The sequence below is a fragment of the Pseudomonas sp. DrBHI1 genome (assembly GCF_002205115.1).
GTDB classification, from domain to species: domain Bacteria; phylum Pseudomonadota; class Gammaproteobacteria; order Pseudomonadales; family Pseudomonadaceae; genus Aquipseudomonas; species Aquipseudomonas mosselii.
This window is the reverse complement of record NZ_NIBE01000057.1, coordinates 1-56,690: the sequence shown is the minus strand read 5'-3', so window position 1 is coordinate 56,690 and position 56,690 is coordinate 1. Positions and strand designations below refer to the sequence as shown.

The window sequence follows — 56,690 nt, the reverse complement described above, 5'->3', positions numbered from 1 at the left end:
AGGCGGTGCGGGCGCGGGTGGAGTTTCTTCAGGTCGCTGGCGGCCTTGTGGGTGCCGATGAAGGCGAACACGTCGACCTTGCCGCTGGCCATCAACGCGCTGACGGTTTCGCGGCCGCGCCCGTAGATGACGTTGATCACCCCCGGCGGGAAGCTGTCGCGGAAGGCCTCGAGCAACGGACGGATCAAGAGCACGCCGAACTTGGCCGGCTTGAACACCACGGTGTTGCCCATGATCAGCGCCGGGATCAGCGTGGTGAAGGTCTCGTTGAGCGGGTAGTTGTACGGGCCCATGCACAGCGCCACGCCCAGCGGCGCCCGGCGGATCTGCCCCAGGGTGCCCTGTTCGAGCTCGAAGCGGCTGGAGCGGCGGTCGAGGTCCTTGAGCGCGTCGATGGTGTCGACGATGTAGTCGCAGGTGCGGTCGAACTCCTTCTCCGAGTCCTTGAGGTTCTTGCCGATCTCCCACATCAGCAGCTTGACCACCGCCGCGCGCTGCTCGCGCATGCGCGCCAGGAAGGCTTCGACATGCTGAATGCGCTCGGCCACGCGCATGTTCGGCCAGGCGCCGCGGCCCTTGTCGTAGGCGGCCACAGCCGCGTCGAGGGCGGTGAGCGCGGTGTCGGCATCCAGCAGCGGGGCGCTGCCGAGGATCACCTGGCGTTTGCTGTCGCCTTCCTTGAGCCATACCGGACTGCGCACGGTGGCCAGCGGGCCGTCCCAGCGGCGCAGCTCGCCACCCACCAGGTAGTCGCGTTGCTCCAGCGGCGCGCCCAGGCGCCAGGCTTCGGGGATGTCCTCGGGGGCGGGAAACAGCGAATCGAGCAGACGGTCCATGGGTACTGCACCTCTCAAATCCGGATGATGAAACGCTTCAGCTTGCGAGCATGCGCCGACCGGCTGAAAATTGCCAGCCTGGCGCAGCCGCTGGCGGTCATTCCTCGAAAGGCGGCGGGAACACCTCGTCGTCCAGCAGCCTCATCGCGCCGATCGACAAGCCATAATCCATGGCCCGCGGGTCGGCGAACGTGCGCAGGCGCCGCCACAGCCGCGGCTGAGTGTAGTCCGGCAAGTCCTGCAGTCCACGCAGTTCACGACGATACTGCAGGGGCAGATCGTTCCAGATAGTCCAGTCGTCGACATCGGTGTCTGCCAGCATCTCTTCATAATCGGCGTCGGCCACCAGCAGATCGATGTTATTTCGCTCGTAGTAGGATTGGATCTGCTGGGTGACGCGTTCGCTGAGTTCGGCGCTCTCCAGCCACAGCGCCTGGGCCGCGATCCGAGACAATTGCAGGTTGTCCGGCAACTGGGTAAAGCGGTTGTCCCGTAGATCGAACACGACGGGGCGCCAATCGTCATCGCTACGGATGCCGGGGGGCCAGTCGGTGAGCTCGCAACTGTTGAGGTTGAGCATGTCCAGCGCATTCTGCCGGCTCAGGTCAGGACTGCGGGCCAGTGGATTGTGCGACAGGTCCAGCAGGCGAAGATTGTCGAGGCGATCCAGAGCAACCTGGTTGGCGTCGTTCCAGAGGATGCTGTTGCCTTGCATATCAAGCCATTCCAATGTGTGTGGCATGGCGACCGCAGGGATCTGCTCGAAGCCGCAGTTTGTCAGGTGCAGGCGTTGCAACTGGGGAAACCGTTCGAGGAACTCTGCGGGCAGTTCGCTCAAGGCGGGGTTCGCGGCCAGGTCGATCCGCTGGATATGGGTGAAGCGGTCAGGCAGCGCCAGCGAGGCGAGGTCATCGTTGGTCAGGCCCAGGTCGGCCAGGTTGATCATGTGGATGAGCTGGCCTTCTTCCTGTGAGTATTCCGATATCCGTTGCCAGTTGCTCATCAGCCTGCGCGCGGCAGCCTGGCGCAGCGGACTCTCACCTGCCCAGGCACGTACCCGGGCACGGAACGCCAGCAGTTGCTGCTCCAGTTCGGTGAGTTGCTGCATGGGATCCAGGCCAGCCTCGAACCATTGACTCAGTTGCTCGTTGACCTGGAAATCGGCGGACTCGGGGTAGAGCGCTCGGTAGCGGCGCCAGAACGTGCCGACATCGATACGCCGAGCGGGTGGCGCAGGCTCGTCCATGCCGCCGCGCAACTGGCCGCGGTTGCCCCAACCTGGCGCCGAGTCTGTCAGTAGACGTCGGACCATGGCAGGGTCCGAGCGGGCCAGGTCGTTGATCTGTTGGCGCAACCCATCGCCATTGGTGCTCGTCAGACCCAGGGCTGCACGGTCGTTGGGAGACAGCGCCTGCACGACCGCACGGCAGAGATCGTGGTCTTGTTGTAGAGGGGCTGGTCGTTCGCCAAGGTAGGCTTCGTAGCCCTCGGCTGACTTGAGCACGGTACAGACACGACTGGTGTCCTGGCCACCGGCGACAAGCAACAGCGGGCCTTGGGGGGACGCGGCCCGCAGTTCCAGGCGCAGTTGCTCCGGCCAACCAGGCAGCTGTGGCATCGCGTTGATGATCAGGCGCTCGCTCAGCAGGCTGGCTTGCTCGGGGAGATACAGCCCCTTCAGGGCGTTCTTCAGGATGCTCTCGTCACGCTGATCGACGCGCCGCAGGCGCTGGCTGCCGTCTTCGAGGGTGACGGGTTCGAGGCTTTCCATCAGTGAACTGCTGGCGAGGCGTGACATGGCCTTGCCGGCCAGATGCAGCCCGCCGATCAGCGCCAGGTTCAGGCCTACCGACCTGAGGTGGGCCATGGCCTGCGCGCGGTCACCGACCTGCCAGGACTCATAACCTTCGTAGGCTTCATCGAGCAGTTGGTAGGCAATCACCGCGGTCATGACCGTGCCCAAGGCGGGGACGAATATGCCGGCAATCATCAGCATGTCGAGACCGGCGCTGGCCCAGAGGGCCTTGCGCGTCTTGAGCGCCTGTTCGTCGGCCTGCGCGGTAGGCACGGCCAGTTGCCGGGCTTCGTGCTTCAGGCGTGCCACATGGTCGTCGTGGAGGAAGTCGAACAGGTCTGCGGCGATGGGCAGGGGGCGCAAATGCAGGTCGCCACCGGCATTCTGGCGCAGGCGGCTGGCGAACTGGCCCTGCTGCTCGCTTGGCACATAAACCATGAAACCCTGGCGAAACGGCTCCTGCTGCAAGTCGCTGCGCAACTGGCTATGCAGCGCTTCGAGGTTGTCGAAGGCGCGCAGGCTGTCTGTCTGTCCCGGCAGGTACAACACGATGCCTGAAGTACCGGTATCGATCAGGGTCGCCTCGTGCAGGGTGATGCCGAACAGGCTCAGTTGGCTGCAGGGCAATGCTTCGCCATTTTCCGGCAAGGTCTGCAGCGCATCCCATCCCGCACCACTGAGGCGGTTGCGGACTCGCGCCAGGTCAGCCGCCAGACGCAGGCTGTCCTGGTGAACGCGCAGCGCCGCCGGGCGCACGCCGGACGCGGCGAAGGCGGTATCGAGGTGATCCTGGTAAGCCTGCCCGAGGTCCAAATCGCGACAGGTTCTGGCGAACACTTCGGGTGTCAGTGCCAGGGGCTTGATGCGGATCTGCTCCGAAGGCAGGTCGATGTCGACTTCGGTCTCGCTGTCGCCCAGGGTCGTCTTGCCCGTGATCACGGTCTGGCTGACATGCCAGTCGCTGTCCAGGGCGAGGGCGCTGTCGCGGCTGAAGGTCACGGTGTCGCTGAAATTGTGCAAGGCGGCTTCGAGCAGGCTGCGGTGTTCGTGGTGGGTGAGGTAGACCTGGAAGCTGTAGAGGTGCTTCACCCAGACCAGTGATGTACTACGCAGTGGCGCACTGAGTCCGTGTTGCGTGCGCAAGCGTTCGGTGAGCAGGGGCTCGGCGAATTCGTTGATGTTCTTTAAACCGCGCAGGTGCCGTGCCATCGCGCGTTGCGCCCGCATCAGGCGTACCTGGCTGGTCTGGACGGCTTCGCGCAGGTGCGGCGCGGCATTGGCGAACCAGGCCGCCTCGGCGCCGGGCAGGCCCTGCGCCGGCAGGATGGCGTCGCTCAGTTGCTGCCAGTGCCCTGCGCTGGCCTCCCGGGCCCAGACGGGCAGCTGGCGTTGCACAAGGGCATGGTGTGAGTGGGGGATATTCGCTGTCATCTGTGGCTCCTTGCAAAGCGCACATCAGAGCAGCCGTGACGGAGCTGCCGGTGGTACATGGTTGTACCGGCAAAACGAACCTCAATATTGGCCGCGCAGCGCCGATAAATGCGTAATCGACTGCCATCGCCTGCCTATGATCACTCCCCAGCACTCTCAAGAACCCACGCCAGCGCCAGTAGGGACGTTGCGCCAATCGCTCAATCGCCTGCTGCCGGTCGGCCTCGCCCTGGTGGGGATCGGCCTCTCGGTCGCCCTGGGGCATCTGGATGCACAGCGCGAGCGCACTGAGCAGCTGGGCAACCTCGCCGCCCGGCTGGCGGGCCTGCGTGGCGCGCTGGAAGCCCAGCTGGGCGCGGCGTTTGGCCAAGCCGAGGGTATCGCCCAGCTGATCACCGCCGATGGCGGCATCAGTGAGGCGCACTTCCACGGCATGGCCCGTGATGCCCTGCGCGCTGTGCCCTACATGCGTCATATCGCCCTGGCCCCGGGGGATGTCATCCGAGATGTTTACCCGATGGCGGGCAACGAGCGGCTGATCGGGCTGGATTACCGCCAGCTGCCGGACCAGTTCCCGCTGGTGCGATCGGCCCGCGACCATGCCCAGCCGGTGCTGGCCGGTCCCCTGCAGCTGTACCAGGGCGGTCGGGCGTTGATCTACCGGCGCCCGGTGTTCGTCACCGGCAAGCGGGGTGTGCGGTTTTATTGGGGCAATGTGTCGATCGTCGCCGATATCGACCGCCTGCTGCTGTCCGCGGGGCTGCGCCTGGACACCGAGTTCGAGCTGGCCGTGCGTGGCAGCGACGGCAAGGGCGCCGAAGGTGCGCTGATCTGGGGCGATCCACGGTTGTTCGAGGCGCCGCAGGTGATGATGACCGTGGCGGTGCCGGGCGGCGCCTGGCAATTGGTGGCCGTGCCTCGGGGCGGCTGGTCGGGGCTGGACCTGTTCGGCTCGCCGCTGTTCCTGTTCGCCCTGAGCTGCACGGGGCTGTTCAGCCTGTTCGTCGCCCAGCTCAACCGCAAGCAGCGGTTGCTCGAACAGCGCAACCGCGAGCTGCAGCGCTACCAGGCCCAGCTCGAGCGCCTGGCCCACTACGACACCATCACCGGGCTGCCTAACCGTATTTTGTTCCAGCAGCAGTTGGGTACGGCGATCCTGCAGGGGCATGGGCTGGCGGTGCTGATGCTCGATATCGACGGCTTCAAGCAGGTCAATGACAGCCTCGGCCATCCGATGGGCGACCTGTTGCTGCAGCAGGCGACCGCGCGCTTCTTGCAGGAGCTGGACAGCCAGGACCGCCTCTGCCGTCTGGGCGGTGACGAGTTCGTGTTCATGCTGCAAGGTGCCCAGGGCCAGGTGAACCACCAGGTCCGTGCCTTGCTGCGCTGCCTGCAGCGGCCGTTCGACCTGAACGGCAATGCCGCCCTGGTCACCGGCAGCATCGGCCTGGCCTGGTGTCCGCAGCATGGCGAGGACGCCGACAGCCTGTTGCGCCATGCCGACACCGCCATGTACGTGGCCAAGGAAGCCGGGCGCGATGCCTGGCGTCCCTATCACCCGGACATGACCGAGCGCCTGCAGCAGCGCCTGGAGCTGGAGCGCAACTTGCGCCGGGCCCTGGAACACAACGAATTCGAGCTGTGGTACCAGCCCAAGGTCGATCTGTTCAGCGGCCAACTGGAGGGCGTCGAGGCCCTGCTGCGCTGGCGTGACCCTGAGCATGGCCTGGTCTCGCCAGGGGAGTTCATACCCCTGGCCGAGCGCACCGGGCTGATCATTCCGCTCGGTGAGCGGGTGCTGGAGCTGGCCTGCGCGCAGCTGGCCGAATGGCGTGCCGGCGATGGCCTGCCCGGACCGTTGGCGATCAACGTCGCAGCCCTGCAGATCGAACGCAGCGACTATGTCACCAGCCTGGCCTCGGCACTGGAACGCCATGGCCTGCCGGCCAACCTGCTGGAGGTGGAGATCACCGAGAGCCTGCTGATGGAAAGCCAGCAGCAGGCCTGCGCGGTGCTGGCGCAGTTGCAGGCCATGGGCGTGGCCACGGCGGTGGACGACTTCGGCACGGGCTATTCGTCGCTGGCCTATCTGCGCGCGCTGCCGATCGATCATCTGAAGATCGACCGTGCCTTCATCAAGGATCTGCCCGGGGACGACGACGCGGTGGCCATCGCCAGGGCGATCATCGACCTAGGCCATGCCCTGGGTTTTCGCATCACCGCCGAAGGCATCGAAACCCAGGAGCAATACGATTTCCTGCGCCATGCCGGTTGCGACCAGGGCCAGGGCTTCCTGCTCGGGCGGCCGATGCCGGCCGAGGCGCTGCGCCGCTGGCTGGCCGACAACCACGAACGGCGGCATCGCCCACCGGGGCGTTAGCTTGCTTCGTCTACGCCCAGGCTCGCATACCCCACCCGTGGCACCTGCCCCAGGCGCTGCTCGACCAGTGCCAGCAGCGACTCGCCGCTGGCCAGGTAGGCATCGCCGAAGTCATGCCCGCCCAGCGCGCTGGGGTGGGCCACCAGCTCCAGCACGCCATGCGCGGGGGCCAGGCCGGCCTTGAGGTCGGCCGGGGTGCAGACGAAGTCGGCGGTGCTCCCGGCGAGCTGACGCAGGCGCCAGTTGAGCAGGGTCTTGAACGCACGCTTGGCCGGTCCGATGTTGTGCCCGAGGTTGCGCGCCAAGCGTACCGGCACGCCCTGGTCGCGGGCGAAGCGGGCGACGACGGTGCCCACCGGCCAGATGTTGTGCACGTGCTGGTGCGAGTCCAGGTGACTGGGCATCAGGCCATGGTCCAGGCAGTGTTTCCACTGGGCCTCGAGTTCCGCTTCCACCGCGGCACGTTCCCGGCGCGACAGACGCAGGGTGCGCTGCTTCAGGCGCAGGTCGAACTCGCCGTGGGGCGTGCAGAAGCGTGGCTCGGCAAGGATCGCCTGGCTCAGCGGCCGGCCGTAGGTGAGGTTGAAGTGCAGCCCGATACGCCCCTTGAGCAGTGGCTGCTGGGCCAGCGCGCAGGCGGCGGCAAAGGCTGGCATGTTGGCCATGGCCGTGGCCGAGCTGATCAGCCCGGCCTGGAAGGCGTGTAGGATGACCGCGTTGGTGTGGGCACTGAGGCCGAAATCGTCAGCGTTGACTATGACCTGGGATGGCATCCGGGCGCTCCTGTGGCGGGGTGGGGGCGACAACATCGGCTTCGTAGCGCGGCGAGCGTCTGCGCAGGCGCGGCTTGAGCCAGCGCCAGCAGCGCTGCGCCAGGCCCAGCAGCACGCCGTCGGGCCGCCAGCTGTAGCTGCTCAGGCGCCACTGTTCGAGCTGGCCGGTCATGCGTTCGTGTAGCTGGTGGCTGGAGTTGTCCAGGCTGACCCGCGAGGCGTCGATCCATTTCCAGTCCGCGTCCAGGCCCCAGTGGATCCACTCCTCCAGCAGCACGCGGCCGCTGCCCAAGTCACGGTGTTCGGGCATGAAGGCGAGGTTGTAGTCGTAGACCCGGCCGCGCTCCACCAGGCCCAGGCGGTAGCTGATGCAGCGCCCGTCCAGCTCCAGCAGCACCAGGCACACCAGGCCTTCGCCAGCCAGCGCGGTGAAGGCTTGGTACATCCACTGGCGGCGCAGGGGGCCGGAGAAGATACCAACCTCGTCGTCGCCTTTCCAGCTTGCGGCCTCGACGGCGCTGATGGCGTCGAGCAGCTCACTCATGTTCTCGGCGCTGGCCGTGACCCGACGCACGCTGGCGCCACAGGCCTTGATCCGTTTGCGTGCGCGGCGCAGTTTGTAGCGCGGGTCGCCGCTGACCTCCTGGCGATCCTGTTCGTTGATGCGGTGCACCGGCACGCGGCAGGTCAGGCGCTGCTGCCAGGTGGAACTGGCACTGGCCCACTGGCGCAGCCAGCCTTCGTGCTCGGCGTTGTCGGGCACCTCGTTCAGTTGCAGCAGGGCATGGGGCAGGTGCTTGCGGATGGCCTGCAGGACTTGGTCGGCGTATAGCGCCGGCAGGTCGATGAGCAGGGCGATGCGGTCGTTCAGCGGATAGCCCAGGTGGCGCACCACCGGGGCGAACAGCGGGCCGAAGGGCTCCCGGGCGCGGACCAGGGGCAGGCACAGGCACAGGCGTTGGTCCTGGTAGCCGAGCAGCACGCCGAGCTGCTGGCCGGGCAGCAGGGCGGCCTCGGCGGCGCACAGCCAGCCGAGGTGGTTGAACGGCGTGCTGCCGGGCAGTCGCCTGCGCAGCGCCTCGTAGTCGGCGGCGGGGAAGTCGTCGCTGCGCAGCGAGGCGCACCAGCTGAGCTGCAGGGTCATAATTTCAGCCCGCCGAGGCCGATGAGGCCGGGACCTCAGGTTTGCGCAGCGGTTCCAGGCGCGAGGTGGTGTAGCGGCTCTCGCGGTAGAGCCTCCAGCGGCCGAACAGGCAGTACACGTTCGTGATCCGTTTTTGTTCCTGGTAGCCCATGCGCAGGTGCAGCTTGAGCGCCGGGATGTTGTGCTGTTCGCACACGTCCACCACCTTGGTGCAGCCCTGGGCGGCCATGGCCTTCCACAATGCCAGCTGCAGGTCCACCGACAGTTCGGTGCCCCAGTACTTGCGGATCAGCTCGCCGCCGAACTCGAAGAACTCGCCTGGCCCGACCGGGAACCAGCACCCGTAGTAGTGGCGGTCGTGGTAGTGGCGGTTGCTGCCCCAGATGAACGCCACGGCGTCGTTGTCGTCGTCGAGGAACATCAACCCGGTGTGGCCCTCGGCGGCCAGTTCGCGCATGGTCTCGACCCGGTCGCCGAAATGGCGGGCGAAGGCCTGCACGTTATGCACGGTGATGCTTTCGACGCGCAAGGTGCCGTAGGGCTTGAGCCGGTGCGGCGGTACCGGGCTGTCCAGGTCGCGCTCCATCCACAGCAGTTCCCAATGGTAGAAGACGTAGTGCCGGAAGGCGCTACCGAGGGTGTCACGCAGTCCCTTGCGCTTGATGCGGTCCTGGATCTTGGTAAATGCAGTCATGGTGCCTCCTGGGCATGGCTGAGCGAGATGCGTCTCATGACGCGCTCCAGGTCAGGGCGAACACGGTCTGCCCTGGCAGTTGAAAACGGACCTGGCCATCGGCGCAGCTGAAGCTGGCGCGGCGGCTCTGGTTGTCGGGGCCGAACAGTTCGAGCTGGCCGGATGGGCAGTCGCCCAAGGTGAGCGCCACCTGTTGCAGGCGCTCGGCTTTGTTCACTCCCAACAGGCTGCGCTGGTGCTGACGGGCCATGGCCAGGGCGTCGACCTCGAAAGCGTCGTTGTCCAGGGCCAGCACCTGGTCCAGCCAGTGGCGTTGGATGAACTGCTGGGCCAGGCCCACCGGCTTGAGTTCGTAGCGCTGGTCGCCGGCATCGCGCAGCATGCCCTTGGGCCATTCGGGCTCGTCGGCGACATGGAACCAGTTGAGCATGTCGAGCAAGCCATCACCGGCGGCATTGATCACCACCGACGTCCACCACAGGCCGGCGTAGTGGGTGTTCTGCTCGTAGGGGCTAAGGCTCGAGCCGCTGGACAGGTTGGTCTGGTCCAGCAGCAGCGCCTTACGCGGCCGGCCCTGGCCGTCCAGGCCGACCAGCTCGGCGGCCTGGCGCACGCTGTCACGGTAGCTGCGGGTGGCGAGCAGGTCGCGGACCATCCATTCGTGCCAGGCCAGGGCGTCGATCTGCGCGCCCTGTTCGGCGAGCAGGCGCCGTGCCCAGTCGATGCCACGGCGTTGCTTGCCATCGTCGGTGAAGGGGCCGCCGAGCAGGCGCGAGGAAGCCGGCATGGCGATGCGCACGCCGGCCTCGCGGGCGCCGGGGTATTCGCGCACGCGCCTGACCATGGCCTGGAAGAAGTCGCGGTAGCTGGCGTAGTCGCGATAGTTGAGGTTGGGCTCGTCGGCAAAGGCCAGGTAGTGGGTACCTTTGCCGCCCAGGGCCTTGGTCGCCTCGAGCCAGGCGTCAAGGCCATCGCTGCTGGTGCGGTCGCTGCGCAGGTCGGCGACCCGGGCGCTGCCGGCCAGCAGGGTGATGTCCTGGAGGATGCCGAAACGTTCCTGGTAGAGCTTGCGCCAGGTGTTCTCGAAATCGGGTTGCCGTTGCAGCACGTCGACGAAGCTGTAGAAACCGGCGGCCTGGGGGCGCAGGGCATCCAGGGCGGCAAAGCTCGAGGCCGGCGGCAGCACATAAGGCAGGGCCACCCCTAGCCTCGGCGTGGGGCCGAGTACTTTGCTGCCCAGGGCCAGGCGCACCTGGCCTGGTTGCTGGGGCAGGTCGCCCAGGTCGTCAGTACGCTGGGCGAACAGATTGGTGGTGCCGTCGAGCCAGAATGCCGCCTTGCCGCTGCCCTGCAGGCCCAGGCGCCAGGTCTCGTCGCGGGTACTGACCGGCAGTGGCAACTGGTCGAAGCGCCAGTAGGCACGGTAGGGCTTGAGCGGCAACTGCACGCGGCGGCCGTCGCCGAGGCGTTCGGCGAACAGCCCGTGGACGCCGCCATGGTGCTTGCCGGCCAGCACCGCCCGTTCGCCGGCCTTGACCCGGAAGTACAGCTCGACACCCGGCCCGACCTCGGCGCTGAAGTGCACCTTGGACGGAGCGAACAGTGCACGGGTGCTGGCGTCGTGCTGTATACGGTAGTCGCGAAAGCTGTAGCCGGGCACTTCCAGGCGATAGGCGCCGCCAGCGGGTGTCAGCGGCCAGCGCTGCTCGCCGCGCACCTGCGTGGCGTCAATGCGCCGCTCGCCGGCCAGCCGGCCCTGTCCATCCAGCAGGTACAGGCGCTCCGGGTTGGCGTCGGCCTGCCAGGCCGGACGCCACTGGATGCGCAGCTCGTCGGCGCGGGCCGGCAGCAGGTACAGGCTGCCATCGCGGATCTCGCCCCATTGCACGGGCGCGGCGAGCGCTGTCTGCGCCAACAGCGTGGAGCACAGCAGCAGGGCTTTCATGCCGCCCTCCGTTGCAGCATCTGGCGCAGCGGCGCCAGGTCGGCGGGCAGGATGATCAGGGTCTGGCCCAGCGGCACGCCGCTGAGGCGGCAATACAGCACCAGCATGGCCACGGTGACTGCCAGGTAGGCAATGGATGAGGCCGCCGCCGCGCCGACGATCCCCCAGGTCGGAATCAGCGCCACGTTGAGCACCAGGTTCAGCGCGGCGCCCGCGCCCATCAGCAGCGACACCGTGCCGGGACGGTTCTTGCCCAGCAGGTCCAGGCGCAGGATGCTGGCGTAGCACAGGCCGAGCAGGCCCGGCAGCAAGGCCAGCAGCGCCGGATAGGCCGGCGCGTAGTCAGCGCCGAACAGGGTGACGATCAGCCACTGGCCGATCAGCGCCATGCTCAGGCAGGCGCCGAGCATCACCGTGGCCGTGAGGCGCAGCGCCAGGGGGGTCAGGCGCTCCATGCCGGCGTCCTGCTGCAGCAGGCGTTTCATCAGCGGCGTGGTCACCGCCTCGGGGACGATCAGCAGCAGTTCGGCGGCGGCGCTGGCCATGGCGTAGTGGCCCAGGGCGGTGCTGCCGAGCATGGCGCCGATGAACAGGTAGTCCGAGCGCAGGATCACCTGCTGGAACAATAGGTCGGGGTGGCTCTTGGCGCTGTAGCTCAGCAGCTCGCGCTGCCCGCCGCGATCCCAGCGCAGGGCCAGTGGGTGCTGGCGGCGCAGCCACCACAGGCCCAGCACCAGCACCAGGGCGATGCCGCACAGCCAACTGATCAGCGCGGCTTCCAGGGCCTCGTCGCGCCACATCCAGAACAGCCCGAGAAACAGCAGCAGCGGCGCCAGCGATTCGGTCAGGCGCAGGGCGTTGAAGGCGCCGACACCGCCGCTGGCGTTGTGCAGGGTCAGCAGACCGCTCTTGAGCACGGTCATCGGCACCGCCAGCAGCAACAGCCAGGCCAGCAGGCCCAATTGCACGGTAATTTCCAGATTGGTGCCCAATTCGCGCACCAGGAACACGCAGACCAGGGTCAACAACCCGGCCAGCAGGCAACCGTAGACCAGCACCTGGGTCAGCAGCAGGCCCATGTCGCGCTGCTTGGCCGCCTGGTAGCCCACCGCGCTGTTCAGGCCGCCGCTGGTGGCGGCGCTGATCAGGTCGGGCAGGGTGCTGAGCAGGGCGAACAGGCCGCGCTCGCTGGGCCCGAGGATGCGCGCCAGCAGCACGTTGCGCAGCAGGCGCAGAGCGATCATCGCAAGCTTGGTGCCCATGCTCAGCGCCAGGTGGCGCAGGTAGCTGTTGCGGTTCATCAGCGTTCTCCGCGGCTGATGCGCCAGGCCAGCAGCGAAGGACGGCTGGCATTGCGCTGGCTCACGCCGATGCGCGGCAGCGCCAGCGGGTCGTCGTGGCCCTGGCAGATGCCCGGGCGGGTGCTCAGGGCGTAGGGGTAGCGGTGCGCGGCGACCCGCGCGCGCACGCGTTCGTCATGGTCGCCATTGGGGTAGCAGTACACCGGCAGCGGTTCGCGGCAGCCTTCGTTGAGCGCGGCGTGGCTGCGTTGCAGCTCTTCGTTGAGGCGGTGATCGTCCAGGTAGGGCAGCAGGGCATGGCTGGCGCCGTGGGGGCCGAAACGCACCAGGCCGGAGTCCTCCAGGGCGCGCACCTGCTGCCAGTCCATGGCCTGGGGCAGCGACTCCGGCGGGCAGGCGTCGGTCAGCACATGCAGGGCCTGGGGGCTGAGGCTCTTGAGGGTCTGCAGGTAGCGCGCCAGCACCAGGCTGCGGGCCTTGCTGTGTTCGTGCATGAAGTAGGCCGCCGGCAATGGCCGGCCAAGCTTGCGCAGGCGTTCGATCAGTTGCCGGCGGGCGTCCTCGCCATGGCTGCCCCAAAGGGTCTCGCCGACGCTCTCCCACCAGAAGCGCTGGCGGCTGCCGATGTAGTCGGTGGACAGGAAGATGCTCGCCGGCACCTGGTGGCGCTGCAGCAACGGGAAGGCGTTGACGGCATTGTCGCGCCAGCCGTCGTCGAAGGTCAGGGCCACCTTGGGGCGGGTATCGCCGCGGGGCTGCTCGTGGCTCTTGAGCAGGTCCATGAGGCTGACGCAGTCGAAATGGCGGTGCAGCCAGCGCAGCAGCCCTTCGAAGGCCCGGGGGCCAACGCACAGCTCGTTGCGATGGGGCAGGGCGGCGCTGGCGTCATCGGCCAGCACCCGGTGCAGCATGAGGATCACCCCGGCGCCGCGCAGCTCGGCGCGCCCGCGCGGCGACTTGAAATAGAACCAGCCACTGGCCTGCTTGATTTGAGTCTTGATCGGCATGTCCGTCGCTCATCGATTCTGGTCGGGGTTCCATTGGCTGTAGCTGTGCCCGCGCAGGAACTGCCACAGGCCCACGCTCATGCCGGCGAGGGTGACCAGCACGAAGGCGGCCAGGCGGAACGGGCGTGGCAACCGGCGGCGGGCGTCGAGCAGGCCGGCGATGGCGGCGGCATAGCCGAGCAGCTGCAGGGCCAGGGTCAGGCGGTAGAAACCGGGTTCGATGGCCAGCCACAGGTTGGCCAAGAGCAGCGGCAACAGCAGTACCGGGGCCAGGCGGCGGACCAGCTTGTGGCTGATCAGGGCGATGGCGTACAGGCCGTGGCGAGCCGGATTGAGCAGTTCGCGGCGCGCGGCCAGGCTCAACAGGCCACCGACGGTGACCCGCTGGCGGCGACGGAACTGCTTGTCGGCCTCGTCCACGCCCTGGTCCAGTACCACCGCCTCGGGCACGTAGACGATGCGCAACCCCGCGGCCGGGGCGCAGGTGCTGATGAAAAAGTCGTCGTTGACCTGCTTGGGAATCGGTTGATACAGCGTCCGGTGCAAGGCCAGCAGGGCACCGTCGGCCGAGACCATGCAGCCGGTGCGGTTCTCCACCTTGCGCACCCAGGCTTCGTAGTGGCGGTACAGGCTGTCGCCGATGCTCAGGCCCTTGCCCGGGTCGGGGATGATCATGTGCCCGGCGGTACCGCCGACCTGCGCGTCGGCGAACGGCGCCAGCAGCAGGCCGAGGGTGTCGGTCGACCATTGGTTGTCGGCGTCGGTGAACACCAGCAGGTCGCCCGTGCACACCTGCACCGCACTGTTCAACGCTCCGGCCTTGCCCAGCCGCGGCAGGTCCAGCACCTGCACCCGTGAGTCGCCCAGGGCCCGGGCCAGCGCCACGGTGCGGTCGCTGGAGCCGTCGCTGGCCACCACTACCTGCAGTTCGGCGGCCGGGTAGTCCTGGCCGAGCACGCTGGCGAGCTTGGCTTCGATATGCCGCTCTTCGTTATGCGCGGCGATCACCACGCTCACCCGCTGCGCCGGCAACGGCGAATGCGTGCGCCGGGCGAAGAACGGCGCGGCCAGGGTCAGCAGCAGCGGATAGCCGAACCAGGCATACAACGGCAGCAACAGGCATAGCCAGAAGATGAACTCAGCCACGGGCGGGCCTCCTTGCGGTGCGGTTGAACAGGCTGAGGATGAACGCCGCGCCGGCCAGGTGCAGGCGCAGCCAGTGCAAGCCCCAGAGTTGCAGGGTGAGCAGCGGGTCACGGTGCCGGCGGCTCTGGCGCAGGCTCAGGAACAGCGCGGGCAGGGCGCTGACCAGCAGGAAGAACAGGGCCGCATGGGGGAAACCGTCGAGCAGGGCCGACAGGGCTATGGCATCCAGTACCCAGGCCCCCACTGAAAGTAGCGGGAAGCGCAGCAGGCGCAGGCTGACGCCATGGCTGCGCAGCAGTTGCAGGTGGCTGCCCTGGCGCCACATTTCCTTGCCCAGCCATTCGCGCCAGTTGGCCTCGTAGCCCCAGTGCAGCACCGCGGGCTGGCGCAGCACCCGCAGGCGGGCGCCGGACTCGTGCAGGCGCAGGGTGAAATCCTTGTCTTCGCCGGTGCGCAGGCGCTCGTCGAAACCGCCGACCTGGTCGAACCAGCTGCGGCGCATCAGCAGGTTGGGGGTGGGCAGCCAGGTGCAGTCCTGCACCGTCTGCCCGGTGCGCAGGGTACGCCGTTGCCAGGCCTGGGCGAACCACGGGGCGTGGCGCGGGGTGTCGCAGTCGAGGGCGAAGACATCGCCTTCGCCGCGGCGCTGCAGGTCCAGCAGCAGGTCGAGCCAGTGCTCGGGCACCTCGATGTCGGCGTCGAGGAAGGCCAGCCATTCGCCGTGGCTGGCGGCTACGCCGGCGTTGCGCAGGGCGCCGATGGCCACACCGGGCAGGCTCAGCACCTGGGCACCGTGCTCGCGGGCGATCCGCGGGCCGTCGTCACTGGAGCCGTTGTCCACCACGATCAGCTCGCAGGCCAGGCCCGCCGCGCTGGCCGAGCGCCGGGCGGCATCCAGGGTGCGGCCGATATGGCGGGCCTCGTTGAACATCGGGATGACGATGCTCACCCGGCTCATCGGGCCACCTCCACCGGCTGTTGTTCACGGGCCTGGCCCAGCAGCACGCTGGACAGCGCCAACATCAGCCACAGGTACTTGTGGCTGGGGGCGCTGAGGAACATCAGGAACAGGCCGATGGCCAGCATGCTCATGGTCAGGTGGGTCATCAGGTCGGCGCGGTCCGGGTCGCCGGCGGCGCGGAAGGCGGCGCGGGCCCGCCAGAAGTTGCGCAAGGCCAGGGCGATCATGCCGACGAACAGCAGGCCCGCCGGCAGGCCGACCTCGCTGAACAGCTCCAGGTAGGTGTTGTGGGCGCGGCGGTAGAGGTCGGTGGTCTTGCTGTTGACCGGGGCGAAGGCCTTGGAGAAGCCGGTGTCGGCGTAATGCAGCGGGAAGGTGCCGGGCCCGGTGCCGAGCAGCGGGCTGTGGCTGATCATTTCCTTGCCCACCACCAGGTAGGAGGCGCGCCGACCCAGCGATTCGTCCTGGTGCGCGTTGACCCCCGACTTGAGCAGCATCAGCGACTGAATGCGGTCGGCGTAGCCTGCCGGCATCAGGGCCACGCCCAGGGGCAGGACGATGGCCAGGCCGAGCATGGCGAAGCCCAGGTGGCGCGGACGGATGCAGGTCAGTTGTTCACGGTAGTTGTACAGCATCATGCCCAGGCTGATCAGCAGCACCACCAGCCCCGAGCGCGATTCGGTCTTGGTCATGCCCACCAGCAGCAACAGGCAGCAGCCGGCCCAGAACAGCTTGACCGGGATCTGCCGGGCCTTGATCGCCAGCCACAACCCCAGCGGCATGGCGATGGTGATCAGCAGGGCGAAGGCGTTGGGATCGAGCATGGCCGAGGCGCGGCCCTGCTCCTGGTACTTGGTGGAGAAGATCGCGAACAGGCAGGTCACGCACACGCTGACGGTGATCAGCCGGGCCAGCATCGGCAGGTTGAGGTCGCGGCCGACCAGCAGGGTGATGACGAACACCACCAGGCCCACCAGCAGCTCGCGCAGGTGTCCGCCCGACAGGGCCAGGTCGTCGCTGGTCCACAGGCTCAGCAGGTACAGGGCCATGAACGGCAGCAGCAGGCGCCACTGGTTGCTGCGCAGGCGCTCCCCGGGCAACTGGCGCACCGCCAGTTGCAGGCTGAGGATCAGCACCAGGCCGATGCCCACCAGCTTGGCGCCGGACACCAGGCCGTCCTTGAGCAGGCCCTCCAGCGGCACCAGGGTGGCGATCACCAGCAGGCCCCAGGCGGGCTTGCGGTACAGCACCAGCACGCCGGCCAGGCCGATCACGCCGCCGGGGGCCAGGAACGGGTAGGGGCTGGCCAGCAGCCCCAGGCTCAGCAGGGCCACCAGGGCCACCAGCGACAGGGGAATGATCATGCGACAACCTCCTCGGCCGTGCCCCGGTAAACCAGGGCCCAGCGTTGTGCCAGGGTCGGCAGGTGGTAGCGTTCGCGTTGCGTGCGGCGGGCGCCGGCGACCAGCTCGGTGGCCTGCGCAGGATCCTGCAGCAGGGCCTCGAGGTGCGCGCCGAGCTCGGTGCTGGCCATGGGCGCGGCCAGCAGGCCGTTGCGACCGTGCTCGATGACATCGGGGATGCCGCCGACGCCGAAGGCCACCACCGGCACGCCATCCTGCATGGCCTCGAGCAGGATCATCGGCGTGCCTTCGGTGCGCGAGCTGATGACCAGGGCGTCCAGGCGCTTCATCCAGGCGCGCATGTCGCGCTGGAAGCCCGGCAGGGTGATGCGCGCGGTGAGGCCGGCGGCGTCGATGCGGGCCTGCAGGGTGTCGCGCTCGGGGCCTTCGCCGAGCATCACGGCATGGACCTGTGGGTGGCGCTGGCACACCGGGATCAGGGTGTCGAGGAACAGGTCGGGGCCTTTTTCGCTCGACAGGCGGCCGACATAGGCGGCGAGCCAGGGTTTTCTATCGCCTTGGCGAGGAGCAGACGTGGGAGCAGGCTTGCCCCGCGATTCACTGTTGTGTTCGGCATCGCCATCGCGGGGCAAGCCCGCTCCCACGCCTGCGGTCAGGTCAACCTCCTGGTGCTCGGGCAACCCGTTGGGAATCACCCGCAACTTGGCCTCGGGTACGCCGGCATCGCGATGGATGCGGGCGATGCTCTCGGCCACGCACACCACCGTGTCCACCGTCGGCGTGCGGCACAGTTGCAGGCTTAGCCAGGTATAGAAGCGCTGCTTGCGGCTGCGCGGGGTGAAACCATGCTGGGTACTGACCATCGGCAGGCGCCACAGGGTGGCGCCGATCCAGCCGAACAGCTGGCCCTTGAAGTTGTGGCTGTTCACCAACGGACGTTGCCCGCGCTGCGCGCCGAGTACCTTGAGCACCGCCCCCAGCCCCTGGCAGGTGTCGCACTCGACACCGGCTTCGCGAAAGCGCGCCACCAGCTCCGCCGGGGCATCGAGGAACAGCACCCGATGCTGGCCGGGGGTGGCCTGGCAGTGGTCCAGGAGCATGCGCTCGGCGCCGTAGAATCCGCCACTGCCGAGCAGGTGCAGGATCGGCCGGCCGGCGTGCAGCGCGGCGTTCAATTGCGCACCCAGTGCCACAGGCGTGGCAGCGACCAGCTTTTGTGCGGGTTGGGCAGCGCCGGGGCCTGGTCGTTGATCACCAGCAGCACCGGCAGGCCCAGCTCGTGGCTGATCTGCGCCGGATGCTTGAAGCGGTGGTCGAAGAACTCCCTGACGTAGACCACGGCGATCGCCAGCAGCAGGCCGGTGATCAGGCCGAACGGAATGATCAGGCCAGGTTTCGGGAAGCTTGCCGCGGTAGGTTCATAGGGGGCGCTGAGGATCCGCGCGTTGGACTGGCTGCCGTCGAGCAGGCCCTGGCCGCGGCTTTCCTCGTAACGCTGGGCATAGGTGGAGAAGGCCTTGTGCAGGGCATCGATCTCGGTATCCAGCTGGCGGGTCTTGCTCTGGGTCTCGCGCAGCTGGAGGATGCGCTTGCTGTAGTCGGCGATGCGCTGGGTCTTCTGCTCGATCACCTGCTGGGTCACCGCCAGGTCCTGCTGGCGCTCACGGATGCGGTTCTCGACGATCTTGAGGAACTGCGCGCGCAACTGGGCGATCTGCTGGCGGGCCATGACCATCTGGTCGGAGCTCGGCTGGAACACCGTGGCGTCGCCGTTGTAGCGGGCCAACTGAGTGGTCAGTTGCTCACCGAGTTGCTTGATCTCGCGGTCCTCGAAGGCGATGTTGTCGACCGTGGTGGTGAAGGTGTAGGGGAAGGCGTAGTCGGCCATCTTCGCCTTGTTGGCCGCGGCCAGGCTGCTTTGCAGGTAGTCGAGCCACTTCTGGTTCTGCAACTGGCGGTCACGTTGCAGGTTGAGCGCCTGCTCCTCGGTGTTGATGGCATTGAGGCGGAAGGTGATCTCTTCCTTGGGGTCCGACGAGCCGATGGCGGTCAGCAGCCCCAGGCGCTGGCTTTCCAGGTCGCCCAGCCGTGCCTGGTAGTGCAGTTTCTTCTGCTCGTAGAACGCTTCGGGCAATTCGTTGGACTGCAGGTCCTGGCGGTTGGTCAGGAAGTTTTCCAGCAGGCGGCTGACGAACAGCGTGCCCAGCTTCGGATCGTTGGCGCCGTAGGTGATGGAGATCACGTTGGAGCCGGGCAGGGTCTCGACCTTGAGGTCCTTGACCGCCTGGTCGGTGAGGGTGTCGAGCTGGGTGTCGCGGTCATCGGCGACGGTGTTGCCGAACAGCCGGTGCAGCGGGTCGAGCACCGCGTGGCGCAGCGGGTCGAGCACGGTACGGCGCAGCAGGCCGGGCTCGTCCGGGTAATGGCCTTCCTTGCGCAGCTCGCCGATGGTCTGGCGGATCAGGGTCGGCGAGCGCAGGATGTTGCTCTCGGTCTCCATGTCGGCCAGCGACGGCGGGATGAACTGATCGGCCTGCTGGCTGAGCGCCGAGGTGGTGTCGCTCTGCGAAAGCTTCTTGGACTGCACGATGACTTCGGCGGTGATGTCGTAGCTCTGCTTGAGCACCAGCGGCAACAGCACGGCGATCACCGCGAACACCAGGAACACCCGTTTCACCAACTGGCGGTTGGCAAAGAAGATGCGGAAGAACTCATGCACATAGTTTTCTTTGGGTTGCGTGGTCATGGTCCGTCCCCCGGTCAGTCGTTGCTTTCTTTGTTGTCGACGCGGTAGCTGAAGCTGAAACCGAAGCCCTGGAACAGCACCACGTCGGCCAGTTGCCGGGACAGCTCGGCGGCGCTGGCCAGCTTGGTCTTGGGCACGTAGAGCATGTCCTCTGGCTGCAGGTAGGCGAGCTTCTGGCTGCCGCCGGACAGCGCCTGGTCGACGTCGTAGTTGACCGCGTGCACGGTGTTGCCTTCACGGCGCATGATCACCACCGAACCGAGCTTGGCCTTGAGGGTCGGGCCGCGGGCCAGGGTCAGGGCCTCGAGCACCGATACCGGGCGGCGGATCTGGAAGGCGCCGGGTTGGCCGACTTCACCGAGTACGTAGATCTCGTTGGCGGCGGTGGACTTGAGCAGTACGTCCACGCTCATGCGCCCGGGCAGTGTGGCGTAGCGCTCGTTGAGGTAGTCACGCAGCTGGTTGACGGTCATGCCCTGCAGCGGCACCGAGCCAATTTCCGGGAAAGTGGCGCGGCCGTCGTTGCCCACGGTGATGTCGCGGCTCATGCCGGTGCCGGGGTGGTTGAGGGCGTTCTTCAGGTTGACCTCGTCGGTCATCGGGCTGATCACCCGCACGGTGACCTGGTCACGGTTGGGCTTGAACACCCGCTTGTCCTGGTAGGCCTGGCGGATGGCGCTCTCGGCCTCGCCGGGGGTCATGCCCTCGACGCGCACCGCGGCGTTGGTGCTGGGCAGGGTGATGGTGCCGTCAGGCTGCACCAGTTGGTTGCCGTTCAGACCGCTGGCGGCCATGAAGTTGAGGTCCAGGGTGTCACCGGACTGGATGCGGTAGACCCCGGCCGAGCGGTTGCTGACATGGAAGATCACCTCCAGCACGTCCTGCGGGCGCAATACCTGTTCGCGGCGGGCGACCTCGGTGGCCTGGCTCTCGGCCGGTGGCGCGGTGAGGATCTGCACCGGCATCTGGCGGTCTTCCTGGCTGGCGCAGCCGGCCAGGGCCAGCACGCACAGGGCTATCGATGGGTATCTCATGGCGTTCATCCTGTGCGGCCTCTCAGAGATTTTCGTACAGCCACTTGGGCATGTAGTACTTGCGTTTGTTGAACACGCTGCCGATCAATCGCGCGCCGGCCTGGGTCAGGCGCTGGCTGGCCGCCTGGGCGACCTCCCAGCGGGTCTCCTCGGCGCATACCACCAGGATCACGCCGTCGACCAGGGTGCCGATCACCAGGCTGTCGGCACTGGCGTAGATGGCTTCGCCGTCGATCACCACGAAGCGGTACTGGTTGCTCAGCTGGTGCAGCAGTACGCGCAACTGCTCGTGGTCGAGGCGGTCGCGGCCGCGTTTCCAGGTGCCCACCGGCAGCACGTCGAACGGCTGGTCGGACAGGCGCACGATGCAGTCCTGGGCCAGCGGCGGGGTGTCCTGGTTGAACAGCAGGTCGCTGTAGCCGCGCAGCTTGCCCAGGCCCAGTTGCTGGCTGAGGCCGCCGGGGCTGAGGCTGGCGTCGATCAGCAGCACGTTGCCCGCGCTCATCAATGCCAGTTGGCTGGCGAAGGCCAGGGCGCTGGTGCTGGTGCCGCTGCCGGTGTTGGCCGCGGTCAGCAGCAGGGTGCGCTGGTCGAGGTCGAGCACGGTGGCGGTCAGGTTGGTCTCGCTTGGGGTAGCGATCGTCAGGCTTCTCGAGGATGAACCGTCCATCTCAGCTTGCTCCGTGGCCAGTGAAGACTTTGAACGGGGTCTTGAGCAGGATCTTCAGGTCCAGCATCAGGCTCTGTTCGTTGATGTAGCTCAGGTCCAGCTCTACGCGTTGGTCGAAGTCGATGTTGCTGCGCCCGGAGATCTGCCACAGGCCGGTCATGCCCGGGTAGATCGACAGCCGCGCCAGGTGGTTGTCGTGGTAGCGGTAGGCGTTGAACGATGTGGGGCGCGGGCCGACCAGGCGCATGTCACCGGTGACCACGTTGATCAGGTTGGGCAGCTCGTCCAGGCTGCTGCGCCGCAGCCAGCCGCCCACCGAGGTGATGCGCGGGTCCTTGTCGATCTTGAAATCGATGGATTCGGCGCCGTGCTTGTTCAGGTGGCGCAGCGAGTCCTTGAGCGCCTCGGCGTTGGCCACCATGGTGCGGAACTTGTACATGCCGAAGGCGCGGCCACGGTAGCCGGTGCGTTTCTGCACGAAGAACACCGGACCCTTGCTGGATAGCTTGATCAGCAGCGCCAGCACCAGGAACACCGGCGACAGCAGCAGCAGCAGGGTCAGCGCGGCCAGGCACGACAGCACGCGGTTGGTGCGCGACAGCGTCCAGGGCCGGCCTCCGGCGCGACCGGTGATCCAGCCACGACCCTGCATGTGGATGGCGGCATCGATGCGCTGGCGGTGCGCCGGATCCATGCGTTTGTCCTGATACAGCGCCTGCAGTTGCGCGCTCTTGGGTTGCCCTGTCATACCGCCCTCCGTTTATCTGGCTGCTCGCCCAGGGGCGCCGCTTCGCTGGCGGCGGGCGAGTGGTAGCTCTTGAACCAGGCGACAAAGCGCCCGAGCCCTTCATCAAGGCCTATCTGTGGGGTGAAACCGGTGACCCTGGCCAGCGCGCTGGCGTCGGCGCAGGTGGCCAGCACATCGCCTGGCTGCAGCGGCAGCAGCTCGATCACCGCGTTGCGCTGCAGGTGTTTTTCCAGCAGGGCCAGGTAGTCGAGCAGCTCCACCGGGCGCTGCCCGCCGATGTTGTACAGGCGCCAGGGCGCGTGGCTGCTGGCCGGGTCCGGGGCGAACGCGTCCCACTGCGGGTCGGCGACCGGGGGCAGGGGGATCAGCCGCACCAGGCTTTCGACGATGTCGTCGATGTAGGTGAAGTCGCGCTGGTGACGGCCATGGTTGAACAGCTGGATCGGCCGGCCTTCGCTGATCGCCTTGGCGAACTGCATCGGCGACATGTCCGGGCGGCCCCAGGGGCCGTACACGGTGAAGAAGCGCAGGCCGCTGCAGGGAATGCCATAAAGGTGGCTGTAGCTGTGGGCCATGGCCTCGTTGGCCTTCTTGGTGGCGGCATACAGCGACAGCGGGTGGTCCACTGGGTCCTCCACCCGATAGGGCGTCTGCTGGTTGGCCCCATAGACCGAGCTGGAGGAGGCGTACAGCAGGTGCTTGACCGGGTGGCGGCGGCAACCTTCGAGAATGTTGAGAAAACCGGCCAGGTTGCTGTCCAGGTAGGCCTGAGGGTTCTGCAGCGAGTAGCGCACGCCGGCCTGGGCCGCCAGGTGCACCACCACCTCCGGGCGCTCGCTGGCGAACAGCCGGGCCATGCCGTCGCGGTCGCCCAGGTCCAGGCAGTGCAGCGGAAAGTCGCCGACAGTCTGCCGTACCCAGTGCACGCGGGCGTGCTTGAGCGCCGGCTCGTAGTAGTCGTTGAAGTTGTCCAGGCCCACCACCTGGTGCCCCTCGAGCAGCAGCTGGCGGCAGGTGTGGGCGCCGATGAAACCGGCCGCGCCGGTCACCAGCACCTTCATGGCGCGTCCGCCTGCGGGGCGATTTGGCGCAGGCCGATGCCGCTGTAGTGCAGGCCGTGGGCGGCGACCTGCTCGGGGTTGTACAGGTTGCGGCCATCGACGATCACCCGCTCGCGCAGCTTGCTGGCCAGCATCGAAAAATCGACCACGCGGAAGTTCTTCCACTCGGTGCAGATCACCAGGGCGTCGGCGTCCTGCAAGGTGTCGTCGCGGGTGGCGCACAGTTGCAGGTCGTCCCGGTAGCCGTACAGGCGCCGGCATTCATCCATGGCCTCGGGGTCGTAGGCGCGCACCGTGGCGCCTTCGGCCCACAGGGCTTCCATCAGGTAACGGCTGGGGGCCTCGCGCATGTCGTCGGTGTTGGGCTTGAAGGCCAGGCCCCACAGGGCAATGGATTTACCGGCCAGGCCAGCCAGGCGCTGCTTGAGCTTGGCGAACAGGATGCGCCGCTGTTGATCGTTGACCTCGTGGACGCTTTGCAGCAGACGCAACGGCATGCCGCTGTGGGCAGCGGTGTGTAGCAGGGCCTTGATGTCCTTGGGGAAGCATGAACCGCCGAAACCGCAGCCCGGATAGATGAAGTGGTAGCCGATGCGCGGGTCGGAGCCGATGCCGCGCCGCACCGCCTCGATATCGGCGCCCAGGTGTTCGCTGAGGTTGGCCAGCTCGTTCATGAAGCTGATGCGGGTGGCGAGCATGGCGTTGGCGGCGTACTTGGTCAGCTCGGCGCTACGGTTGTCCATGAACATCAGTTTTTCGTGGTTGCGGCAGAACGGCGCGTACAGTTCCGCCAGCTGCTCATGGGCCACTTCGTCGAGGGTGCCGACGATGATCCGGTCCGGGCGCATGCAGTCTGCCAGGGCGCTGCCTTCCTTGAGGAACTCGGGGTTGGACACCACGCGCGCGTGCAACTGGCTTTTGCCCAGGCGCTGCAGTTCGTCGCGGGCCAGGGCCATGACCTGATCGGCGGTGCCCACCGGCACGGTGGACTTGATGATCAGGGTATGGTCGGTCTCCATCAGCGCGGCGATCTGCCGGGTGACGTTGAGCACGTGGCTGAGGTCGGCCGAGCCGTCCTCGTCGGGCGGCGTGCCGACGGCGATGAAGATCAGCTCGGCGTGGCTGACCGCGTCGCTGGCCTGGGTGCTGAACAGCAGGCGGCCTTCCCTGATGTTGTCCTCGAGCAGGTCCGACAGACCCGGCTCGCTGATCGGCGGCACGCCCTGGCGCAACTGGTTGATCTTGTGGGTATCGACATCCACGCACAGGACCCTGTGACCGACGTCCGCCAGGGCTGCTGCCTGTACCAGTCCGACATAACCGGTGCCAAAAACGCTCACGTCCATGCGCGGTGCCTCGTATGGATGAGTAAGGGAGATGAAACAGTGGTGTGAATTGGGTATAGCTCAGCCCGGTGGAATTGCGTCAAAGCAATGGCATGTTTCGTCGAATTTACAGACCCTGGTGAAACGGGCGATCTGCCACCAACCCGTTGCCAATCCGTGTGTTAGCGCGCATAGCTAGTGGCAATTGGCCGTTCGATGAACCGATGAACGGTTCAATGCAGCGGAATAAGCGGGTTTCAGGCGATAGAGAGAATCAACAGCAACTTGCGTTAGGTGCCAGATTCCGGTGTCGGTATGTCGTCGGAATTTTGACTTTTTTGCGTTGTGGTTTGTTTCACAGCTGCTACGGTTTGAGAAGATTTCCATGACTGGAGTGGCCGAAACATGCGCGGATGGATCAAGCTCTTGCTGTTGCTCGTCTATCTGGCCAGCTTTCATGCCTATTACCGCGAACGCATAGAAGCGCTGGGTATTGGCCTGCCCCTTGTGCTGTACCTGGGGGTGTTCGCGATGTTGGCGCTGGCCCTGCTGCTGACGGCGTTCACCCGCCCCGGCTGGTTGCGCTGGGCGCTGGCGCTGGCGTTTACAATCAGCGCGATCTTTCTCGACGCTTATAACCGCATCACCGACGCCTATCTGACCTATAGCGCATTCGTGTCCATGGTCTATGCCGGCGCTTTCGTCCAGGAGGCCCTGCAGCAATACCACTACGCAATTACCCTGGCCGCGGCGCGAGCGCTGTTGCTGCTGTTTGGCCTTGGCTTGCGTCCGGGGCCGACCCCGTGGTTGCCAAGGTTGTTGCCACCCGTGGCGCCGGTGCTGGGCCTGCTGGTACTGATCGCCATCCTGTTCGTGCGCGCCGGCGAGGGCGCACGGGGTCTGCCGGTGATGTACACGCCGCTGGCCTACCTGAGCCTGTTCGGCTACGAGACCCTGCACGACCATGTCGGGCCGCGCCAGCCAGTGAGTCTGGCCCAGTCGGGGCCGGCGATGGCGCGGGATATCGTGCTGCTGATCGACGAGAGCATCTCGGGTAACTACCTGGACCTGAACACTCCGGCCGGGGTCACCAGCCACCTGGCCCAGGCCCAGCCGGGCGTTTCCATCGTCAACTTCGGCTATGCCGCGTCCATCGCCAACTGCAGCGCCGACACCAACGTCACCCTGCGCTACGGTGGCACCCGCGGTGATTACCTGCGCATCAACTCGACCCAGCCGTCGATCTGGCAGTACGCCAAACGCGCGGGCCTGGGAACGGTGTACATCGATGGCCAGCGCACGGGCGGCAACCTGCAGAACCTGATGACCGAGACCGAGAAGCGCGATATCGACCAGTTCATCCAGTTTGACGACACCCCCGTGGTGCAACGCGACATGGCGGCGCTGGAGCGGCTGGTGGCGCTGCTCAAGGACAGCAAGCCGCAGCTGATCGTGGTGAACAAGGTCGGCGCCCACTTCCCGGTGCACGACAAGTACCCGGACGACTTCCTCAAGTACCAGCCGGCCTTGCCACGGGGGCGCTACGTCGATATCGCCGACACCGGCACCCGCGATGGCTTCGATGGCCGGGCCCAGGACTGGGTGCTGTACCGCAATGCCTACCAGAACACCGTGTTGTGGAATGTCGGCGAGTTCTTCCGCCGGCTGTTCGCCGAGGGCGACCTCAGCCAGGCCGTGGTGCTCTATACCTCAGATCACGGCCAGGATTTGCATGAGCGCGGCAACCCCGGCCTGAACACCCATTGCGACAGCGATCCGGTACCCGAAGAAGGCCTGGTGCCGTTGGTGGTGATCCAGGGCGAGGGCCTGCGCACGCTGGACTGGCAGGCTCACCTGCCGGCCAACCGCAACGCCTCCAGCCATTACAACCTGTTCCCCACGCTGCTCAAGCTGATGGGCTATGACGGCACGGCCGTGAGCGCGCTCTACGGCCGTTCGCTGGACATGCCGACGGATGACCCGTTTACCTTCAACGTGCGCTTCAATGCGCGGTTGGGGGCCAAGCCGGACTTTCGCCATATCGACCTCGGGCAGGTGGTCACGCCCGCCAGTGTCCTGGCGGGGCAGCCGATGCCGGTGGGCAAGGCTGACTAGGATCAGAAGTCGATGCTGGCGGAGACCTGCACCGTGCGTGGCGCCCCCAGCCCCAGGTTGGTGAGCAGCGGCATGCCCCAGTAGGCCTTGTTGGTCACGTTCTCCACCGTGCCACGGAAGGTCACAGGATGGTCGGCCACCTGCAACCGGTAGCGGGCACCGACGTCATATATCGTGTAGCCGGGGATCGACTGGCTGTTATCGTCGCTGATGTACTGCTTCGATACGGCGGTGGCATTGGCGGTCAGGGTCAGGCCATCGAGCAGCGGGGTGTCCCATTCCACACCCAGCTTGCCCTGCAGTTTCGGCTGGCCGGTGGCGGTCTTGCCTTCCTCGGCGGGATTCTCGGCCTTGGTCACCTTGGGGTCCAGGCGAGCCACGCCGCCCATCAGGCGGACATCGCTCAGCGGGGTACCGAAGAAGCTCCATTCGAGGCCGCGATTACGTTGTTCGCCACCGAAGGAGAACACTTTGGTCACCGGGTCAGTGAAGCTGCTGGGGCGTTCGATCTGGTACAGGCTCAGGGTGTGGGCGAAGTCGCCGAGGTCGAGCTTGATGCCGACTTCCCTCTGCTTGGACTTGTAGGGGGCGAACACCTGCCCTGCGTTGGGCGCGGTAATCGGGGCGATGGCACCCTTGCTCAGGCCTTCGATGTAGTTGGCGTACAGCGACACTTCGTCGGTGAGCTTGATCAGCACCGCCGCTGCCGGCGTCGTGGCGCTTTCGTTGTAGCGCGTGGTGTGCGCGCCGGTGCTGACGTTGAAACTGTCGCTCAGCACCTGCTGGCGGCGCACGCCCAGGGTGAATTGCAGGCGCTCGTCGAGGAACGACAGGGTGTCGGCCACTCCGTAGCTGCTCAGGCGCGACTCGGTATGGGCGATGGCTGGGTAGCTCCTGGCGGCCTCCGGTCCCCAGACCGGGTGGTAGATATTGTTGATCCACTCGGCCCCCGGGACGTTGCGCCGGCCATAGTCGCGTTGCTTGTCGGAGTAGTGCGTGGCGTTGAGCGACCACTGATGGCCCACGCCGAAGGTGTCGAAATGGCCGCGCACGCCGGCTTCTCCCGAGGTCTTCTTCAGGTCGATCTTCAACTGGCCCATGTTCGTCTCCATATCCCCGGCGGTGTTGAACACTTCGGCGAGCATGGTGCCGCTGTAGGCATAGTCGGTCTTGCTGGTGCCGGCCGCGGCATAGGCCGTGAGGTTGTCGTTGAGGTCATATTCGCCGCGCACGATCACGCCCTTGTCGCGGGTCTGGACGAAGCCCCAGTCCGGGTTGAGCAGGGTCTCGGACTTAGGCGGCCTGGGCACCGGCACGCCCGCGGCCAGGCCGATGCCGCGGTTCTGGCCCCTGACCCGGTCCTCGCTTTCGTACAGGTCGGCGGACAGGCGCGCCCGCTCGCCGCGCCAGTCGAGGCCCAGGGCATTGAGCTCGGCCTTCATCCGCTGATGGTCGGTTGCTGTATCACCGTCGCGATAGACGCTGTTGAAGCGCACGCCGAACTGCTGCTGCTCACCGAAGCGGCGGCCGACGTCGAGGTGACCGCCGAACTGTGCGTCGGACATGTAGGTGGTGGTGATCCGCGTCAAAGATTCGGCACCCGCGCGCTTGGGCACCAGGTTGATGCTGCCGGCCACCGAGCCGCCCGGCGGCATGCCGTTGAGCAGGGCGGAGGGCCCTTTGAGCACTTCGATGCGCTCGTACATCTCCGGCGAGATCCGGTAGTAGGGCGCCATGCCGTACAGGCCGCCGATGCTCACATCGCTGATGTTGGAGTTGAAGCCACGGATCGAGTAGTTCTCGCTGTAGGTACCCTTCAGGCCGTTGCTGAACACGGCGGGATCGGTCGCGGCAATCACGTCGGTGATGGTCTGCGCCTGGGTGTCCTGGATGTATTGGTCGGTGTAGCTGATGGTGCTGAACGGCGTCTCCATGAAGTCCTTGTTGCCCAACAGGCCGACCCGTCCGCCCGAGGCCACCTGGCCGCCGGCATAGGCGGGGGGCAATGCGCTCGGGGCGTCGAGGTTGCCCTCGACCCGGGTCTCGGTCAGCTCCAGGCTGCCATTGGTCTGGCCCTGTTGGGTCTTTTCCACTGCCTCGGCCTGCTCCACGGTCTGCGCCGCGGTCACGCCCATGGACACGCCGCCCAAGCCGAGGAGCAAGGCCATGTGCACGGCGGTGAAGGTGCGATTGAGGTCGAAGTGGGGCACAGCCGGCTGCTGCACCGGGCTGACACGCTGTTGCGACATGCTGGAGTCCTTTCGATTCGCAAGTGAGTGAAGGCATTCACTAGGGATTCCGAATCAGAAGGGAAAAACCTCAATGAAAATCATTGGCATTTGTCGCGTGTCGACGATTACCCCGGGAGTGCCAAGGGATGCAGGGCGCGGAATCCCAACGCTTCTTCCACCAACCAGTCATGCACCGCCCGCGCGCCAGGCTGGCTCAGCCCGCCCGGCGGATACAGCAGTACATAGCGCTTGTGGTTGGCGATCGGCACCCCGAACGGCACGATCAGCGCGCCGCGCTCCAGCTCGTCGTTGAGCAGGGTGCGTCGGGCGATGGCCACGCCGACACCGGCAATGGCCGCTTCGATGGTCAGGTGGTTGCGGTTGAAGGTGTGCCCACGACGCACATCCAGCCCGCCAGCGCCGATACCGTCAAGGTAGAACTCCCATTCGGCGTACTCCGAGCTGCCACGCCAGGCGGTGATGTCGTGCAGCAGCGGGTAGTGAGCCAGGTCCGCCGGCCCGTGCAGGGGCGGGCGGCCGCGCAGCAGGGCAGGTGAGCAGACCGGGAAGATCTGCTCATCCAGCAGCGGGGTGGAGAGCATGCCCGGGTAGCTGCCGTCATTGAGGTCGATAGCCAGGTCGAAGTCTTCCGGGTGCAACGCCTGGTTGCTGTCCTCGGCCACCAGGCGCAGTTCGATATCCGGGTAGCGCTGCTGGAAGCGCGGCAGGCGCGGTGTCAGCCACTTGGCCAGGAACGACGGGATCGAGCGCAGGCGCAGGGTGCCGCGGATTTCGCCGGCATCCAGGCGCAGCAGCTCGGCCTCGATGCTGCCGTAGGCCTCGGCCACGGTCTGCGCCAGGCGCTGGCCTTCGGCCGACAGCTCGACGCCGCGGGCGCGGCGCAGGAACAGGCGAAAGCCCAGGCGCTCCTCGAGCTGGCGCATCTGCTGGCTGACCGCGCCGGGGGTGATGTGCAGCTCCTCGGCGCAGCGGGTGAACGACAGGTGCCGCGCCGCACAGGAGAACACGTGCAGCCAGACGAACACCTGGCCGTTGAGTGGGCCTTTCATCGTTTAGTCCTGCTAAAGGCTTGTGTAGGAAGTTTCGTTGGTCAAGCTGGCATGAGCGCGGCAGTATCGCGCAACTTGGCAATAACGCTCAAATTTTCCAGAGAGCCGTGGCACATCGTAAACGGTTGTCACGGCCAGGCATTAGCATGGCTATCAGTGTTTTCGACCTTTTCAAGATTGGCATCGGCCCATCCAGCTCCCACACCGTCGGCCCCATGCGCGCGGCGGCGACCTTCGCCCAGGCCTTGCGTGAGCGCGGCCTGCTGGCCCAGGTGCGGCGGGTCGAGGTGCGTCTCTACGGCTCGCTGTCGGCCACCGGTGTCGGTCACGCCACGGACCGTGCCTGCCTGCTGGGGTTGATGGGCCAGTGGCCGGATCGCATTGATCCCCACAGTATCGAGCCACGCATCGACCAACTGATGCAGGAGCGGTGCCTGATGCTCGATGGCAGCCAGCCGATCGAGTTCCAGTACAGCCGTGACATGCGCCTGCTCGACGAGAGCCTGGCCTATCACCCCAACGCGATGACCCTGGAGAGCTTCGACGGGCAGGGCAGCCAGTTCAGCCAGACCTACTTTTCCGTGGGTGGCGGCTTCATTGTCGAGGCAAGCGAGATCGACGCCCCGCAGGACGGTGCCAGCCAGGTCGCCTTGCCTTACGAATTCTCCAGCGGCGCCGAGTTGCTGGCCCTGTGCAAGGCCCACAACCTGAGTGTCAGCCAGTTGATGCTGGCCAACGAATGCGCCTGGCGTCCGCAAAGCGAGGTGCGCGAAGGCCTGCTGAAGATCTGGGCGGCCATGGGCGAGTGCGTCGACAACGGTCTGCGCAACGAAGGCATCCTCCCGGGCGGGCTGAAGGTCAAGCGCCGGGCGGCGCGCCTGCACCGCAGCTTGCAGGAGGTCGGCAAGCCCAACGTGATCGGTTCGACCCTCAGCGCCATGGAGTGGGTCAACCTGTTCGCCCTGGCGGTCAACGAAGAGAACGCCGCCGGCGGGCGCATGGTCACCGCGCCCACCAACGGCGCGGCCGGGATCATTCCGGCGGTGCTGCACTACTACATGAAGTTCAATCCCGGCGCCTGTGACGACGACGTGGTGGCGTTCCTCCTGGCCGCCGCCGCGGTGGGCATCCTGTGCAAGAAGAACGCCTCGATTTCCGGTGCCGAAGTGGGCTGCCAGGGCGAGGTGGGCTCGGCCTGTTCGATGGCCGCCGCAGGCCTGGCCGAGGTACTTGGTGCCACGCCGCCGCAGCTGGAGAACGCGGCCGAGATCGCCCTTGAACACAACCTCGGACTGACCTGCGACCCGGTTGGCGGGCTGGTGCAGATCCCCTGCATCGAGCGCAACGCGATCGCCGCGGTGAAGGCAATCAACGCCGTGCAGATGGCCCTGCGCGGTGACGGCGAGCATTTCATCTCCCTCGATCGGGTGATTCGCACCATGCGTGACACTGGCGCGGACATGCACGCCAACTACAAGGAAACCTCCCGCGGCGGCCTGGCCGTCGCGTTTGTCGAGTGCTGACACACAAGCGCTTTCCTGGGCGGGATGGCTTCGTGAGAGCGGGCTGTTCCCACAATCCTGATTGAACCTGCAACACCCGCTGTACCTGCGACAAAAACAACTACAAGGCGATACCCAATGACTGATGTACAAAGCACCGCGAGCGTTCGTGCGGATTCGGCTGCCCTGGCTTCGACCAGCGGCTCGACCACCTGGAACCGCCACGACACCACCTGGGCCCTGGGCCTGTATGGCACGGCGATCGGCGCCGGCACCCTGTTCCTGCCGATCAATGCCGGGGTCGGCGGTTTCTGGCCGCTGCTGATCCTGGCGCTGCTGGCGTTCCCCATGACCTTCTTCGCCCACCGGGCGCTGACCCGCTTCGTGCTGTCCGGGCGCAAGGGCGGCAACGAGGACATCACCGAGGTGGTGGAGGAGCACTTCGGCGTCGGTGCCGGCAAGCTCATCACCTTGCTGTACTTCTTCGCGATCTTCCCGATCCTGCTGGTCTACAGCGTGGCGCTGACCAACACCCTGACCAGCTTCTTCGAACACCAGCTGCACATCGGCGCGCCGCCACGGGCGCTGCTGGCCTTGCTGCTGATCTGCGGGCTGATGATCGTGGTGCGCTGCGGTCAGCAGATCATCGTCAAGGCCATGAGCCTGCTGGTGTATCCCTTCGTCGCCTCGTTGCTGTTGCTGGCCCTGAGCCTGATTCCCAACTGGAACGGCGCATTCTTCGCCCAGGCCAACGAAGGCATCAGCGCCTCCAAGCTACTGCTGACCCTGTGGCTGGCGATCCCGGTGATGGTGTTCTCGTTCAACCACTCGCCGATCATCTCGGCGTTCGCCGTCGACCAGAAGCACCGTTATGGTGTTGACGCCGACCGCAAGAGCGGCCGCACCCTGGCCACTGCTCACGTGATGATGGTGCTGACGGTGATGTTCTTCTGCTTCAGCTGCGTGCTGGCGCTGAGCCCGGGCGACCTGGCCGCGGCCAAGGCGCAGAACATTTCGATCCTGTCGTACCTGGCCAACCACTTCCAGACCCCGGTGATTGCCTTCGTCGCGCCGCTGATCGCGCTGGTGGCGATCACCAAGTCGTTCCTAGGCCACTACATCGGCGCCAGCGAGGGCTTCCAGGGCATGATCGTCAAGAGCCTGCGCGGACGCGGCAAGACCTGGCCGGCCAAGCGTCTGGAGCGCGTCACGGCGTTGTTCATGCTGCTGACCTGCTGGGCGGTGGCGACCCTGAACCCGAGCATCCTCGGGCTGATCGAGAGCCTGGGTGGGCCGGTGATCGCCTGCTTGCTGTTCCTGATGCCGATGTATGCGGTGCAGAAGGTACCGGCGTTGCGCCAGCACTCGGGCAAGCTGTCGAATGTGTTCGTGGTCGTGATCGGGCTGATCACGCTGTCGGCGATCGTCTACAGCTTCATGGCCTGACCGATGATCGCGGGGCCAGCCCGCTCCCACGCATTCAGGTGGGAGCGGGCTGGCCCCGCGATCCGTTCAGGTCAGACGCTTTCCAGGTGCTTGATCGCAGCCTTCAGGCGCTCCGCGGGTTGCGGCTGGTCCTGGTGGGTGATGTCCGGCGCCTTGCGCACGCGACCATGCTGGTCGACCCAGTGGCCGTTGATGAAGTAACGGTAGCTGGCGGTGCCGGCGTTCCAGCCCTGGTCAAGCAGGCCCTGCAGATGGAAGGTCTGGGCGATCTGGCTGAGCGGGCCGCTTGGGCTGCCATCCAGGTGCAGGACGATCGACGGGCTACCAGCGGGCGCGAACGGCAGCTCGCTGTAGCCGCCCCACACCTTGGCCTGGAACACCTGGACCGGGTGCGTGGTCTGGATGATGGAGGCCCTGCCGGTGACCTTCTTCTGCACGGTATTCACCAGCAGGTCGAGGGTCAGGATAGGGGCGCCGAGCAGCCCGTTGCTGACATTCAGGCGGGTATGAAAAAGTCCGAAGGACATGCTGATTCTCCTTGTCTGCTCAGGCTTTCTTGGCGGCCTTGGTGGCCGGGCTCTTGGTCGAGGCGAGGGCTTGGTCCAGGGCTTTGCCCACGGCGCCGCTGGCCAGTTGCTTGAGTTGCGCGACGTCACCGGTGGCGATCACTGCCTCCAGGGTGGCGTTGTGCAGTTCGGTCGTGAGGTCGACGTTCGCCAGTGTCTGGATGCGTTTGAGTTCAAGCACGACGGGTACGTTGTCCACTTCGATCCAACGCTGGCCGTTGTAGTAACGGTAGCTGGCCGTGCCTTTCTGCCAGTCCAGGTCGAGCAATGCGCGCAGTTCGAACTGCTCCGGCGAATTGGCGTGCGGGCCGCCCTGGTTGCCACGCACCGTCAGCAGGATCTTGCCTTCGCTGGGCGGTTGCACGGTGAGGTAGCTGTAGGTGCCCCAGGCATCCAGCGCCAGCTCCAGCGGTGGGTTGGTGGTCTGGGTGATCAGCGCGTGGCCGTTGACGCTGCGATCTGGCGTGTAGACCAACAGGTCGAGCTGCAGGCGCGGGGCGCCAGGAGCATTGGTTCCAATGAGGTAGGACACCGGGAACAGGCCTTCCGACGGTGCGGTCAGCGATACAGACATGATTGCCTCCGTTGCATTCAATGAATGAAATACCGTAACCAACGCTTGCGCAGGCGGGCGGAGGAAAAGGGGAGAGGCAGGTAGACGGGCGGATGTACTGGCGTGCCCGGTGCGAGCGGCTGTTGGCAGCCGGCTTGTGCAGCCATCCCTGAAGTGCGGTGCCGCCTGCCTGGCAGCCCGCTTGAGTTAAGCAGGCAAAAGATGCCGTGATGGCCTTTTTGCATTATGTCCGACGAGTGGTGACATCCAGGTCTGCAAGCCGGCTCCCGCCCCGTGAGAACCGGCTTGTCCCGCGATGAGCTCTACAGGGCGGACCGCCTCACTTCGACTTCTGCTGCAACGCCACGAAGCTGCGGCGCATGTCGCTGGCCCAGCCATCAAGCACCGGCTTGACGTCGTTCAGGGTCAGTTGCGTGCTGTCGTTCTCCAGCGCCTTGCCGCTGCCCTTGCGCACCACCTGGGCCAGCACGTTCTGGCTGCCGCCATCGAGGAAAGCGGCCTCCACGGCGATGTCCACGGCCTGGTCGCGACCGCCGGCGGCGGTGTTGACCGCCGCGGCCACCAGGGCGATCGGGATCACCTCGTAGGGCTTGAGGCCTTCGGTGCTGGTGGATACCGCGGTGATCGCCGGGCGCACCACGATGGTGTTCGGGCCAGGCTCCTTGACCAGGGTGAGCACGCTGCCCAGTTCGCGGCGCATGGCTTCGTTGAAGTAGCGGGTGATCGCCTGCAGGGTCTGCGCCGAGATCACATTGGTCGGCTGTGGCTTGGGATAGAACTGGCTCGGCTCGATGAACACCTGGGTGTACTGGCTGGCCTTCACGTCCGGGTCGATCCAGCGCATCACCGGCGCGCCGGAGACGCTCTCGGCGGGCTTCAGGCGACTGTAGTCCTTCAGGAAACCGGAATAGTCCTTGGGATCGACACGGTTGCTGGAGCAGGCAACCAAGGCCAGCAGAGCAGCGCACAGCAGGGTGGTGCGAGGCAGGTGCTTCATGATGACGAGGTCCATGAGGGAAGTGGCCAGAACAACGCTAGCAGGTGGTTGGCCGAAGGCCAGCGGTCAGGTGTTGACGGTTGCCGTTTCCTACGGCGCTGTCTGAGTGCGCCGACTATCCATTGGTCTTTGAAGCTGGAAAAGTATGCCCTTTACGGGTATGTTTAGGAATGCCGGCCATAGATGTCTACAAGCGAAGGGAGTTTGCCCGCTGGCAACTCAAGGAGTGCGTACCAGACCACCTGCTCTGCCGCGCTGTTCTGGAAATGCAGAGTGGGCTGGTTGACGCGAGCCTTGGTGGCTTGCTGTTCAAGAAACGTGTTGCGGGCCTGTGCAGCGGCAAGCGGGGAGGCTACCGAACACTGCTGTCGGCTCGCATCGGCAGTTGTTACGTGTTCCTTCATGGGTTCGCCAAGAGCGACATGGCCAATGTCACGCCGGCCGAGCAGAAAGCGCTTCAGTTCGCCGGCAGGGTCTTTCTGAAATTGTCACCCCACGCCCTGGCCAAGGCATTGGGTTGTGGCGTATTGATGGAGGTCCACTGTGGCCAGCAAGCTCATTGAATCACTACGCGTCGACCTCTCGGACCTCGAGCAGGCAGGTGCCGTCGGCAAGGTCACGTTGCGCGACTTCGAGGCGATCTGTCCGGCCCCGGTGCGGGCATTCAGCGCCCAGGACATCCGCCACCTGCGCGAAGCGCTGAACTTCAGCCAACCGGTGTTCGCCCTCCACCTGCACACCAGCGCATCGACGGTACGCAAGTGGGAGCAGGGCGAAACACGCCCGGCAGGGCCCGCCTTGAAGCTACTGAACATCATTGCCGACAAGGGGCTGCAGGCCATCCTCTGAAGCAGGGTTGTCAGCCCAGCGCCTCGCGCAACCGGTACCACAGCATGCCCAGCGCCAGCAGCGGCGAGCGCAGTGCCTTGCCGCCGGGGAAGGTCAGGTGCGGCACCGCGCTGAACACGTCGAACCCCTGGCTGTGCTCGGTGGCGATGGCCTCGGCGAGCAGCTTCGCGGTCCAGTGGGTGACGTTCAGGCCATGCCCGGAATAGCCCTGGGCATAGAACACGTTGGGGTGCTGGCCGAGGCGGCCGACCTGGGGGAAACGGTTGGCGGTGATGCCGATCATGCCGCCCCACTGGTAGTCCAGGCGCACCTCGGCCAGTTGCGGGAACACCTTGAGCACCTTGGGCCGCATGTAGGCGCCGATGTCCTTGGGGTCGCGCCCGGAGTAGTGACAGGCGCCGCCAAACAGCAGGCGGCGATCGGCAGTCAGCCGGTAATAGTCCAGCCCCACCTTCTGGTCGCACAGCGCCATGTTCCTTGGGATCAGCGTACGCGCCAGGGCCTCGGGCAAGGGCTCGGTGGCCACCATGTAGCTGCCGGCCGGCAGCACCTTGCCGCACAGGCGCGGTTCCAGTTCGTCGAGATGGGCGTTGCAACCCAGGATCAGGCTCTGGGCGCGCACCTTGCCCCGGGCAGTGTGCAGCGTCACCGTTCGGCCATGCTCGATGCGCAGCACCGGGCTTTGCTCGAAGATCCGTACGCCAAGGCCGAGGGCGGCGCGGGCCTCGCCCTGGACCAGGTCGAGCGGGTGCAGGTGGCCCGAGCCCATGTCCACCAGGCCGCCGGCGTACAGGTCGCTGGCGACGATCTCGTGCATGCGATCGGGGTTGACCAGGCGGGTTTCGTGGCGATAACCCAGTTCGGCCAGGTCGCGCTGCTCGTCTTCGAAGGCGGCGAACTGGGCGGGGGTGTTGGCCAGCTCGCAGAAGCCCCAGCGCAGGTCGCATTCGATACCGTACTGCTCGATGCGATTGGCCACCAGGGCCACCGAATCGATGCCGGCCTGCTGGAGGTAGCGCACGCCGTCCTGGCCGACGTGGCGGGCGAAACCGGAGACGTCATGGCCGATGCCGCGGATCAGTTGGCCGCCGTTGCGCCCGCTGGCGCCCCAGCCGATGCGGCGCGCTTCCAGCAGGATCACCGAGAGGCCGCGCTCGGCCAGTTCCAGGGCGGCGTTGACCCCAGTCAGGCCACCGCCGACCACGCAGACATCGGCCTGCAGGTCCTGGTCGAGCGCCGGGTAGGTGGCCGTCTGGCGCGCCGAGGCGGCGTAGTAGGAGGCGGTGTGTTCGTTCATCTGTGGCATGGGTGGGCTCGGCTCAGCGATTGGACTTGATCTTGCTCCAGGAGCGGGTCATCTGCCGCAGGATCGCGGGGCTCTGCATGGTCGAAACATACAGGTTGTCCAGCACGTCCTGGGGCGGATAGATCTCGGGGTTGTTCACCAGCGCCGGGTCCATGTCGGCCTTGGCATCCGGGTTGGCGTTGGCATAGCCGACCGTGGCGCTGACCTTGGCGATCACCTTGGGGTCGAGCAGGTAGTTGATGAAGGCCAGGGCCTGCTCGGGGTTCTTGGCGTCCTTGGGGATGGCCAGCAGGTCGAACCACAGGTTGCTGCCTTCCTTGGGAATGCTGTAGGCGACCTTGACACCATTGCCAGCCTCCTCGGCGCGGTGGGCGGCCTGCAGCACGTCGCCGGAATAGCCGAAGGCGATGCAGACATCACCATTGGCCAGGTCCGAGACGTACTTGGAGGAGTGGAAGTAGGTGATATAGGGGCGCAGCTCCAGCAGGCGGGCCTCGGCCTTGCGGTAGTCGTCGGCCTTCTCGCTGCGCGGGTTCATGCCCAGGTAGTTGAGGATGGCCGGGAACAGTTCGTCCGGCGAGTCCATGAACGCCACGCCGCACTGCTTGAGCTTTTTCAGGTTCTCGGCTTCGAACAGCACCGCCCAGGAATCGATCTTGTCGATGCCCAGCACCGCCTTGACCTTGTCGACGTTATAGCCGATGCCATTGGTGCCCCAGAGGTACGGTACGGCGTACTGGTTGCCCGGGTCGTTCTGCTCCAGCTGCTTGAGCAGCTGCGGGTCCAGGTGCTGCCAGTTCGGCAGCTTGCTGCGATCCAGCGGCAGGAACGCGCCGGCCTGGGCCTGGCGCGCAAGGAAATGGTTGGAGGGCACGACCACGTCGTAGCCGGTGCGCCCGGCCAGCAGCTTGCCCTCCAGGGTTTCGTTGGAATCGAACACGTCATAGACCACCTTGATCCCGCTGCTGGCCTGGAAGTCGGCCAGGGTGGTGTCACCGATGTAGTCGGTCCAGTTGTACACGCTCACCGTCGGCTGGGCCTGGACGGCGGCGCCGAACAGCAGGGCGAAGGTTGCGGGGATCAAAGCTTGCGGATAACGCATGTCGACACCTCGTTGGTCTTGTTCTTCGAATTCGGTGGTGTAGGGGCTGGTTTGCAGCCCATCACCGGCAAGCCGGTTCCCACAGCAATGGTGTTGCTGGTGTGGGAGCGGGCTTGTCAGTGAAGGGGGGCACGGTACCCCCAAGGCGGATCACACGCTGAGCAGCAGGAACTCCCGCTCCCACGAGCTGATGACGCGCTTGAAGTTCTCATGCTCGGCACGCTTGACCGCAACATAGCCCTGGACGAATTGCTGCCCCAGGTACTGCTGGACCTTTTCGCAGTCTTCCATGTGCTGCAGCGCATCTTCGATGGTGATCGGCAGGCGCAGATTGCGTCGCTCGTAGGCGCGGCCCTGCACCGGGGCGCTGGGCTCGAGTTTTTCGACCATGCCGATATAGCCGCACAACAGGCTCGCGGCGATGGCCAGGTAGGGGTTGGCGTCGGCGCCCGGCAGGCGGTTCTCCACGCGCATCGCTTCGGGGCTGGAGGTCGGCACGCGCAGCCCGGCGGTGCGGTTTTCCTCGCCCCACTCGACGTTCACCGGCGCCGAGGTGTCGGGCAGGAAACGACGGAACGAGTTGACGTTCGGCGCGAACATCGGCAGCAGCTTGGGAATGTATTTTTGCAGGCCGCCGATATGGTGCAGGAACAGCTCGCTCATGCTGCCGTCGTCATTGGCGAAGATCGGCTTGCCGGTGGCGATGTCGACCACGCTCTGGTGCAGGTGCATGGCGCTGCCCGGCTCGTCGGTGATCGGCTTGGCCATGAAGGTGGCGGTGACGTTGTGCTTGAGCGCCGCCTCGCGCATCGTGCGTTTGAACACGGTGATCTGGTCGGCCAGGTCCAGGGCGTCGCCGTGTCGGAAGTTGATCTCCATTTGCGCCGGGCCGTCCTCGTGGATCAGCGTGTCCAGGTCCAGGCCCTGGATTTCGCACCAGTCGTAGACGTCCTCGAACAACGGGTCGAATTCGTTGGCGGCATCGATGGAGAATGACTGGCGGCCACTCTCGGCGCGACCCGAGCGGCCCAGCGGCACCTGCAAAGGCAAGTCCGGGTCTTCGCAGCGCTGGGTCAGGTAGAACTCCATCTCCGGCGCGACGATCGGTTGCCAGCCCTTGTCGGCATACAGCTTGAGGACCTTCTTCAGCACGTTGCGCGGCGACAGCTCGATGGGGTTGCCCTGCTTGTCGAAGGTGTCGTGGATGACGATCGCGGTCGGTTCGATGGCCCACGGGATCTGGTACACCGCCGTGGGATCGGGGCGGCAGACCATGTCGATGTCGGCGGCGTCGAGCAGGCTGTAATAGATGTCGTCGTCGACGTAGTCGCCGGTGACGGTCTGCAGCAGCACGCTCTCCGGCAGGCGCATGCCGCGCTCGTGGAGGAACTTGGCGGTCGGGGCGATCTTGCCGCGGGCGATGCCGGTCAGGTCGCTGATCACGCATTCGACTTCGGTGATCCGGTGTTCTTTCAGCCAGGTGGACAGCTGATCGAAGGGGGCGTTCATACAAACCTCTTGGTTGGGTAGTTGTGGTGGGACGCAAGGCGTTCATCGCCGCAGGGCACTTCCCACAGGTGACGCTGAGGACTATCTTGGTCGCAGCCTACGCGGCGATCTATCCACTTTTTTCGACAAGCAATGCACCAAAAGAGTGCATCTAGGACAGCGCGTGACAACGCCAACCGCCTTGCAGGTCCAGGATTACCGCACCACCGATGTGACCGAACAGACCCGCGCCACCCCTGGCTGGCAGCAGCAATACCGGCAGATGTCCCCCGGGCATTTCAACGGTCAGTTGCGCTGGCTTGGCCTCGATGGCGTGGAGGTGTACGAGGAGCGCCTGAATACCCGGGTCGAGCAATTCTTTCGCGCGCCCAGCGGCGCCCTGGCGTTCTGCTTCGACCGCAGCGAAAACAGCCTCTATCTACTCAACGAAGACAGCCGCAATATCTGGATCACCCCGGAGAACTATCAGGAGGTGGCGGTGGTGTTCGAGCAGCCGTTTTTGGCCAGCCATGGCCTCGACCTGGAACGCCTGCGCGGCTTGTTCATGGTGCCACTGAGCTGCCAGCAAAATGCTTTGTTCGGCAACTGGCTGAGCGCCACGCTGACCCGCTTGGGCCAGGCCGATTGCCCGCTGGAAGGCGGGGCGTTGGGCGAGCAGTTGCTGGAGGACTGCCTGTTCATCCTCGACAACGCCGGACAGCATCTGCAGGGGGATGCGTTGGGGCGGCGCGACGAGGAACGGGCGATCATGCGTCGGGTCAGCGAGTGGGCCGCCGACTGCCCCGACGAAACCCTCAATCTGCTGCAGTTGGCCAAGGTTGCCGGTGTTTCCGTGCGTCAGTTGCAGCAAGCCTTCAAGGGTTTCACCAATCTGCCACCGGCGCAGTGGTTGCGCCTGCGTCGTCTGAACGGCGCGCGGCGTGACCTGCTGGTGGGGGACGCGACCGTTGCCGAGGTGGCGATGCGTTGGTCGTTCTGGCACCTGGGGCGGTTTTCCGAAAGCTATCGGCAGCTGTTTCACGAACTGCCCAGTGAGACGCTTCGGCGCGGCAGGGGCTGACCGGCCGGCAGCGCGCTCGCGGTTTCGAAGTTCTTGCCCCCGCTCGGCAGCGGGGGCAAGCCGCCAGATCAGTTGCGATCCAGCCACACCGTCTGGGCATTGGTGAACTCGCGCACGCCGAAGTGCGACAGCTCGCGGCCAAAGCCACTTTTCTTCACGCCACCGAACGCCACACGGGGGTCGGATGCGCAGTAGCCGTTGATGAACACGCCGCCGGTGTCCAGCGTAGCGGTCATGCGCTCGGCCAAGGCGTAGTCGGCGGTGTAGATGGTCGCGGCCAGGCCGAACTCGCTGTCGTTGGCCAGCGCCACCGCGTGCTCGGCGTCACGAGCGCTGATGATCGCCGCCACCGGGCCGAACAGCTCCTGTTTGAACGCGGTCATGTCCGGAGTGACGTTGGCGAACACGGTCGGCTCGTAGAAGTTGGCCGCGCCTTCGACCTTCTTGCCCCCCAGCAGCAGGGTGGCGCCTTCGGCAAGGGTTGCCTGGACCTGGCCATCGAGTTCATCGCGCAAGTCGTAGCGTGCCATCGGGCCGATGTAGGTGGCGTCGTCCAGCGGATTGCCGATGGTCAGCGCACGGGTGGCCTCGACGAACTTGTGGGTGAACGCCTCGACAATGCTTTCTTCGACGATCAGGCGCTTAGCGGCGGCGCAGACCTGGCCGGTGTTCTGGTAGCGGCCAATCACGGCGGCCTTCACGGCAGCATCGAGGTCGGCATCGGCCAGTACGATGAACGGATCGGAGCCGCCCAGCTCCAGCACGCACTTCTTAAGCGCCGCACCGGCCTGCGCGCCAATGGCCATGCCGGCGCGCACGCTACCGGTGAGGGTGATAGCGGCGATGCGCGGGTCGTTGATGGCGCGGGTGACGCCTTCGGGGGTGACATTGATCACCTCGAATACGCCTTCAGGCAGGCCGGCGCGCTTGAACAGGTCGGCCAGCAGGTAGGCGCTGCCCATTACGTTGGGCGCGTGTTTGAGCACATAGGTATTGCCCGCCAGCAGCGCCGGTACCGCGCCGCGCAGCACCTGCCAGACCGGGAAGTTCCATGGCATCACGGCGAGGATCGGGCCCAGCGGGCGGTATTCGATGCGGGCTTTTTCGATCTGGGTCGGCTCCGGCGCCAGCATGGCCGGACCGTGCTCGGCGTACCACTGGCACAGGCCGACACATTTGCTGACTTCGCCACGTGCCTGGCTGATCGGCTTGCCGATCTCGCGGGCGATCATCTGGGCGAAGACTTCGGCGTTGGCCTGCAGGGCCCGCCCGAGCTCGACCAGGTACTCGCTGCGCTGACCCAGCGACACGTTGCGCCACTGGTTGTAGCCGGCCTTGGCGCGTTGCAGCGCCGCGTCAAGTGCGGCGTCGGTGTCGAAGGCGTAGTGGCCGATCCGTTCGCCGCTATAGGGGTCGACGGAGATGGCGTGGGTCAGGCTGCTGATCTCGCTCATGGCAGGACTCTCGTTGTTTTGATCGGATGAGCCCAGACTAGGGGTGGCGCGCTTTAATGAAAACTGAATAATAATGAGCGAAACATTCACGTTTGGAGAATGATCGTGGACCTGGTGCAACTCGAGATGTTCAAGGCCGTGGCCGAGCACGGCAGCATCAGCGCCGCCGCCCAGCAGATCCATCGGGTACCGTCGAACCTGACCACCCGCATCAAGCAGTTGGAGGAAGACCTGGGCGTCGAGCTGTTCATTCGCGAGAAAAGCCGCCTGCGCCTGTCGCCGGCCGGCTGGAACTTCCTTGAATACACCCGGCGCATCCTCGACCTGGTGCACGAGGCGCGGTTGACCGTGGCGGGCGAGGATCCCCAGGGCACCTTCGCCCTGGGTTCGCTGGAGAGCACCGCGGCGGTGCGCATCCCGGCCTTGCTGGCGGCGTACAACCAGCGCTACCCCAAGGTCGACCTGGACCTGTCCACCGGCCCGTCGGGGACCATGCTCGAAGGCGTGCTGTCCGGACGCCTGGTGGCGGCCTTCGTCGATGGCCCGGTGCTGCACCCGACGCTCGAGGGCATGCCGGTGTTCGAGGAAGAGATGATGGTCATCGCGCCGCTGAACCACCCGCCGGTCAGCCGCGCCCGTGATGTCAACGGGTCGAGCATCTACGCGTTCCGCGCCAACTGCTCGTACCGCCACCATTTCGAGAGCTGGTTCGTCCACGACCAGGCGGTGCCGGGCAAGATCCACGAAATGGAGTCGTACCACGGCATGCTCGCCTGCGTCAGTGCCGGCGCGGGTCTGGCGATGATGCCGCGCAGCATGCTTGACAGCATGCCGGGGTGCAGCACGGTTAGCGCCTGGCCGATGGCCGAGGACTTCCGCTACCTGAAGACCTGGCTGGTGTGGCGGCGGGGCACGGTGTCGCGCAGTTTGAGCATGTTCATCAAGCTGCTCGAAGAGCGTCGTGAGCTGCCCGCGCCCTGATGGACTAACGGTGCGCGGCGATGCGAATCCCTGCCTCGGAAGCAACCCCAGAAGCAGAACGGCATCCGCTACCTACAAGGCGGTATTGGCCAGGACGAGGCCAATGCCCTGCGCCGCACGCCCGGCTATGACCTGCATATCACCCTCTCGACGGGAGCGGACGGCAAGTTCCAGAGCGGTGCTGCGCTGGATATCCAGTCGGCCCAGGGGCAATCGGTGCTGGCGCTACAGGACGTGGGGCCGCTGATCTTCGTGCAGTTGCCTGCGGGGCACTACCGGGTGATCGGCAATGCCGATGGCCGGACCGTGCAGCAGCAGGTGACGGTGGACGGCAAGGCGCCGGCGCGGGTTGATCTGAACTGGCGCTGAAAGCTAGCCCTTTCAAGGTGTTTTGGGCGCTAGGCGATTGACCGAGTGAGGGCTACCACGTATCCGCCGTCAGGCTTGCACCGCCTATCAGATCGAGCGCCGCGCGGGCGGCGCTCGATCTGATAGGCGCAGGAGGCTTCGCGGCGAACAAGAAGAGGCAAAATACGAATGAACCCTTGAATGGAACGCAGTGTCCTTAGCCAATAGTGGCAAATTACTTTCCACTTTCTGTTCATTCGGACAATAATCGAAGAAGTATTACCACTTGTAACCCGGTTGGATGTGCCGGGTCGCCGGTGCATAACGAGGGGCGCAGCCCCCACTTGCCCGCAGGTACGCGCAACATCGCGGGCCTGCCCGTGAAGACCATCAGGAGAAGTCATTTAATGAAGACCCATCTCGCCACAGCGTTGGTTGTCGCCGTATTGGCATGCGCTGGCGCCAATCTGGCCCAGGCCGCCCAAGTATCCGGTGCCGTGGGCGCCACTAGCCAGGGTGACATGACCTACCGTATCGGGTTGTCGTTCGACTGGGATAAGAAATGGCTGGAAAGCAGCACTGGTCACCTGACCGGTTACTGGGACGCGGCCTACACCTACTGGGAAGGCGGGGAGGCCAGCGGCGCCCACTCGCTGTCGTTCAGCCCGGTGTTCGTCTATGAATTCAGTGGCTTTACCTATACCCCGTTCATCGAGGCCGGTATCGGTCTGGCGGCATTCTCCAAGACCGACGTGGGGGACCAGCGCCTGGGGTCGTCGGTGAACTTCGAGGACCGGATCGGTTTCGGCCTGAAGCTGCCGGCGGAGCAGAAGATCGGCATTCGCGCCATGCATTATTCCAACGCCGGGTTGAAGCAGCCTAACGATGGGATCGAGTCGTACTCGCTGTTCTACAGCAAAGCCTTCTGAACCGGGCAAGCCCGCTCCTGCCGCGAGGGAGCGGGCTTTAGTCGTTAACGCACGGCCTTGATCGCCAGCACATTGCACAGCGGGTGCTCCAGCACATGCGCCGTGGTGCCGCCGAGAAATGCCTGCAAGGCATCGTGCCGATGGTTGCCCATGACGATCACATCCACCCGGTGGTCGGCGATGTACTGGGTGATCGCCTTGACCGCCGGTCCTTCGAGGAAGTGGCGGCGCTCCAGGTCGATCTGGTAGTGGTCGCCCAGGCGGTTGAACGCCGTGCGCTGGGCCGTGCGCACGCTGGTGTCGAAACCTGGCATGGTCACGGTCCCGGCGCCGAAATCGGCGATATGGGTCCTGGCCGCATCGCATACGTGCAACAGGTGCAGCTCGGCGTCGCACTGCAGGGCCAGGGCGTGGGCGCTACGGATCACCTGGTCGTCCAGGTGTTCGCCAGTGCCATGGCTGTTGAGGTCGACCGCCGCGGCGATCTGTCGGGGCAGGGGCAAGCGGATATCGCTGACCAGGTGCACCGCCACCGGGCTGTCCTTGAGCAGTTGCCAGTCCAGCGGTGTCACCAGCAGGCGCTTGAGGATGGGTTCATGCTGCACGTCCTTGACCAGCAGGTCGCAGCCCAGGCGCTCGACCTGCTCCAGCAGGCTGCCCAACGGGTCGCGGGTCAACAGCAGTTCGGTGGAGACATCCAGGCCGGCATTGCGCAGTTGCTCGGCCTCGTCAGCCAGCCACTGGCGGTTGTCCTCGAGCAAGCGTTCGCGTTCGCGGCCGTCGCTCATCAGGCCGAAGGTGTCGACATCGTCGACGAAGACGTTGAGATCCAGCAGGGCCCCGCTGGATTCGGCCAGCGCCGCGGCGCGCTGCAGGGCAGGCGTATGGCGCATCTGCGGGCCGAGCATGACCAACAATCGCTTGAACTGGCTCATCTCACACCTCCACGTGTGGCAGCCCCCTGTTCAGTCTAGACCCGCCGCCGATGAAATCCCGTGGAGCGACGGCGGGTCGTCTTTCAGTGCGGCGCGCGTGGGATGGTCTTGAGCAGGTCTTCCGGGCTGATGTGCCCAACCACCTGGGCCACTGCGCTGCCCGGGGTCGGCAGGTCGATGATGTGGCTCTTCATCTTGCCGATCACATGCATCTCGCAGGGTTTGCAGTCGAACTTCAGGGTCAGCACCTCGTCACCCTGGATCAGCTGCATCGGCGCCACCTTGGTGCGTACGCCGGTCACGCCCTTGGCCTGCTTGGGGCACAGGTTGAAGGAGAAGCGCAGGCAGTGCTTGGTGATCATCACCGGCACTTCGCCGTGCTCTTCATGGGCCTCGTAGGCCGCGTCGATCAGCTGCACGCCGTGGCGGTGGTAGAAGTCGCGGGCCTTCTGGTTGTAGACGTTGGCCAGGAACGACAGGTGCGACTCCGGATACACCGGCGGTGGCGTGGTCTCGGCCTTGCGTCCGCCACGCGGGTGCGCCTTGACCCGGGCTTCGGTCAGCGCCTCGATGGCTTCGCGGCGCAGGGCCTTGAGCTGCGAGTTGGGGATGAAGTAAGCCTGCGGGGCATCGAGCTCGATGGCCGTGGCGTGGTACATCGTGGTCCCCAGCTGGCCGAGCAGGTCGTGCAGTTGGTCCAGGGCCTGCTGTGGCTTGTTGGCTGCACCGAACGGCCCGTCCAGGGCCACTTGCACACTGACACCCTCTTCACTGCTGAGGGTGAGCATCAGGCGCTGTTCGCGCAGTACCGCATGCCACTCGACACCCACCCGACGCTCGGCGGAGGTGCGCTGCAGCGCCTGCTGCCAGTTGTGGTCGAGGTTGCGCGACAGCGGGTGGTTGGGGCGTAGCTTGTACAGGCCCTCGGGCATCTCGTTGGGCTCGACACGGTAGCGGTAGCGCTTCTGGCCGTCTTCCTCGGATTCGCTCTTGAGTTCGGCGATGTTGGCGCGAAAGCCCACGACTTCACGCTTGACCAGCACATTGAGGCCGTCGCCGTTTGTCAGCGGCACATCGGTGGCCACCAGCAGGTCGCGTTTGCCGACTTTCTCCACCACGCCGACCGGCAGGCCGGTGAAGGTCGGCGAGTCGAAGGCGCCGATGTCGATCTTGCGATCACTGACGAAGTAGTCGGTGCTGCCGCGGTGGAAGGTCTTGTCCGGGTCCGGCACGAAGAAGTGTTCGGTACGCCCACTCGAGGCGCGGGCCAGCTCGGGGCGGTCCTCGAGGATGGCGTCGAGCTCCTTGCGGTAGTGGGCGGTGATGTTCTTCACGTAGGCCACGTCCTTGTAGCGGCCCTCGATCTTGAACGAGCGCACGCCGGCATCGACCAGGTCGCGCAGGTTGGCGGTCTGGTTGTTGTCCTTCATCGACAGCAGGTGCTTCTCGAAGGCCACCACGCGGCCCTGGTCGTCCTTGAGGGTATACGGCAGGCGGCAGGCCTGGGAGCAGTCGCCACGGTTGGCGCTGCGACCGGTCTGGGCGTGGGAGATGTTGCACTGGCCGGAGAAGGCCACGCACAGCGCGCCGTGGATGAAGAACTCGATGGCCGCGTCTGTCTCGGCGGCGATGGCGCGGATCTGCTGCAGGTTCAGCTCGCGGGCCAGCACCAGCTGGGAGAAACCGGCCTGGTCGAGGAACTTGGCCCGCTCCAGGGTGCGGATGTCGGTCTGGGTGCTGGCGTGCAGCTCGATCGGCGGGATATCCAGCTCCATCACCCCCAGGTCCTGCACGATCAGCGCATCGACACCGGCGTCGTACAGCTGATGGATCAGCTTGCGCGCAGGCTCCAGCTCGTTGTCGTGGAGGATGGTGTTGATGGTGGTAAATACGCGGGCATGGTAGCGCCGGGCGAACTCCACCAGTTCGGCGATATCACTGACCTCGTTGCAGGCGTTGTGGCGCGCGCCGAAGCTCGGGCCGCCGATGTAGATGGCGTCGGCGCCGTGCAGGATCGCTTCGCGGGCGATGCTCACGTCACGGGCAGGGCTGAGCAGTTCCAGGTGGTGCTTTGGAAGGGACATGTCGTTATAGGTTCGGGCTGTCACGGTAAGGCGGGCATTGTAACGGTGAATCGGGGCGGGGGCATCCATAACTGATGAACTTGCCCAAACGGTGGTAGTGGGCCTGGCATTTTTGTCAGTGATGCGTGCGGCGCGGTGGTGATAGCGTTGGGCCCAAAATCTTTCTGCGAAAGGTTATGCGATGACTTCCAACCGTTTGGCTGTGATCGACCAGCAGCGATCAGTGTTGGGGAGCTCCAGCCTGCCTAGGGCTTACACGCCGTATGGGGCGGTTTCTGATAAGCGTGGAGCAGTTTTGGCCTATTGCGGCCAGGCCCGTGACTCACTGACAGGCCATTACCACCTGGGCAATGGGCATCGGACCTTTAATCCTTTGCTGATGCGGTTTAACTCGCCCGATCGATTGAGTCCGTTTGCGGTGGGGGGCTTGAATGTCTACGCGTACTGCATGGGTGACCCTGTTAACCGGAACGATCCAACGGGGCGTGTCGCGACGTTGAACGTGGCGTTGTACACGGCTGGCGGGTATGCGTCAGGGAAGTTGCATGAGCACTTGCTGACCCTTTGGAACATGTTCAGTTACAACGTGGACAGAGCCAAGGCACTGACGCTAGATCCAGCAGCGGCCAGGGATCTCCCGGCGCTTTCCAAAAGGGATGTAGGACAAGCTGTACTCGGCGCTGTGACCAGTACTGTTGCATTTGCTGTTGCGGCAGGCGGTACGTACAACGAGCTTCAGATGAGTGCCAAGGCTGTCGACATCATTCCAGCTGCCCCTGGCGTATCTGATCCAGTTGGGGAAATCGTTCTACCGGTGCTCAATCTTCTGACCGCTGGTGCCTCCAAAATGAGCGATGCCATGGCTGGGGACTTGAGTGGGAAGTATAAAGAACTTGCTCGCAAGGGGTCAGAGAAAGTCCAGGAGTTGAACGCCAGAGGGGCGTCTATAAGACAACCTGATGGTGCCTCACAAGGAAGACGAGCTAGTCGGACGAGCACCCTGACTACTAATTCGGTTTGAGGGGCACGCCGCCTGACAAGCAGATGCAGTTGGCAGGCGGCGTAGTGCAAGAAAAGTCGACTTGAGGCGATCAGCCCTTGGCCGCCATCGCCGTCACTTCCACACGCATCCCCTCGAACGCCAGCGCAGCCACGCCCACCGCCGCGCGCACCGGCCATGGCTTCTTGAAGAACCGCTGGTACACCTCGTTGAACGCCGCCCGGTCGGCCATGTCGGTCAGGTAGATGGTCAGGTGCAGTACCCGGTCCATCGAGCTGCCGGCGCGCTCCAGGGCGACCTTGAGCGCCTGCAGGGTGCATTCGCACTGGGTGGTGATATCGCCCAGCTCTAGGCTGCCGTCGGCCTGCACGGGGATCTGGGTGCTGACCAGGATGCCGTTGTACTCGGCAACGTCCGAGGAGATCGAGTCGGCGTCCGGGTCGGGGGTGTAGATAATGTCGGTGTTTGCCATGGGGGTTCGCCTTGCAACGGAAGGAAACCGCCAAGCCTACGCGAGCGGGTCGGGCTGGTCGAGGCGTGGCGGCCGGTCGCGGGTATTTGAAATGCGTGCCGCGGCCGGTCAGAATCGCGCCCCGACCCGGCCACTGGCGCCGGGCCCAGGTTGTCAGAAGAGGCTTGCGTTGAACGAACACACATTGTCCATGCGTCTGGAACGGGTGGCCGCCCATGTGCCGGCCGGGGCGCGCCTGGCCGATATCGGCTCGGACCATGGCTACCTGCCGGTGGCGCTGGCGCGCCGCGCTGCGATTGTCGCGGCGGTGGCCGGCGAGGTGGCGCTCACGCCCTACGAGGCTGCACGACGCACCGTGCGCGAGAACGGCCTGGAGGATCGCATCACCGTGCGTCATGCCAACGGCCTTGCGGCCATCGAACCGGGTGACGGCATCACCGCGATCACCCTCTGCGGCATGGGCGGCGAGACCATTCGCGATATTCTCGAGGCCGGCAAACAGCACTTGGGCGGGCACGAGCGCCTGGTCCTGCAACCCAACGGCGGCGAGCCGGCGTTGCGCCAGTGGCTGATGGACAACGACTACCGGATCGTCGGTGAGGAAGTGCTGCGGGAAAACCGTTTCGACTACGAGATCATCGTCGCCGAACGTGCCGACGCGGTCACCTACACGGCTGAGGAGCTGTATTTTGGTCCGCTGCTGATGCAGGCGCGTAGCCCGGCCTTCCTGTTCAAATGGCAGCGTATGCTGCGTCAGAAGCAACAGACCCTGGCCAACTTCGCCCGGGCACGTCAACCGGTGCCCGAGGACAAGCTGCGGGAGATGACCCGCCAGGCACGCTGGATCAGCGACCTGCTGGCTTGAGGCCTCTTACTTGGGGTTGACCACGCTGGCTGGCACCTTAAGCACCAGCACACCCCCAAGCACGATGGCCACGGCCAGTACCTGCAGGGCCAGGCCCGGGTTGGCGGTGCTGTCGCGCATCCAGCCGATCAGGTAGGGCGCGGCGAACGATGCGATGCTGCCGAACGAGCTGATCATGGCGATACCGGCGGCCTGGGCGCCACCTGCCAGGAACGCCGGCGGCAGTTGCCAGAACATCGGCAGGGCGGCGCTGGCGCCCATGCCGGCAACCACCAGCCCGGTCATCACCAGCAAGGCATTGCCCGGTGCCGAGCCGGCCAGGGCGATACCGGCGGCGGCCATCAGCAGCGGCGCGCACAGGTGCCAGCGGCGTTCGCGCCGGCGGTCCGAGGAGCGCCCGCAACCGAGCATGAACAGGCACCCGGCCAGGTAGGGGATGGCGCTGAGCAGGCCGACCTGGCCGTCGCTGCCGATGCCGGCGCCGTGGATCAAGCTGGGCATCCAGAAGGCCAGGGTGTTGACCGCCAACATCACCGCGAAATACACCGTCACCAGCAACCAGACCTGCGCGTTGCCGAACAGGCCGCGCAGCGAGCTGATGGGTTTGTGCCGCTCCTCGCCGGTCATTTCTTCGCGTAATGCGCGCTTTTGCCCGGCATCGAGCCAAGCGACCTGCTCGAAGCTGTCCGGCAGGCACTTGAGCACCACCAGTCCGAGCAGCACCACCGGCAGGCCCTCGATCAGGAACATCCATTGCCAGCCGCGCAGGCCGCCCTGGTCGTGAAAGGCCTGGAGGATACCGCCGGACAACGGCCCCCCGACCACCCCGGCGAGGGGCACGGCAATGGCGAACAACGCGGTGACTTGCGCGCGCCGCCGCGCAGGGTACCAGCGGTTGAGCACCACGAGGATGCCAGGGAAAAAGCCCGCTTCGGCCACCCCCAGCAGAAACCGCAAGGTATAGAAGCCGGCAGCGTCCTGCACCCACATCATGCCGGTGGACAACAGGCCCCAGACCACCATCAGGGTGGCGATCCAGCGCCGCGGCCCGATTCGCTCCAGGGCCAGGTTGCTGGGCACGCCGAACAGCGCGTAGGCGATGAAGAACAGGCCGGCGCCCAGGCCGTAGACCGTGTCGGAAAAGCCCAGGTCGGCGCTCATCTGCATCTTGGCGAAGCCGATATTGATGCGATCCAGATGGGCGAACAGGTAGCACACCAGCAGCAGCGGCATCAGCCGCCAGGTGATGCGGGCATGGGTGGCGTCGCAGGCGCGCACGGGCGTGGCCGTGGAGGTATCGATCGTATTCATGGTCCGGGACGTTCTTGTTGTTGTCCCGGCAGATCATGCGGCGGTGTCGCGGGCGGGCAAATGCACTTTCAGCAAGATGGCTGGTATTTTTCCCTGGGCTTAGAGCTGCGAGCAGTTGCCCATCTGCCGGTAGTCGACTTCGCGGGTCTGGCCCTGGTGGTCGACGTAGACCATGTGCGCGGTGCCCACCTGGCAGTCGGCGTCGTTGCTGGCCGGGGTGATCGAGATGACTTTGGCGATGTCCAGCGGCATGCCGTATTCGTAGGTGCTGGCGGTGGTGTCGGCCAATGCGCCAAACGAGGCGAGGGTGGCGCTCAGGGCGAGCAGGGCGATGGAACGGTTCATGACAGGCTCCTCATTCAGTGCGGATAACCTAATGATCCATTCATTTGTGTTTCACAATAAATGGGCTATCCCGTGATAGATTGTTGCCTTTCATGTATGAATGAGGGTGTCGGCCCATGGACATGCTGCATGCGATGCGAACCTTCGCCCGGGTAGTTGAATGCGGCAGCTTCGCCGCGGCGGCCCAGGCCCTGGACATTTCGGCGGCGCAGGTGTCGCGGATCGTCGCGGAGCTTGAGAATCAGCTGCAGACCCGCCTGCTGCACCGCACCACCCGGCGCTTGCGCATGAGCGAGGCGGGGGAGCGGTTTCTGGAGCGTACCCGACAGATCATGCTGCTCACCGAGGAGGCGGTGGACGAGGCCCGTGGCGCCCACCTCACGCCTCGCGGCCACTTGCGTTTTCATTGCACCCATGGCCTGGGCTTGCTGATGATGCCGCTGGTGGCGCGCTACAACGCCACTTGCCCGGAAGTGGTGATGGAACTGACGCTGTCGCAGCGCAACCCCGACCCGCTGGCCGAGGGGCATGATGTGGTGATCACCATCGGACAGGGGCTGCCGGATTCGCAACTGATCGCCATCCCGCTGGGCAGCATCCACAGCATTCTCTGCGCCTCCCCCGAGTACCTGGCCCGCCACGGCGTGCCCGAGCGGCCTGAGGACCTGCATGAGCATGTCTGCCTGCGCACGGTCGACCCGCTGTTCGAGGAGGACTGGTCGTTCGAGGGGCATTCCGACAGCTGTGTGATCGTGCCCCAGGACACCTTCCTCACCAACGTCGCCGACGCCATGCTCAAGGCCACCGAGCTGGGCATGGGGGTGGGTCTGTTGCCTTACTATTCGGCCAGCCAGGCCATGGAGGAGGGGCGCCTGTGCCGGTTGCTGGCGCCGCATCGGCTGCGCCAACGGGAGATCTACGCGATCTACCCGTCGCGGCATTTTCTGGACGCCAAGGTGCGCACCTGGCTGGATTTTCTCAAGGAACAACTGCCGCTGCTGTTTGCCGAGCATCAGCGAGTGGCGGATGAGCCCCGCTACTGGCGTTGACAGACAGTCGGGTCAACGGCTGTCCTGATCCTCGGCGCTGCCGCCCGACGCTCCAGCCCCGGAGCCTGTGGCTTCACCGGTGCTGTTGGAGCCACCGGCAGCGCCGTCGGCAGCATCGGAATCGGTGCCGGTGTCACTGCTGTCGTTGTCCTTGCTGCCACCGGGGCTGTTGACGCTACTGCCGTCACCGGCAGTCTTGCCCTGGTCGGTTGAGCGTTCGGTGTGGCTGCCGCCACCGTTCATGTCGGTTGCCGCAAGGCTCAGGGTGGCGCCGCTACCAAGCAGCAGAGCCAGCAACAAGGCGAGGGGACGTGGATTGGCCATGATGAATCTCCTGTCGGATGACGTGTCATGGTTGGGCCGCCACAGCCGCGCCAAGGTGCCCGTCAAGCGACGGGCGGTCCTTGGTATGAGCGGTCAGTGCGCCTCGGGACGCGGCGCCTGCTGGCCATGCGTGGTGTCCATCGCCTCCAGCGTCGGGTGCTCCTGGGCCGCGTGCATCAGGTCCTCGGTCACCCGCAGCTCCGCGCCGGTCGGCGAGAAGGTCGCGGTCGGCGCGAAGGGCGCCGGGTGCTCCGGTGCCGGGCGCTTGCCACGGCGCCAGAGGAAGAAACCGACCATTGTCAGGTTGATGGCAGCAAAGGCCCAGAACAAACCGGCCTCGCCGTAGGCGGTCATCATCGGTGAAATGGCCAGCGGCGCCATGGCCGAGCCCAGCGAGTTGATCAACAGCAGCCCCTGGATCATCGGCACCAGCGCGTCGGCCGGGGCACGGTCGGCGGCGCTGCTGACGGCCACTGGATACAGCGCGAACACACCGCCGCCGAGCAGGAACAGCAGTGCTGGCAGCAGCACGGTGTCGGCCGGCAGCAGCACGATCAGCACCGACAGCACGGTGCACAGGGCGGCCAGGGCGATCAGCACGTCCTGGCGGTCCTTGCGATCCGACCAGCGCCCGACCGGGTACTGCAGCAGCATGGCGCCAAGGATCACCCAGGCCATCATGTCGCCGACCTTGCCCACATCCAGGCCGATGCGTTGCAGGTACAGCGGCAGCAGGGCGTAGATCCCGGCGATGGCGACCCCCGAGCCGAAGCAGCCGACCAGCCCGGTCGGCGCCACACCCAGCAATTGCCGTGGCTTGAGCGGCTCCACCTGGTCCAGCAGCGGCGATACCCGTGGCAGGATCACGATCGGCAGCACCGACAGCGTGGCGAGCATGCCGGCAACCATGAACGGCGCGGTCTCGCCCCAGCCGGTGACTTCGCCCAGGCCAGCCTGGGCGATAACCCCGGCGCCATAGAAGGCGATCATGTACAGCGCCAGGAGGCGCCCACGGATCTTGGCGTCGCCGGCCAGCAGCAGCCAGCTCTCGATCACCAGGAACACCCCGACCGCGGCCCAGCCGTTGATCAGGCGCAGGGCGAACCACCAGGTGGTGTCGTAGAACAGGCCCTGCAGCAGGATGGTCGCGCCGATCAGGGCGGCGAAGCTGCTGTAGGCGCGGATGTGGCCGATGCGCAGGATCAGGCGGTCGTTGAAGATCGCCCCCAGGGTCAGGCCGATAAAGTAGGCCGAGGAGACTACGCCGATAGTGGTCGCCGATTCGCCGGCGGCGCCCAGGCGCAGGGTGGTCAGGGAAGACAGCACGCCATTGCCCAGGGCAATGATGAACAGGCCGAGCAGGGGTGCCAGCGCCATCGCCAGCAAACGCACAGACATAGTTACCTCAAGGTTGAAAAGAGCTCAGATGCGCCTTTTCGGCTGCACGGGCCGGGTCGTGGCGCGGTGCAGTGCGACCTGGGCGGGCTGCGACCTTGGCAAGATTCAACCGCAGACCTGATAGAGGCAGGCCAGGCGGGGGCGGTTGAGCCTGTTGCACATGCGCGATGTGATGAGGCGTGAACGCTGTCTTTGCGGGCGGTTGCCACCGGCTGGGGCGACGGGCGAAAAGGAGGCGGGATTTTAAGGCCTGTGCAGGATTTGCCAAGTAGGAAAAGGCTGCGACGAGTAGCCGCAGGTGCGTCAGCCCAGCCGCTTCGCCGTCAACAGCAGGGATTGCGGTACCTGGCTCTGCGGATGCTGCGGTTCCTGCAACGCCAGCAGGTCGAACCCGGCCAGTTCCAGCGCTTTGAGCCAGCTGCCCAAGGTGCGGAAGTACCAGGGCATGGGGCGCCAGTCACCGGCAAAACCGGCGAACGACTCCTCGCGCCAGCCATCCTGGTAGTGGCCGGCGGCGGCCGTCCACGGGTGCAGGGTCTGGATCAGCAGCGTGCCGCCGGGCAGCAGCAAGGCCCGTATGGCGCAGAGCAGGGGGATGATGTCCTGTTGCAGGAGGGCGAAATTGGCGCACACCAGGTCATAGCCGTGGCCGATGTCCACCGTGCCTTCGGCCAGTTGCCGGTAGCTGGCCAGGTGAACCTGCGGTGAGCCCGCCGAGTGCGCGGCGGCAACCAGCGTCCCATCGCCATCCACACCGACCGCGTCGATGCCTCTCGCCGCCAGGGCCCGCAGCAACCAGCCCTCGCCGCAGCCGAGGTCGAGCACCCGGGCAGGCTGACGTGCGAGCACGGCGAGCAGTATCGCCTGGTCGGTGACCTCGCGGCGGGAGGCGATGGTGCCGGAGCGTACGGCCTCGATCCAGGCCTGGGCGTTGTGCCGCCAGCTGTCCAGCAGGGGATCGGTGGTGGTGGGCATGGTCAGGTTCGATGAAGGTGGGTGGCTTCAGCATAGGACAGCCTTGTATCCGAGGCCCTTTGCTCTGCACACTGGCGCACCTGCGAAGGAGCATGGCATGGCACTTGCGAAAGCGGATTTCACCACGCGCCTGCTGGTCGATGCCGGTATCGGCCCTGGCATGCGCGTGCTCGACGTTGGATGCGGCAGCGGCGATGTGAGCTGGCTGCTGGCTCACCTGGTGGACGGAGATGGAGCGGTGGTCGGCGTTGACCAGGCGGTGGGCGCCCTGGAAATCGCACGCCAGCGCGAGACACCCAAGGGCGCGGCGGTACCTGAGTTCGTGCAGGCTGACCTGCAGGCACTGCCCGAGTCCCTGGGGTTGTTCGACGCCATCGTCGGGCGTCGGGTGCTGATGTACCAGGCGGAGCCGGTCAAGGCCCTGCGCCTGTTGGCCCGGCACCTGCTGCCCGGTGGTCTGATGGTGTTCCAGGAGCATGACGGCAGTCTCACCCCGGCCAGCCTGGAGCCCTTCCCGTTGCATCACAAGGCCCAGCAATGGCTGCAACGGATGCTGGCCCACGAGGGGGCGGACCTGCATATCGGTTTCAACCTGCATCGGCTGTTCAGCGAGGCGGGGCTGGCGGTCGAGGACCTGCGCGCCGAGTGCCTGGTGCAGACACCCGACAGTGCCTACCCCTTGGCCGATATCGTTCGCGCCTGCCTGCCGCGGATCATCGCCCATGGCGTGGCTACGGCCAGGCAGGTCGGGATCGATACGCTGCACGCGCGACTGGAGGCCGAGCGACTTCAGTCGCGGGGCATCTACATAGGCGACCTGGCCTTTGGCATCTGTGCGCGCAAGCGCTGAACAATGTGTTTATTTGATCAAGGAGATATCGGATGGCGCAGTACACCGCACAAGTGACCTGGAACCGTGACGGGCAGGATTTTCTCGGTAACCGCTACAGCCGGCGGCATGTATGGCGTTTCGATGGTGGGGTGGAAGTGCCGGGCTCTTCCTCGCCCCATGTGGTGCCGTTGCCGATGTCGGATGCCTTGGCGGTGGATCCTGAGGAGGCGTTTGTCGCGGCGTTGTCGAGTTGCCACATGCTGTGGTTCCTGTCCCTGGCGGCCAAGCGGCGGTTTTGTGTCGAGCGGTATGTTGATGATGCCTTGGGGGTGATGGGGGTCGACGAGGCAGGGCGCATGGCCATGACCGTGGTGACCTTGCGGCCGGTGGTCGAATTTTCCGGGGAGCGGCGGCCTGGGGTTGATGAGTTGGAGCGGTTGCATCATATGGCGCATGAGGCGTGTTTTATTGCCAACTCGGTGAAGACTGAGGTTCGGTGTGAGCCGGTGGTTTCTGGGTGAGATATTGATTGTTGATTGTTGATTGTTGATTGTTGATTGTTGATTGTTGATTGTTGATTGTTGATTGTTGATTGTTGATTGTTTAGAAAGTTGTATGCGCATTCATTTGCGATGTCGACGCTTAATCACCTTTCCGCCCTTACGGCGGGTTACTTAATGAGATGGTCACCCCGGCACCC

49 protein-coding genes and 1 pseudogene (1 of these 50 running past the window's edge) are annotated in these 56,690 nt (G+C 65.7%); 15 read left to right on the top strand and 35 right to left on the bottom strand.

Annotation, left to right across the window (positions count from 1 at the left end; genetic code table 11):
* Together CC207_RS10760 and CC207_RS10755 are read right to left on the bottom strand one after the other, a co-directional pair.
* Positions 1–836 carry the 5' portion of an NADP-dependent glyceraldehyde-3-phosphate dehydrogenase gene (locus CC207_RS10760; RefSeq protein ID WP_028689461.1) on the bottom strand. Its footprint begins 784 nt before the window's first position, so the window shows 836 of its 1,620 coding nt (coding positions 1–836); the start codon lies at positions 834–836; the stop codon falls past the left edge of the window.
* Between the two features lie 97 nt (positions 837–933).
* The gene (locus CC207_RS10755) at positions 934–4,062 is read right to left on the bottom strand and encodes a dermonecrotic toxin domain-containing protein (protein ID WP_088852070.1); all 3,129 of its coding nucleotides are present in this window, start codon (positions 4,060–4,062) and stop codon (positions 934–936) included.
* A gap of 187 nt (positions 4,063–4,249) precedes the next feature.
* On the opposite strand from CC207_RS10755, the gene CC207_RS10750 reads away from it, so the two are divergent.
* Positions 4,250–6,442 (top strand): bifunctional diguanylate cyclase/phosphodiesterase, encoded by a 2,193-nt coding sequence (locus tag CC207_RS10750; RefSeq protein WP_232108726.1) that lies wholly within the window; start codon positions 4,250–4,252, stop codon positions 6,440–6,442.
* On the opposite strand, the gene CC207_RS10745 is transcribed toward CC207_RS10750, so the two are convergent.
* The 16 genes from CC207_RS10745 to CC207_RS10670 are packed head-to-tail and all read right to left on the bottom strand — an operon-like array spanning position 6,439 to position 24,382.
* Complete coding sequence (locus CC207_RS10745) at positions 6,439–7,215, bottom strand: ChbG/HpnK family deacetylase (RefSeq protein ID WP_028689464.1); 777 nt, start codon at positions 7,213–7,215, stop codon at positions 6,439–6,441. The genes CC207_RS10750 and CC207_RS10745 overlap by 4 nt on opposite strands.
* Complete coding sequence (locus tag CC207_RS10740; protein ID WP_028689465.1) at positions 7,187–8,359, bottom strand: GNAT family N-acetyltransferase; 1,173 nt, start codon at positions 8,357–8,359, stop codon at positions 7,187–7,189. Before CC207_RS10740 ends, CC207_RS10745 begins: the two co-directional genes overlap by 29 nt.
* Before the next feature lie 4 nt (positions 8,360–8,363).
* Positions 8,364–9,053, bottom strand: coding sequence for a GNAT family N-acetyltransferase (locus CC207_RS10735; RefSeq protein WP_088852069.1), 690 nt, complete (start codon positions 9,051–9,053; stop codon positions 8,364–8,366).
* Between the two features lie 34 nt (positions 9,054–9,087).
* Complete coding sequence (locus CC207_RS10730; RefSeq protein WP_028689467.1) at positions 9,088–10,998, bottom strand: hypothetical protein; 1,911 nt, start codon at positions 10,996–10,998, stop codon at positions 9,088–9,090.
* Positions 10,995–12,299: an oligosaccharide flippase family protein gene (locus CC207_RS10725; protein WP_062361780.1), complete on the bottom strand. Its 1,305-nt coding sequence runs from the start codon at positions 12,297–12,299 to the stop codon at positions 10,995–10,997. Before CC207_RS10725 ends, CC207_RS10730 begins: the two co-directional genes overlap by 4 nt.
* The gene (locus CC207_RS10720) at positions 12,299–13,306 is read right to left on the bottom strand and encodes a polysaccharide deacetylase family protein (RefSeq protein ID WP_028689469.1); all 1,008 of its coding nucleotides are present in this window, start codon (positions 13,304–13,306) and stop codon (positions 12,299–12,301) included. Before CC207_RS10720 ends, CC207_RS10725 begins: the two co-directional genes overlap by 1 nt.
* Positions 13,307–13,315: 9 nt before the next feature.
* Complete coding sequence (locus tag CC207_RS10715) at positions 13,316–14,452, bottom strand: glycosyltransferase (protein ID WP_088852068.1); 1,137 nt, start codon at positions 14,450–14,452, stop codon at positions 13,316–13,318.
* Positions 14,445–15,410 (bottom strand): glycosyltransferase family 2 protein, encoded by a 966-nt coding sequence (locus tag CC207_RS10710; protein ID WP_088852067.1) that lies wholly within the window; start codon positions 15,408–15,410, stop codon positions 14,445–14,447. Before CC207_RS10710 ends, CC207_RS10715 begins: the two co-directional genes overlap by 8 nt.
* Complete coding sequence (locus CC207_RS10705; RefSeq protein WP_028689472.1) at positions 15,407–16,777, bottom strand: O-antigen ligase; 1,371 nt, start codon at positions 16,775–16,777, stop codon at positions 15,407–15,409. Before CC207_RS10705 ends, CC207_RS10710 begins: the two co-directional genes overlap by 4 nt.
* The gene (locus CC207_RS10700; protein WP_028689473.1) at positions 16,774–17,952 is read right to left on the bottom strand and encodes a glycosyltransferase family 4 protein; all 1,179 of its coding nucleotides are present in this window, start codon (positions 17,950–17,952) and stop codon (positions 16,774–16,776) included. Before CC207_RS10700 ends, CC207_RS10705 begins: the two co-directional genes overlap by 4 nt.
* A complete protein-coding gene (locus CC207_RS10695; protein ID WP_088852066.1) occupies positions 17,949–19,523 on the bottom strand; it encodes a GumC family protein in 1,575 nt (524 codons plus the stop codon). Before CC207_RS10695 ends, CC207_RS10700 begins: the two co-directional genes overlap by 4 nt.
* Before the next feature lie 14 nt (positions 19,524–19,537).
* A complete protein-coding gene (locus tag CC207_RS10690) occupies positions 19,538–20,557 on the bottom strand; it encodes a polysaccharide biosynthesis/export family protein (RefSeq protein WP_028689475.1) in 1,020 nt (339 codons plus the stop codon).
* Between the two features lie 22 nt (positions 20,558–20,579).
* Positions 20,580–21,227: a CpsD/CapB family tyrosine-protein kinase gene (locus tag CC207_RS10685; protein WP_028689476.1), complete on the bottom strand. Its 648-nt coding sequence runs from the start codon at positions 21,225–21,227 to the stop codon at positions 20,580–20,582.
* A 1-nt stretch (position 21,228) separates the two neighbouring features.
* Complete coding sequence (locus CC207_RS10680; RefSeq protein WP_028689477.1) at positions 21,229–21,975, bottom strand: sugar transferase; 747 nt, start codon at positions 21,973–21,975, stop codon at positions 21,229–21,231.
* Positions 21,972–23,036, bottom strand: coding sequence for an NAD-dependent epimerase (locus tag CC207_RS10675; protein ID WP_028689478.1), 1,065 nt, complete (start codon positions 23,034–23,036; stop codon positions 21,972–21,974). Before CC207_RS10675 ends, CC207_RS10680 begins: the two co-directional genes overlap by 4 nt.
* Positions 23,033–24,382, bottom strand: coding sequence for a UDP-glucose/GDP-mannose dehydrogenase family protein (locus CC207_RS10670; RefSeq protein ID WP_028689479.1), 1,350 nt, complete (start codon positions 24,380–24,382; stop codon positions 23,033–23,035). The genes CC207_RS10675 and CC207_RS10670 overlap by 4 nt, the downstream gene beginning before the upstream one ends.
* 384 nt (positions 24,383–24,766) lie before the next feature.
* On the opposite strand from CC207_RS10670, the gene CC207_RS10665 reads away from it, so the two are divergent.
* A complete protein-coding gene (locus CC207_RS10665; protein WP_088852065.1) occupies positions 24,767–26,476 on the top strand; it encodes a sulfatase-like hydrolase/transferase in 1,710 nt (569 codons plus the stop codon).
* 2 nt (positions 26,477–26,478) lie between these two features.
* On the opposite strand, the gene CC207_RS10660 is transcribed toward CC207_RS10665, so the two are convergent.
* Together CC207_RS10660 and CC207_RS10655 are read right to left on the bottom strand one after the other, a co-directional pair.
* Positions 26,479–28,725, bottom strand: a complete 2,247-nt coding sequence (locus tag CC207_RS10660) for a TonB-dependent siderophore receptor (protein WP_256582064.1) — start codon at positions 28,723–28,725, stop codon at positions 26,479–26,481.
* A 107-nt stretch (positions 28,726–28,832) separates the two neighbouring features.
* Entirely contained in the window at positions 28,833–29,777 is a 945-nt protein-coding gene (locus CC207_RS10655) for a LysR substrate-binding domain-containing protein (RefSeq protein WP_028689482.1), read from the bottom strand.
* 146 nt (positions 29,778–29,923) lie between these two features.
* Here CC207_RS10655 and CC207_RS10650 point away from each other — a divergent pair, with 146 nt between their 5' ends.
* On the top strand, positions 29,924–31,300 hold the full coding sequence (locus CC207_RS10650; protein WP_069017670.1) for an L-serine ammonia-lyase: 1,377 nt from the start codon (positions 29,924–29,926) through the stop codon (positions 31,298–31,300).
* Positions 31,301–31,417: 117 nt separating this feature from the next.
* Positions 31,418–32,725, top strand: coding sequence for a serine/threonine transporter (locus CC207_RS10645; protein WP_028689484.1), 1,308 nt, complete (start codon positions 31,418–31,420; stop codon positions 32,723–32,725).
* Between the two features lie 71 nt (positions 32,726–32,796).
* Here the strand turns inward: CC207_RS10645 and CC207_RS10640 are convergent, their stop codons facing one another.
* The 3 genes from CC207_RS10640 to CC207_RS10630 all read right to left on the bottom strand — a co-directional run bounded on the left by CC207_RS10640 (position 32,797) and on the right by CC207_RS10630 (position 34,862).
* Positions 32,797–33,252 (bottom strand): DUF1842 domain-containing protein, encoded by a 456-nt coding sequence (locus CC207_RS10640; protein WP_063630100.1) that lies wholly within the window; start codon positions 33,250–33,252, stop codon positions 32,797–32,799.
* Positions 33,253–33,271: 19 nt separating this feature from the next.
* A complete protein-coding gene (locus CC207_RS10635) occupies positions 33,272–33,865 on the bottom strand; it encodes a DUF1842 domain-containing protein (RefSeq protein WP_028689485.1) in 594 nt (197 codons plus the stop codon).
* 319 nt (positions 33,866–34,184) lie between these two features.
* Entirely contained in the window at positions 34,185–34,862 is a 678-nt protein-coding gene (locus CC207_RS10630; protein ID WP_028689486.1) for a DUF3313 domain-containing protein, read from the bottom strand.
* 170 nt (positions 34,863–35,032) lie between these two features.
* Here CC207_RS10630 and CC207_RS10625 point away from each other — a divergent pair, with 170 nt between their 5' ends.
* Complete coding sequence (locus tag CC207_RS10625; protein WP_178080963.1) at positions 35,033–35,425, top strand: type II toxin-antitoxin system RelE/ParE family toxin; 393 nt, start codon at positions 35,033–35,035, stop codon at positions 35,423–35,425.
* The gene (locus CC207_RS10620) at positions 35,406–35,711 is read left to right on the top strand and encodes a DNA-binding transcriptional regulator (protein ID WP_088852064.1); all 306 of its coding nucleotides are present in this window, start codon (positions 35,406–35,408) and stop codon (positions 35,709–35,711) included. The genes CC207_RS10625 and CC207_RS10620 overlap by 20 nt, the downstream gene beginning before the upstream one ends.
* Positions 35,712–35,721: 10 nt before the next feature.
* Here CC207_RS10620 and CC207_RS10615 read toward each other — a convergent pair whose 3' ends face one another.
* From CC207_RS10615 to CC207_RS10605, 3 genes are all read right to left on the bottom strand, one after another.
* Positions 35,722–37,017, bottom strand: coding sequence for an FAD-binding oxidoreductase (locus tag CC207_RS10615; RefSeq protein ID WP_088852063.1), 1,296 nt, complete (start codon positions 37,015–37,017; stop codon positions 35,722–35,724).
* Between the two features lie 13 nt (positions 37,018–37,030).
* Positions 37,031–38,119: a polyamine ABC transporter substrate-binding protein gene (locus CC207_RS10610; protein ID WP_028689490.1), complete on the bottom strand. Its 1,089-nt coding sequence runs from the start codon at positions 38,117–38,119 to the stop codon at positions 37,031–37,033.
* Positions 38,120–38,269: 150 nt separating this feature from the next.
* A complete protein-coding gene (locus CC207_RS10605) occupies positions 38,270–39,628 on the bottom strand; it encodes a glutamine synthetase family protein (protein ID WP_028689491.1) in 1,359 nt (452 codons plus the stop codon).
* 163 nt (positions 39,629–39,791) lie between these two features.
* Here CC207_RS10605 and CC207_RS10600 point away from each other — a divergent pair, with 163 nt between their 5' ends.
* Complete coding sequence (locus CC207_RS10600) at positions 39,792–40,688, top strand: helix-turn-helix domain-containing protein (RefSeq protein WP_028689492.1); 897 nt, start codon at positions 39,792–39,794, stop codon at positions 40,686–40,688.
* Between the two features lie 68 nt (positions 40,689–40,756).
* Here CC207_RS10600 and CC207_RS10595 read toward each other — a convergent pair whose 3' ends face one another.
* Positions 40,757–42,142 (bottom strand): aldehyde dehydrogenase family protein, encoded by a 1,386-nt coding sequence (locus CC207_RS10595; protein ID WP_028689493.1) that lies wholly within the window; start codon positions 42,140–42,142, stop codon positions 40,757–40,759.
* 105 nt (positions 42,143–42,247) lie between these two features.
* Between CC207_RS10595 and CC207_RS10590 the strand changes: the two genes are divergently transcribed.
* The 3 genes and pseudogenes from CC207_RS10590 to CC207_RS10580 all read left to right on the top strand — a co-directional run bounded on the left by CC207_RS10590 (position 42,248) and on the right by CC207_RS10580 (position 44,400).
* Positions 42,248–43,123, top strand: coding sequence for a LysR family transcriptional regulator (locus CC207_RS10590; protein WP_028689494.1), 876 nt, complete (start codon positions 42,248–42,250; stop codon positions 43,121–43,123).
* Positions 43,124–43,165: 42 nt separating this feature from the next.
* Positions 43,166–43,492 (top strand): annotated as a pseudogene (locus CC207_RS28290) (carboxypeptidase regulatory-like domain-containing protein); the annotation flags it as partial.
* 386 nt (positions 43,493–43,878) lie between these two features.
* Positions 43,879–44,400, top strand: coding sequence for an acyloxyacyl hydrolase (locus CC207_RS10580; protein WP_062361827.1), 522 nt, complete (start codon positions 43,879–43,881; stop codon positions 44,398–44,400).
* Between the two features lie 44 nt (positions 44,401–44,444).
* Here CC207_RS10580 and CC207_RS10575 read toward each other — a convergent pair whose 3' ends face one another.
* Positions 44,445–45,335 (bottom strand): universal stress protein, encoded by an 891-nt coding sequence (locus CC207_RS10575; protein ID WP_028689496.1) that lies wholly within the window; start codon positions 45,333–45,335, stop codon positions 44,445–44,447.
* Positions 45,336–45,418: 83 nt separating this feature from the next.
* A complete protein-coding gene (locus tag CC207_RS10570) occupies positions 45,419–47,419 on the bottom strand; it encodes a U32 family peptidase (RefSeq protein ID WP_028689497.1) in 2,001 nt (666 codons plus the stop codon).
* Between the two features lie 181 nt (positions 47,420–47,600).
* Here CC207_RS10570 and CC207_RS10565 point away from each other — a divergent pair, with 181 nt between their 5' ends.
* Entirely contained in the window at positions 47,601–48,440 is an 840-nt protein-coding gene (locus CC207_RS10565; RefSeq protein ID WP_081791537.1) for an RHS repeat-associated core domain-containing protein, read from the top strand.
* A 70-nt stretch (positions 48,441–48,510) separates the two neighbouring features.
* Here CC207_RS10565 and CC207_RS10560 read toward each other — a convergent pair whose 3' ends face one another.
* On the bottom strand, positions 48,511–48,891 hold the full coding sequence (locus tag CC207_RS10560) for a RidA family protein (protein WP_028689498.1): 381 nt from the start codon (positions 48,889–48,891) through the stop codon (positions 48,511–48,513).
* A gap of 169 nt (positions 48,892–49,060) precedes the next feature.
* Here CC207_RS10560 and CC207_RS10555 point away from each other — a divergent pair, with 169 nt between their 5' ends.
* A complete protein-coding gene (locus CC207_RS10555) occupies positions 49,061–49,756 on the top strand; it encodes a tRNA (adenine(22)-N(1))-methyltransferase TrmK (protein ID WP_028689499.1) in 696 nt (231 codons plus the stop codon).
* Between the two features lie 6 nt (positions 49,757–49,762).
* Here CC207_RS10555 and CC207_RS10550 read toward each other — a convergent pair whose 3' ends face one another.
* Both CC207_RS10550 and CC207_RS10545 read right to left on the bottom strand, forming a co-directional pair.
* Positions 49,763–51,067 (bottom strand): MFS transporter, encoded by a 1,305-nt coding sequence (locus CC207_RS10550; protein ID WP_028689500.1) that lies wholly within the window; start codon positions 51,065–51,067, stop codon positions 49,763–49,765.
* A gap of 99 nt (positions 51,068–51,166) precedes the next feature.
* The gene (locus CC207_RS10545; protein ID WP_028689501.1) at positions 51,167–51,412 is read right to left on the bottom strand and encodes a DUF2790 domain-containing protein; all 246 of its coding nucleotides are present in this window, start codon (positions 51,410–51,412) and stop codon (positions 51,167–51,169) included.
* A gap of 116 nt (positions 51,413–51,528) precedes the next feature.
* Between CC207_RS10545 and CC207_RS10540 the strand changes: the two genes are divergently transcribed.
* Positions 51,529–52,461, top strand: a complete 933-nt coding sequence (locus CC207_RS10540) for a LysR family transcriptional regulator (RefSeq protein ID WP_028689502.1) — start codon at positions 51,529–51,531, stop codon at positions 52,459–52,461.
* Between the two features lie 12 nt (positions 52,462–52,473).
* Here the strand turns inward: CC207_RS10540 and CC207_RS10535 are convergent, their stop codons facing one another.
* The 3 genes from CC207_RS10535 to CC207_RS10525 all read right to left on the bottom strand — a co-directional run bounded on the left by CC207_RS10535 (position 52,474) and on the right by CC207_RS10525 (position 55,158).
* Positions 52,474–52,785, bottom strand: coding sequence for a hypothetical protein (locus CC207_RS10535; protein WP_028689503.1), 312 nt, complete (start codon positions 52,783–52,785; stop codon positions 52,474–52,476).
* A 93-nt stretch (positions 52,786–52,878) separates the two neighbouring features.
* Positions 52,879–54,183 (bottom strand): MFS transporter, encoded by a 1,305-nt coding sequence (locus CC207_RS10530; protein WP_028689504.1) that lies wholly within the window; start codon positions 54,181–54,183, stop codon positions 52,879–52,881.
* 303 nt (positions 54,184–54,486) lie between these two features.
* Positions 54,487–55,158, bottom strand: a complete 672-nt coding sequence (locus CC207_RS10525; protein ID WP_088852061.1) for a bifunctional 2-polyprenyl-6-hydroxyphenol methylase/3-demethylubiquinol 3-O-methyltransferase UbiG — start codon at positions 55,156–55,158, stop codon at positions 54,487–54,489.
* A gap of 97 nt (positions 55,159–55,255) precedes the next feature.
* Between CC207_RS10525 and CC207_RS10520 the strand changes: the two genes are divergently transcribed.
* Both CC207_RS10520 and CC207_RS10515 read left to right on the top strand, forming a co-directional pair.
* Positions 55,256–56,008 carry a methyltransferase domain-containing protein gene (locus CC207_RS10520; protein WP_088852060.1) on the top strand — a complete coding sequence of 251 codons (753 nt, stop codon included), beginning with the start codon at positions 55,256–55,258 and terminating at the stop codon, positions 56,006–56,008.
* 32 nt (positions 56,009–56,040) lie between these two features.
* The gene (locus CC207_RS10515) at positions 56,041–56,511 is read left to right on the top strand and encodes an OsmC family protein (RefSeq protein WP_088852059.1); all 471 of its coding nucleotides are present in this window, start codon (positions 56,041–56,043) and stop codon (positions 56,509–56,511) included.
* The last annotated feature ends 179 nt before the right edge of the window (positions 56,512–56,690 follow it).

Coding starts and splice junctions, on each gene's coding strand:
- CC207_RS10755 (WP_088852070.1), bottom strand. CDS start 4,062: ATGACAGCGAATATCCCCCACTCACACCATGCCCTTGTGCAACGCCAG.
- CC207_RS10745 (WP_028689464.1), bottom strand. CDS start 7,215: ATGCCATCCCAGGTCATAGTCAACGCTGACGATTTCGGCCTCAGTGCC.
- CC207_RS10740 (WP_028689465.1), bottom strand. CDS start 8,359: ATGACCCTGCAGCTCAGCTGGTGCGCCTCGCTGCGCAGCGACGACTTC.
- CC207_RS10735 (WP_088852069.1), bottom strand. CDS start 9,053: ATGACTGCATTTACCAAGATCCAGGACCGCATCAAGCGCAAGGGACTG.
- CC207_RS10730 (WP_028689467.1), bottom strand. CDS start 10,998: ATGAAAGCCCTGCTGCTGTGCTCCACGCTGTTGGCGCAGACAGCGCTC.
- CC207_RS10725 (WP_062361780.1), bottom strand. CDS start 12,299: ATGAACCGCAACAGCTACCTGCGCCACCTGGCGCTGAGCATGGGCACC.
- CC207_RS10720 (WP_028689469.1), bottom strand. CDS start 13,306: ATGCCGATCAAGACTCAAATCAAGCAGGCCAGTGGCTGGTTCTATTTC.
- CC207_RS10710 (WP_088852067.1), bottom strand. CDS start 15,410: ATGAGCCGGGTGAGCATCGTCATCCCGATGTTCAACGAGGCCCGCCAT.
- CC207_RS10705 (WP_028689472.1), bottom strand. CDS start 16,777: ATGATCATTCCCCTGTCGCTGGTGGCCCTGGTGGCCCTGCTGAGCCTG.
- CC207_RS10695 (WP_088852066.1), bottom strand. CDS start 19,523: ATGACCACGCAACCCAAAGAAAACTATGTGCATGAGTTCTTCCGCATC.
- CC207_RS10690 (WP_028689475.1), bottom strand. CDS start 20,557: ATGAGATACCCATCGATAGCCCTGTGCGTGCTGGCCCTGGCCGGCTGC.
- CC207_RS10685 (WP_028689476.1), bottom strand. CDS start 21,227: ATGGACGGTTCATCCTCGAGAAGCCTGACGATCGCTACCCCAAGCGAG.
- CC207_RS10680 (WP_028689477.1), bottom strand. CDS start 21,975: ATGACAGGGCAACCCAAGAGCGCGCAACTGCAGGCGCTGTATCAGGAC.
- CC207_RS10675 (WP_028689478.1), bottom strand. CDS start 23,036: ATGAAGGTGCTGGTGACCGGCGCGGCCGGTTTCATCGGCGCCCACACC.
- CC207_RS10670 (WP_028689479.1), bottom strand. CDS start 24,382: ATGGACGTGAGCGTTTTTGGCACCGGTTATGTCGGACTGGTACAGGCA.
- CC207_RS10665 (WP_088852065.1), top strand. CDS start 24,767: ATGCGCGGATGGATCAAGCTCTTGCTGTTGCTCGTCTATCTGGCCAGC.
- CC207_RS10660 (WP_256582064.1), bottom strand. CDS start 28,725: ATGTCGCAACAGCGTGTCAGCCCGGTGCAGCAGCCGGCTGTGCCCCAC.
- CC207_RS10655 (WP_028689482.1), bottom strand. CDS start 29,777: ATGAAAGGCCCACTCAACGGCCAGGTGTTCGTCTGGCTGCACGTGTTC.
- CC207_RS10650 (WP_069017670.1), top strand. CDS start 29,924: ATGGCTATCAGTGTTTTCGACCTTTTCAAGATTGGCATCGGCCCATCC.
- CC207_RS10645 (WP_028689484.1), top strand. CDS start 31,418: ATGACTGATGTACAAAGCACCGCGAGCGTTCGTGCGGATTCGGCTGCC.
- CC207_RS10640 (WP_063630100.1), bottom strand. CDS start 33,252: ATGTCCTTCGGACTTTTTCATACCCGCCTGAATGTCAGCAACGGGCTG.
- CC207_RS10635 (WP_028689485.1), bottom strand. CDS start 33,865: ATGTCTGTATCGCTGACCGCACCGTCGGAAGGCCTGTTCCCGGTGTCC.
- CC207_RS10630 (WP_028689486.1), bottom strand. CDS start 34,862: ATGAAGCACCTGCCTCGCACCACCCTGCTGTGCGCTGCTCTGCTGGCC.
- CC207_RS10625 (WP_178080963.1), top strand. CDS start 35,033: ATGCCGGCCATAGATGTCTACAAGCGAAGGGAGTTTGCCCGCTGGCAA.
- CC207_RS10615 (WP_088852063.1), bottom strand. CDS start 37,017: ATGCCACAGATGAACGAACACACCGCCTCCTACTACGCCGCCTCGGCG.
- CC207_RS10610 (WP_028689490.1), bottom strand. CDS start 38,119: ATGCGTTATCCGCAAGCTTTGATCCCCGCAACCTTCGCCCTGCTGTTC.
- CC207_RS10605 (WP_028689491.1), bottom strand. CDS start 39,628: ATGAACGCCCCCTTCGATCAGCTGTCCACCTGGCTGAAAGAACACCGG.
- CC207_RS10595 (WP_028689493.1), bottom strand. CDS start 42,142: ATGAGCGAGATCAGCAGCCTGACCCACGCCATCTCCGTCGACCCCTAT.
- CC207_RS10580 (WP_062361827.1), top strand. CDS start 43,879: ATGAAGACCCATCTCGCCACAGCGTTGGTTGTCGCCGTATTGGCATGC.
- CC207_RS10575 (WP_028689496.1), bottom strand. CDS start 45,335: ATGAGCCAGTTCAAGCGATTGTTGGTCATGCTCGGCCCGCAGATGCGC.
- CC207_RS10570 (WP_028689497.1), bottom strand. CDS start 47,419: ATGTCCCTTCCAAAGCACCACCTGGAACTGCTCAGCCCTGCCCGTGAC.
- CC207_RS10565 (WP_081791537.1), top strand. CDS start 47,601: ATGACTTCCAACCGTTTGGCTGTGATCGACCAGCAGCGATCAGTGTTG.
- CC207_RS10560 (WP_028689498.1), bottom strand. CDS start 48,891: ATGGCAAACACCGACATTATCTACACCCCCGACCCGGACGCCGACTCG.
- CC207_RS10550 (WP_028689500.1), bottom strand. CDS start 51,067: ATGAATACGATCGATACCTCCACGGCCACGCCCGTGCGCGCCTGCGAC.
- CC207_RS10545 (WP_028689501.1), bottom strand. CDS start 51,412: ATGAACCGTTCCATCGCCCTGCTCGCCCTGAGCGCCACCCTCGCCTCG.
- CC207_RS10540 (WP_028689502.1), top strand. CDS start 51,529: ATGGACATGCTGCATGCGATGCGAACCTTCGCCCGGGTAGTTGAATGC.
- CC207_RS10535 (WP_028689503.1), bottom strand. CDS start 52,785: ATGGCCAATCCACGTCCCCTCGCCTTGTTGCTGGCTCTGCTGCTTGGT.
- CC207_RS10530 (WP_028689504.1), bottom strand. CDS start 54,183: ATGTCTGTGCGTTTGCTGGCGATGGCGCTGGCACCCCTGCTCGGCCTG.
- CC207_RS10525 (WP_088852061.1), bottom strand. CDS start 55,158: ATGCCCACCACCACCGATCCCCTGCTGGACAGCTGGCGGCACAACGCC.
- CC207_RS10520 (WP_088852060.1), top strand. CDS start 55,256: ATGGCACTTGCGAAAGCGGATTTCACCACGCGCCTGCTGGTCGATGCC.
- CC207_RS10515 (WP_088852059.1), top strand. CDS start 56,041: ATGGCGCAGTACACCGCACAAGTGACCTGGAACCGTGACGGGCAGGAT.